The organism is Paenibacillus sp. J22FR5 (genome assembly GCF_059691975.1).
In genome coordinates this window covers 1-47,200 of the sequence record NZ_JCAUAN010000044.1, presented here as the reverse complement: position 1 = coordinate 47,200, position 47,200 = coordinate 1, and the positions used below count along the sequence as shown (strand labels likewise).

General features: G+C 47.5%; 42 protein-coding genes, 6 tRNA genes, 2 rRNA genes and 1 pseudogene. 13 read left to right on the top strand and 38 right to left on the bottom strand.

Translation table 11 applies throughout. The features are described from left to right. Positions 1-185: 185 nt before the first annotated feature. Positions 186-647, top strand: coding sequence for a large conductance mechanosensitive channel protein MscL (gene mscL, locus AC58P7_RS31330; protein ID WP_497349977.1), 462 nt, complete (start codon positions 186-188; stop codon positions 645-647). A 27-nt stretch (positions 648-674) separates the two neighbouring features. Here mscL and AC58P7_RS31325 read toward each other — a convergent pair whose 3' ends face one another. From AC58P7_RS31325 to AC58P7_RS31300, 6 genes and pseudogenes are all read right to left on the bottom strand, one after another. Beyond that, on the bottom strand, positions 675-1,433 hold the full coding sequence (locus AC58P7_RS31325) for a (S)-benzoin forming benzil reductase (RefSeq protein WP_497349975.1): 759 nt from the start codon (positions 1,431-1,433) through the stop codon (positions 675-677). Positions 1,434-1,851: 418 nt separating this feature from the next. After that, the gene (locus AC58P7_RS31320) at positions 1,852-2,118 is read right to left on the bottom strand and encodes a hypothetical protein (protein WP_497349973.1); all 267 of its coding nucleotides are present in this window, start codon (positions 2,116-2,118) and stop codon (positions 1,852-1,854) included. A gap of 306 nt (positions 2,119-2,424) precedes the next feature. Continuing rightward, positions 2,425-2,649, bottom strand: a complete 225-nt coding sequence (locus AC58P7_RS31315; RefSeq protein ID WP_497349971.1) for an NUDIX hydrolase — start codon at positions 2,647-2,649, stop codon at positions 2,425-2,427. A gap of 109 nt (positions 2,650-2,758) precedes the next feature. Continuing rightward, complete coding sequence (gene add, locus AC58P7_RS31310) at positions 2,759-3,805, bottom strand: adenosine deaminase (protein ID WP_497349969.1); 1,047 nt, start codon at positions 3,803-3,805, stop codon at positions 2,759-2,761. A 216-nt stretch (positions 3,806-4,021) separates the two neighbouring features. After that, a pseudogene (locus AC58P7_RS31305) lies at positions 4,022-4,279 on the bottom strand (iron chelate uptake ABC transporter family permease subunit); the annotation flags it as partial. 184 nt (positions 4,280-4,463) lie between these two features. Then, positions 4,464-5,105: a DNA alkylation repair protein gene (locus AC58P7_RS31300; RefSeq protein WP_497349985.1), complete on the bottom strand. Its 642-nt coding sequence runs from the start codon at positions 5,103-5,105 to the stop codon at positions 4,464-4,466. Positions 5,106-5,258: 153 nt separating this feature from the next. On the opposite strand from AC58P7_RS31300, the gene AC58P7_RS31295 reads away from it, so the two are divergent. Beyond that, positions 5,259-6,056: an HAD family hydrolase gene (locus AC58P7_RS31295; protein WP_497349967.1), complete on the top strand. Its 798-nt coding sequence runs from the start codon at positions 5,259-5,261 to the stop codon at positions 6,054-6,056. Positions 6,057-6,129: 73 nt separating this feature from the next. Here the strand turns inward: AC58P7_RS31295 and AC58P7_RS31290 are convergent, their stop codons facing one another. Continuing rightward, positions 6,130-6,585 (bottom strand): GNAT family N-acetyltransferase, encoded by a 456-nt coding sequence (locus AC58P7_RS31290; protein ID WP_497349965.1) that lies wholly within the window; start codon positions 6,583-6,585, stop codon positions 6,130-6,132. 262 nt (positions 6,586-6,847) lie between these two features. Between AC58P7_RS31290 and AC58P7_RS31285 the strand changes: the two genes are divergently transcribed. After that, positions 6,848-7,699 (top strand): SDR family oxidoreductase, encoded by an 852-nt coding sequence (locus tag AC58P7_RS31285; protein ID WP_497349983.1) that lies wholly within the window; start codon positions 6,848-6,850, stop codon positions 7,697-7,699. Between the two features lie 398 nt (positions 7,700-8,097). Here the strand turns inward: AC58P7_RS31285 and AC58P7_RS31280 are convergent, their stop codons facing one another. The 5 genes from AC58P7_RS31280 to AC58P7_RS31260 form a co-directional block, all read right to left on the bottom strand. Further along, positions 8,098-8,952 (bottom strand): carbohydrate ABC transporter permease, encoded by an 855-nt coding sequence (locus tag AC58P7_RS31280; RefSeq protein WP_497349981.1) that lies wholly within the window; start codon positions 8,950-8,952, stop codon positions 8,098-8,100. A gap of 48 nt (positions 8,953-9,000) precedes the next feature. Then, a complete protein-coding gene (locus tag AC58P7_RS31275; protein ID WP_497349963.1) occupies positions 9,001-9,876 on the bottom strand; it encodes a carbohydrate ABC transporter permease in 876 nt (291 codons plus the stop codon). A 74-nt stretch (positions 9,877-9,950) separates the two neighbouring features. Then, complete coding sequence (locus tag AC58P7_RS31270; protein WP_497349961.1) at positions 9,951-11,297, bottom strand: extracellular solute-binding protein; 1,347 nt, start codon at positions 11,295-11,297, stop codon at positions 9,951-9,953. 132 nt (positions 11,298-11,429) lie between these two features. Then, positions 11,430-12,983, bottom strand: coding sequence for a response regulator transcription factor (locus AC58P7_RS31265; protein WP_497349959.1), 1,554 nt, complete (start codon positions 12,981-12,983; stop codon positions 11,430-11,432). After that, a complete protein-coding gene (locus tag AC58P7_RS31260; RefSeq protein WP_497349957.1) occupies positions 12,980-14,776 on the bottom strand; it encodes a sensor histidine kinase in 1,797 nt (598 codons plus the stop codon). The genes AC58P7_RS31265 and AC58P7_RS31260 overlap by 4 nt, the downstream gene beginning before the upstream one ends. Positions 14,777-14,980: 204 nt before the next feature. Here AC58P7_RS31260 and AC58P7_RS31255 point away from each other — a divergent pair, with 204 nt between their 5' ends. Genes AC58P7_RS31255 through AC58P7_RS31240 form a run of 4 tightly spaced genes read left to right on the top strand, consistent with a single transcriptional unit; the run spans position 14,981 to position 18,890 of the window. Further along, complete coding sequence (locus AC58P7_RS31255; protein ID WP_497349955.1) at positions 14,981-15,640, top strand: helix-turn-helix transcriptional regulator; 660 nt, start codon at positions 14,981-14,983, stop codon at positions 15,638-15,640. Beyond that, complete coding sequence (locus tag AC58P7_RS31250; protein WP_497349953.1) at positions 15,637-16,746, top strand: alanine racemase; 1,110 nt, start codon at positions 15,637-15,639, stop codon at positions 16,744-16,746. Before AC58P7_RS31255 ends, AC58P7_RS31250 begins: the two co-directional genes overlap by 4 nt. 19 nt (positions 16,747-16,765) lie before the next feature. Further along, positions 16,766-18,370 (top strand): N-acyl-D-amino-acid deacylase family protein, encoded by a 1,605-nt coding sequence (locus tag AC58P7_RS31245; RefSeq protein WP_497349951.1) that lies wholly within the window; start codon positions 16,766-16,768, stop codon positions 18,368-18,370. A 55-nt stretch (positions 18,371-18,425) separates the two neighbouring features. Then, positions 18,426-18,890 carry a RidA family protein gene (locus AC58P7_RS31240; protein WP_497349949.1) on the top strand — a complete coding sequence of 155 codons (465 nt, stop codon included), beginning with the start codon at positions 18,426-18,428 and terminating at the stop codon, positions 18,888-18,890. A gap of 70 nt (positions 18,891-18,960) precedes the next feature. On the opposite strand, the gene AC58P7_RS31235 is transcribed toward AC58P7_RS31240, so the two are convergent. From AC58P7_RS31235 to AC58P7_RS31180, 12 genes are all read right to left on the bottom strand, one after another. Beyond that, positions 18,961-20,100: a toxic anion resistance protein gene (locus AC58P7_RS31235; RefSeq protein WP_497349947.1), complete on the bottom strand. Its 1,140-nt coding sequence runs from the start codon at positions 20,098-20,100 to the stop codon at positions 18,961-18,963. A 31-nt stretch (positions 20,101-20,131) separates the two neighbouring features. Continuing rightward, positions 20,132-21,817 carry a vWA domain-containing protein gene (locus AC58P7_RS31230; protein WP_497349946.1) on the bottom strand — a complete coding sequence of 562 codons (1,686 nt, stop codon included), beginning with the start codon at positions 21,815-21,817 and terminating at the stop codon, positions 20,132-20,134. A 14-nt stretch (positions 21,818-21,831) separates the two neighbouring features. Beyond that, positions 21,832-22,575 (bottom strand): hypothetical protein, encoded by a 744-nt coding sequence (locus tag AC58P7_RS31225; RefSeq protein ID WP_497349944.1) that lies wholly within the window; start codon positions 22,573-22,575, stop codon positions 21,832-21,834. 262 nt (positions 22,576-22,837) lie between these two features. Beyond that, on the bottom strand, positions 22,838-23,164 hold the full coding sequence (locus AC58P7_RS31220; protein ID WP_497349942.1) for a type II toxin-antitoxin system RelE/ParE family toxin: 327 nt from the start codon (positions 23,162-23,164) through the stop codon (positions 22,838-22,840). After that, the gene (locus AC58P7_RS31215) at positions 23,148-23,420 is read right to left on the bottom strand and encodes a type II toxin-antitoxin system Phd/YefM family antitoxin (RefSeq protein WP_497349941.1); all 273 of its coding nucleotides are present in this window, start codon (positions 23,418-23,420) and stop codon (positions 23,148-23,150) included. The genes AC58P7_RS31220 and AC58P7_RS31215 overlap by 17 nt, the downstream gene beginning before the upstream one ends. A 160-nt stretch (positions 23,421-23,580) precedes the next feature. Beyond that, the gene (locus tag AC58P7_RS31210; RefSeq protein ID WP_497349939.1) at positions 23,581-25,314 is read right to left on the bottom strand and encodes a methyl-accepting chemotaxis protein; all 1,734 of its coding nucleotides are present in this window, start codon (positions 25,312-25,314) and stop codon (positions 23,581-23,583) included. Positions 25,315-25,396: 82 nt separating this feature from the next. After that, complete coding sequence (gene mglC / locus AC58P7_RS31205) at positions 25,397-26,428, bottom strand: galactose/methyl galactoside ABC transporter permease MglC (protein ID WP_497349937.1); 1,032 nt, start codon at positions 26,426-26,428, stop codon at positions 25,397-25,399. 18 nt (positions 26,429-26,446) lie between these two features. Further along, a complete protein-coding gene (locus AC58P7_RS31200) occupies positions 26,447-27,964 on the bottom strand; it encodes a sugar ABC transporter ATP-binding protein (protein WP_497349935.1) in 1,518 nt (505 codons plus the stop codon). Positions 27,965-28,206: 242 nt separating this feature from the next. After that, complete coding sequence (locus AC58P7_RS31195; RefSeq protein WP_497349933.1) at positions 28,207-29,283, bottom strand: galactose ABC transporter substrate-binding protein; 1,077 nt, start codon at positions 29,281-29,283, stop codon at positions 28,207-28,209. Between the two features lie 107 nt (positions 29,284-29,390). Then, positions 29,391-30,356, bottom strand: a complete 966-nt coding sequence (locus AC58P7_RS31190) for a substrate-binding domain-containing protein (protein ID WP_497349931.1) — start codon at positions 30,354-30,356, stop codon at positions 29,391-29,393. Positions 30,357-30,360: 4 nt separating this feature from the next. Continuing rightward, the gene (locus AC58P7_RS31185; protein ID WP_497349979.1) at positions 30,361-32,094 is read right to left on the bottom strand and encodes a sensor histidine kinase family protein; all 1,734 of its coding nucleotides are present in this window, start codon (positions 32,092-32,094) and stop codon (positions 30,361-30,363) included. An 81-nt stretch (positions 32,095-32,175) separates the two neighbouring features. Continuing rightward, complete coding sequence (locus AC58P7_RS31180) at positions 32,176-33,834, bottom strand: response regulator (RefSeq protein ID WP_497349929.1); 1,659 nt, start codon at positions 33,832-33,834, stop codon at positions 32,176-32,178. Positions 33,835-34,343: 509 nt separating this feature from the next. Here AC58P7_RS31180 and AC58P7_RS31175 point away from each other — a divergent pair. From AC58P7_RS31175 to AC58P7_RS31160, 4 genes are all read left to right on the top strand, one after another. After that, entirely contained in the window at positions 34,344-35,300 is a 957-nt protein-coding gene (locus AC58P7_RS31175) for an AAA family ATPase (protein ID WP_497349927.1), read from the top strand. Positions 35,301-35,302: 2 nt separating this feature from the next. Then, positions 35,303-36,436, top strand: a complete 1,134-nt coding sequence (locus AC58P7_RS31170; RefSeq protein WP_497349925.1) for a DUF58 domain-containing protein — start codon at positions 35,303-35,305, stop codon at positions 36,434-36,436. Next, complete coding sequence (locus tag AC58P7_RS31165) at positions 36,417-37,802, top strand: DUF4129 domain-containing protein (RefSeq protein WP_497349923.1); 1,386 nt, start codon at positions 36,417-36,419, stop codon at positions 37,800-37,802. Before AC58P7_RS31170 ends, AC58P7_RS31165 begins: the two co-directional genes overlap by 20 nt. A gap of 377 nt (positions 37,803-38,179) precedes the next feature. Next, positions 38,180-38,350: a hypothetical protein gene (locus AC58P7_RS31160; protein ID WP_155993910.1), complete on the top strand. Its 171-nt coding sequence runs from the start codon at positions 38,180-38,182 to the stop codon at positions 38,348-38,350. An 86-nt stretch (positions 38,351-38,436) separates the two neighbouring features. Here AC58P7_RS31160 and AC58P7_RS31155 read toward each other — a convergent pair whose 3' ends face one another. Both AC58P7_RS31155 and AC58P7_RS31150 read right to left on the bottom strand, forming a co-directional pair. Beyond that, the gene (locus tag AC58P7_RS31155) at positions 38,437-38,661 is read right to left on the bottom strand and encodes a hypothetical protein (RefSeq protein WP_497349921.1); all 225 of its coding nucleotides are present in this window, start codon (positions 38,659-38,661) and stop codon (positions 38,437-38,439) included. Then, positions 38,654-38,923, bottom strand: coding sequence for a zinc ribbon domain-containing protein (locus AC58P7_RS31150; protein ID WP_497349919.1), 270 nt, complete (start codon positions 38,921-38,923; stop codon positions 38,654-38,656). The genes AC58P7_RS31155 and AC58P7_RS31150 overlap by 8 nt, the downstream gene beginning before the upstream one ends. Before the next feature lie 220 nt (positions 38,924-39,143). Between AC58P7_RS31150 and hprK the strand changes: the two genes are divergently transcribed. Further along, a complete protein-coding gene (gene hprK, locus AC58P7_RS31145; RefSeq protein ID WP_497349917.1) occupies positions 39,144-40,058 on the top strand; it encodes an HPr(Ser) kinase/phosphatase in 915 nt (304 codons plus the stop codon). Between the two features lie 85 nt (positions 40,059-40,143). Next, a complete protein-coding gene (locus tag AC58P7_RS31140) occupies positions 40,144-41,028 on the top strand; it encodes a hypothetical protein (protein WP_497349915.1) in 885 nt (294 codons plus the stop codon). A gap of 56 nt (positions 41,029-41,084) precedes the next feature. Here AC58P7_RS31140 and AC58P7_RS31135 read toward each other — a convergent pair whose 3' ends face one another. The 12 genes from AC58P7_RS31135 to AC58P7_RS31080 all read right to left on the bottom strand — a co-directional run. Beyond that, positions 41,085-43,097 carry a transglycosylase domain-containing protein gene (locus AC58P7_RS31135; RefSeq protein WP_497349913.1) on the bottom strand — a complete coding sequence of 671 codons (2,013 nt, stop codon included), beginning with the start codon at positions 43,095-43,097 and terminating at the stop codon, positions 41,085-41,087. A gap of 120 nt (positions 43,098-43,217) precedes the next feature. After that, entirely contained in the window at positions 43,218-44,096 is an 879-nt protein-coding gene (locus AC58P7_RS31130) for an aldo/keto reductase (RefSeq protein WP_497349911.1), read from the bottom strand. 60 nt (positions 44,097-44,156) lie between these two features. Continuing rightward, complete coding sequence (locus AC58P7_RS31125) at positions 44,157-44,744, bottom strand: GAF domain-containing protein (RefSeq protein WP_497349909.1); 588 nt, start codon at positions 44,742-44,744, stop codon at positions 44,157-44,159. Between the two features lie 85 nt (positions 44,745-44,829). Then, positions 44,830-46,029: an MFS transporter gene (locus tag AC58P7_RS31120; protein ID WP_497349907.1), complete on the bottom strand. Its 1,200-nt coding sequence runs from the start codon at positions 46,027-46,029 to the stop codon at positions 44,830-44,832. Between the two features lie 256 nt (positions 46,030-46,285). Continuing rightward, positions 46,286-46,359, bottom strand: a tRNA-Pro gene (locus AC58P7_RS31115). Positions 46,360-46,378: 19 nt separating this feature from the next. Next, positions 46,379-46,455 (bottom strand) — tRNA-Arg (locus AC58P7_RS31110). A gap of 9 nt (positions 46,456-46,464) precedes the next feature. Further along, positions 46,465-46,539, bottom strand: a tRNA-Gly gene (locus tag AC58P7_RS31105). A gap of 43 nt (positions 46,540-46,582) precedes the next feature. Further along, positions 46,583-46,662 (bottom strand) — tRNA-Leu (locus AC58P7_RS31100). 20 nt (positions 46,663-46,682) lie between these two features. Further along, positions 46,683-46,758: transfer RNA gene (locus AC58P7_RS31095), tRNA-Lys, on the bottom strand. Between the two features lie 7 nt (positions 46,759-46,765). Beyond that, positions 46,766-46,842, bottom strand: a tRNA-Met gene (locus AC58P7_RS31090). Positions 46,843-46,910: 68 nt separating this feature from the next. Continuing rightward, a 5S ribosomal RNA gene (rrf, locus tag AC58P7_RS31085) occupies positions 46,911-47,027 on the bottom strand. Positions 47,028-47,099: 72 nt separating this feature from the next. Next, a 23S ribosomal RNA gene (locus AC58P7_RS31080) occupies positions 47,100-47,200 on the bottom strand; the annotation flags it as partial.

Below are 47,200 nucleotides of genomic sequence, written 5' to 3'. Positions count from 1 at the left end.
CTGTACGTTTTTAGCTTCTGTCCTTTTGTCGCCATGCCAAACACCCCCTAAAATAGTTTAGATTAACCCGGGGGTTTTTTCTAATGTCTATTTTAGGGGGTGCGGTTCAGTTGGGGGGGGGCATTTGTTTGGGTTCTATCAACTATGGTACAATGCTATCAATCATTGTCTCATGGGGGTACATCATGTTAAAAGAATTCAAGGATTTTGCATTCAAAGGGAACATGCTCGATCTTGCAGTTGGGGTTATTATCGGAGGGGCTTTCGGCAAGGTCATTACGTCTATCGTGAATGATTTGGTGATGCCGCTCGTTGGACTGCTCGTTGGTAAAGTGAATTTTAATAATTTGTTTATTGCATTAGATGGGAAACATTATGATACTTTGGCAGATGCTAAGGATGCACCCATTTTTAAATACGGTCAATTCATATCGACCTTCTTGGATTTCCTGATCGTAGCGTTCGTTATTTTCCTTGTTGTCCGTCAAATCGGTAAGTTTCGTAAGAAAGAAGCGCCGGTGGAAAAAGTTGCTACAACCAAAGCTTGTCCTCACTGTTTGTCTGATATTCCCGCACAAGCTTCACGCTGCAAGTTCTGTACTTCGGAGCTTTCGGCTGGGGGTAAGGTTAGCGGAAGTATTCAATAGATTGGTATAAAAAGAGCCCGTGTCGGATTACGACACGGGCTCTTTCGTTCGCAAGTCGGCGACCTCGCCTTGCTCGAAAGCGTTCGTTTGCAGCAGGTGAAGCAGCTGCTTTGCGGAGTCTTCGGGCGAGCGCAGCTCGCCCTGCTCTTTGAGCTGGACGAACCGGCTCACCTGCGGGAAGTCCTCTTCCGATGCAGCGCGAATCTCCCGCTGCATATCGGTATCCACCACACCCGGTGCCACGCTGCAGATCAGCACCGGGTGTGGTTGTTTCAATTGCTCAGCGCCGACGCAGCGCGTCAGCATGTCAAGCCCGGCTTTGGCGGTGCAATACGCACCCCAGCCGGGGTAGGGCTTGCGCCCCGCGCCTGAGGAGATGCCGACGACCCGCTTCACAATCGGCCACGTCCCCGTGAGCCGAATGAAGCTGTTCGTCAGCACCGCGGGTGCGACAAGATTGAGCTGCAGGCTGCGCTGCAGATCGTCCGGGTCTGCCCGGCCGATCGACGTCATCGGCTCGAGCATGCCCGCGTTGTTGATGAGCGTGATGGAGGTCACGCCATCGGGGTTTGAGAGGATTCGCTCCATGAGCGAATCAAGGCCTTCGGTTTGCGCCAAGTCGTAAGCGTGGAAGGTCAGCTGACCTTCCGCGCGCAGCGCCTTTTGGCGCAAGGTCTTGTTCTCGCTGCGGGACAGATAGTGGACCGCAGCTCCTTGCTCCAGCAGCTGCCGGATGATGGCAGCGCCCAGGCCTTTGGAACCTCCGGTAATGATATAAGTATCCATGGATGTCTTCATTCCTTTTCGAGATTAGTACTACGTCATAGCCTTGCTCTTCAATCGCATCTTTAAACGCATATGTAATCGCGTCAATGCTCACTTGGCTCTCATCGAATTGCGCATTGACCTCTTTATTAGCGAGGTTAACCTTTCCTTCCTCACCTAGTTCTTTCACTGCTTTCCACTAGCTTGCGCACCAGCCAAAGGGAACGAGGATCCGCTATTTTAAACAAATAAGCTGTTTGAGCGCTGGAAGAGAACGACGTTCCTCTATTCCTGTGAATTCTCGTTAAAATTCACGATTTTAACGAGAATAGCGCACTGACGTTCCCTTTCTCCTCAAAAAAGGCTGTTTTGACTAAAATAGCGGAACGACGTTCCCTCAAATCCCTTACCTATGCCAACTATACCGCTACTCGTTATCTCATCTGAACCCAAACAACGGCTTAGAAAAAGTAAAAGCCGAAGCGATCACAATCACACTTGCAAGAAGGTAATAACTTAGTATTTCTTGGTAACTCTTCTTCCTCACCAACAAATAATTTCCGATAAGCCATAACAAGATTTCAACCAGGAAGGCTATCCGTCCAATTGAGGTGTACATGCTAGCAACAAACAAAAATAGTCCCGGCATACCCATCACGATATTAAAAAGAATAAAGAAGACGAACGCTGAACCTTTTTTTGCCATGCCAGGCTGTCCCCTCCACTAGCTTACAGCCATCCATTTAATTATGGTTACTATCAGTACTCTTCTCCCTCATCACCAACGACAATGGCGCCTAATTTAGCAGCCATTTCTTTCATCTTCAGTATTTAAAAATCGTCTATAAATCTGGCTGTTATATAACTTTCTCTCCTACCCTTTTGTCACGATAGGTGAGTTCAGGGTCTGAACTGATGTACGCCTTCCATTCCTCCAGAGTTATTGGAACATCTTTATCAGCTCTTTTGATATTTATGTTATATCCCATTCGACACCTATCCTTAAAATTAGTTAGCCAGTTGATAATCTTTTTACATAAGCTTCTATACTTTCCTTGTATACTTGGCCCATCGGTTCCGGTAAATAGTGCAAATCAAAGTAACCCAAATCTCTTGACTCGGTAGCTTCCATGGCTAACTCACCCGTAGCTTTACTTGCCATATAAGCTGCTGTTATCGCATAAAACTCATCTCCGTTTGAGATTGTCTTATGATACTTAGGGCACGTTAGCCTCACCTCTGACCGCAAGGTATTGAAAATATTCCCTTATTTTAACATAACATTCATCCTCATGAACAAAAAAAGAATCTGCTGCTCACGGCAACAAATTCTCTTTAACCTTCGATTAATTATACACACCCAAGCTGTTAAGCTCGGCTTCCATCTCTTGTTTGAACATCACTTTATCGTTTTCTTCCATAAATGCCGCTTCCACACCATTCATGATTAGCTTCACTAGCTCCGGCGTTGTAAAAGCAAATCGGTCCGCTATCGCTCGATACTCATTCGTAATGTTGGTGCCCGATACGCTTGGGTTATCGGTGTTGATGGTCACGATCAACCCTTGATCCAAATATTCACGGATCGGATATGCATCCCACGAGGCCACAGCCTTCGTTTGGATATTGGAGATCGGACACATCTCAAGTGGAATACGCCGGTCTTTGACCATTTCCAAAATATCCGAGTTCTCTCTGAGCCTCACCCCGTGCCCAATTCGTGTGGCACCAAGATGTGTTACTGCCTCGTAGACGTTAACCGCACCCGCAGCTTCCCCTGCGTGAATGGTGACGGGAATGCCCAATTTATGTGACCTAGCGAACACTTCACGGAAGAATTCAGGCGGATACGTTGCCTCATCGCCCGCCAAATCAACGGCCACGACACCCTTCCCAACAAACTGGGCCGCCGCTTCAATGACTTCCAAATTATCTGCACAAGCATGATTTCGCATACAGATCGCAATAACGCCGAATCTCGTTCCAAAATCGCGTTGCGCTCGTTTCAGCCCCTCAATAACGTAGTGGAATGTCTCTTCCAACGTTAGCCCCTTATTGCGATGCAATTGCGGTGCGAAACGAACTTCCACATAGCGGCAATTGTGCTCCACGGATTGTTCAACCACTTCATAAGCAACCCGTTCTAAGGCTGCGCCTGTTTGTAGAAAGCGAGTCGTGAAATCGAATTTACCCAAGTATTCAATGAGACTGCCGCAGTTGTCCGTAACTCGCATATGCGGAATCAGCCCATCCGGTTCATAGACAGGGAGTGATATGCCTTGCTGGAGAGCGAGCTCCAGTATCGTCTCGGGCTTCACACTTCCATCCAAATGTAAATGAAGATCCACCTTCGGTAATCTCGCTAACAAGTCATTTGTTCGCATGTGAGCCATCTCCCATCTCTCCTTTTTGCCTCTCTTTGAGGCAGCGCGCCTCGAGAAGAATTTTAATAACTTTACTCGAATGTTAGAGTTATGTCAATATACATGACAATTATTTTATTTTATCAGTATATGCGTTAAGTTATCTAACATTTACAATTATAAATATAAAAACAAAAAATCCACAACAGGCTACTAAGCCTGCTGTGGATCTCTAAATGACGCCTCTTACGAAGCTCTCGTTCGAACTAATAAGTACAAAAAATATGGCGCACCAATAACCGCGGCCACAATACCCGTTGGAACCTCTGACGGTTGGAACATCCCTCGCGCGATAGTATCTGCGACGATTAACACCAACCCACCCGTGAGCGCCGATGCCGGAATCAAATACTGATGTTTCGGCCCTATCAGCCTTCTAGCTAGATGCGGACCGATCAACCCGACGAAGCCAATCCCACCGCCAACAGCCACACATGCGCCCGCATGCCATGCACAAGGAAAGGACAGTGAAAGAGACTTTTGTAGTTTTTGGTTTGTTGAAACGCAGCACGGTAAACTCTCCTGAGTATCTATTATGTATAATTGATATTGATTCTCAATTCATAATATTGAAATGATTATCACCTTCAATAACTCAGGGTAATTTAAGCTACGTTCAAGTATCTGATTATTTCCGCTGAATCACCTTCAGCGCCTCTCTTACGCTTAGCGGAGATAATTCATGGCTTGCAACGAAATCTCGTACGGCTTTGGCATCTGTCTTCGAATATTCGCGTAGCGCCCATCCGATCGCTTTGCGGATGAAGAACTCCTTCGAGTCCGCCATCGTCGTAATGCAGTGAAACAGCAGCGGTACATCGGTCTTCTTTTTATACTTTAATTGAAACAAGATCGCCGTTCGCTGCAGCCACATGTTATCAGAAGCTAACCATTTCGCCACATAGGCTGGAACTAACTCTGGGAATCGTTGAAGGTGAAAACCAATCAAATGATCCGCAATCGTGTCCACTGAGTCCCACCAAGATTTAGTCACAATAAAATGCTCCAGTAGGTCGATATGCTCGGCGTTCACCGTTTTTCTCACTTGCAAAAGCATCATAATAGCGGTGTACGCAAACTCGCGCTCAGGTAATGCCCAGAGCTCTTGGGCCACTCGAACCGCCTCCTCCCCTTTCGGAATTCCATGTTCCTTGGTGAATTGCTTGGTCAGTGCAACGCGCGCCGGATTTCGGATACCTAGGAATGGGAAATGATTCTTCATATAAGCTTCCATGCTGGGTGCATATTCCGCGTCCGCATGGGCTCTCAGCCATTTTTCCAGCTTAATTGTATAAGTTGATGCTATTGTAAACGTGCCTCCTCTTAGCTATCTCTACTGCGCTTATTGTAGCAATTCTCTAGTAATTCGGGTATGCTATTAGCAGAATTTTAATAGAGATGACGAATAGGATCGGTGAGAAACATGACGTATAAATTAGTTGCTGCTGACTTAGATGACACGCTGCTGCGTGATGATTTGACGATTTCGCAAGAGACGGTGGACGCCATGCATCAAGCGGTTGCCAAAGGTGTAACCGTTACAATTGCCACAGGAAGAAGCTTCGCTTCCGCTTCCAAAATTGCCAATCGCATCGGGCTCAACGTCCCTATTATTACGTATCAAGGGGCCTTGATCAAAAATTTGCTAGACGGAGAAGTCCTCTATGAGCGCACTGTACCTGTAGAGAGCGCCCGCTACCTGCTCGATTACTGTGAGAAAAACAACTATCATCTACAGCTTTACCATGGGGATGAGCTTTATGCAGGTGAGGATAACGATAAAATTAAAAACTACGTGCGTCTGTCCAAAACGCCTTATATCATTGGGGACTTGCGCCAATGGATTGATATTCCACAGCCGAAGCTGCTGATCGTTGACACACCTGAAGTTTGTGACCAAATTCGTGAAGAACTTCTCCCCATCCTAGGTGACCAAATGCACATCACGAAGTCCAAGCCTCACTATTTGGAGTTCATGCATAAGGAAGGTACGAAGGGTCATGCGATCACGTTCCTTGCTGAGCATATCGGCTGCTCTTTAGATGAAGTTATCGCGATGGGCGATGCTTGGAATGATCGTGAAATGCTTGAAGTCGCGGGTCTAGGCGTTGCGATGGAGAATGCGCTGCCTGAGCTGAAAGCGTTGGCGAACTTCGTGACGAAGAGTAACAACGAGGATGGCGTAAGGCATGTGCTTGAGACGTTTGTTTTGGCAGAGTAAGGCAAAACAAGAGACCCCCAGCAGCGTGCTGAGGGTCTTCCTTCATATTGTAGAGGAGGCTCCTCAAATAAACTTATAATTCCAATGTCATGAACGAACTATTGGGGTCAAGGGTGTAATCCGCAAACGGCTTACAATAGGTAAACCCAAAATTTTCATAAAGCCTTCTTGCAGGTTCGAAAGCTTCCATGGAGCCCGTTTCCAAGCTGATCCGCGTGTAACCGCGTTGCTTCGCTTCTTCAATGATGTGTTCAAGAATTCGCTTGGCAACACCTTTTCTGTGATGTGCCGAAGCAGTTCGCATTGATTTTAACTCTCCATGCTGACCATCAAGCTCTTTAAGAGCCCCGCAGCCAACTAATCCACCTTGCTCCCATCCACTCCAGAAGGTAACGTCGGGTCTTTTCAATCCATCCAGATTTAGGGCATGTGTACTTTCTGGCGGGGATAACGATTGCATATGCTGAAGATGTTCCATAATTAAGGCAACCACTTCTGGCCCACTTAAATCATCCACTTTAATCTCCAATATTCTCACTCCTCTGTCTCTAATTTTTAATCACTAGAATACAACATTACATCGGTCAATTTCAACCACTCTTGTGGTTCTATACAATATCCAGCCCTTTCAATGTGTCGTGTACCAAGCTTCTTTTGATACTGGACATTCTGGAGGTGGATGTGAGAACATAAGATATTCGCACTATGTAAGCGCTATCTAAATCTGTTAATGGCATAAACACTTCATGAGCTAAATATCCATATCCATGAAACAAAAGGAGCGTGAGATCATGTTCGACGGGGCATTACTCCAGGATAAAGTTGTGTTGATTACAGGCGGTGGCACGGGTCTCGGCCGTGCGATGGGCGAGAAATTCCTGTCGCTCGGGGCTAAGCTCGCCATCACCAGTCGGCGTGAGGAAGTGCTTGCGACAGCTGCGGCTGAAATGAGCGTTGGCGGCGGGGATGTGTTCTACCATCCCTGCGATGTGCGTGATCCTCAGCAGGTTGCTGCCATGATCACAGCGGTGGAGCAGCACTTCGGCCGCATCGACGTGCTGATCAATAATGCGGCGGGCAACTTTGCTAGCCCGACGGAGCATTTGTCGCCGCGAGCGGTCGATGCGGTGCTGAATATTGTGCTCCACGGGACGTTCTACACCACGCTGGAGTTGGGTAAAAGGTGGATCGAGCAAGGTGTGGGCGGTACGATGCTAAACATCGTGACCTCCTACGCCTCCACCGGATCCGCCTTTGTTGTGCCTTCCGCCGCCGCGAAAGCCGGCGTGCTTGCCCTCACCCGCTCACTCGCCGTCGAGTGGGCGCGGTATGGGATCCGGCAAGTCGCCATCGCGCCGGGCTTGTTCCCGACCGACGGCGCGTGGAGCCGATTGGCTCCCACGCCCGAGCTGTCGCAGAAGCTCCTGAACCGCGTCCCACTGGGACGGGTCGGGGAAAAAGATGAGCTGGCGAACCTCGCCGCTTATCTGATTTCGGACTTCGCCGCCTATATTAACGGCGAAGTGATCACGATTGACGGCGGCGAGTGGCTGCAAGGCGCCGGGCAGTTCAACGACCTGCTCGAGGTGACCGACGAGCAGTGGGTTTCACTCGCGGAGATGACCCGCAAGGGGAAATCGTAGAGTAAGAAAAAGCTGTCCCACAAGTAAGGTTAACTACTTGGGGGACAGCTTTTTTCGTTGTATTCATCTTTGTATATTCGCCATCGATGCCTTTTCGATACAGTGTGTGCCACGAGGGGGAACGAGGATTCACTATTTCGGCGAATCCAGCCCTATTTGTGGAGATAGAGGAACGACGATTCGCTATTTCCACGAAAGTAGTGGTTTTCGAGTGGATCAACGCGAAATAGTGCACTCTCGTTCCCTTTCACCTGAAAAATAGCCGTTTTCGGACAAATAGAGTACTGAGGTTCCCTTCGGCGTGACTGCTTCTCCTACAAAAAAACAAAACACGCTTATAGTCGCAAAGTTATGTATCTGTAAGCGTGTTTTACATCACTAAAGTGGCTATTGCTTCCTTACCCCTTCACAGCACCAGCCGTCATGCCCTTCATAATCTGCTCTTGGAATAGCAAGAACACGATAATCGTTGGAAGCACGGCAATCGCCAGTGCAGCCATCGTCAATTCATAATCGGTCATGTAGCCCGTTGCAAAGGCAGATAAGCTAAGCGGTACGGTTTTGAGCGCGGGCTTACTAATGAAGACAAGTGCGAAAGCGAAGTCATTCCAAAAGCGTAAAAACCCGAGTATCGCAACGGTTGAAAGCGCAGGTACACTTAGCGGAAGCATCATGCGGAAGAAAATCCCCCAGTAGCCCGTACCGTCAATCAATGCGGCCTCTTCGATTTCTTTCGGAATGCTGACTAAATATGCCGCCACAATGAAAATAGCTAAAGGCAATTCAAAGGCAACGTAAGGAAAAATAAGTGCGCCATACGTATTTAGCAGCCCTACTTTTTTCATGATAATAAAGAGTGGGACCAGTGTGCTATGAATCGGAATGAGCATCCCTAGCAGGAACAATCCTGTAAAAAAGGCCTTCAATTTAAACTCAAATCGCGCGATGACAAAGGCAGCAAGTGCTCCTAGTACCAGCGTTAACACTAGCGAAGCCACCGTAACTACGGTTGAGTTCCACAAGGAGAGTCCCATTCCCGAAACTTTCCATGCGCGGACAAGGTTATCCCACTTCCAGACTGTCGGCAGCAGAAAAGGCCGGGAATAAAACTCTTCATTTGATTTAACGGCACTAATAAATAACCATATTAACGGATACAACGTAACAAGTGCATATAGGGATAGAACGGTATTAATTGCACCGCGCGTCCATATTTTGCGCTTCTTAGCTCCAGCGGGAAAACCCGTCTGCATCGCTACAACCTGCTTCATAGATGTCCCTCCTGACGAATTATTGGTGTTTTAGCGATAGTCTCGCTTCATTAGATATTGACTGCCCACAATCAAAAGCAGGCTAAGAATAATGATCGCCGTGGAAAGGGCACTACCAAATCCGAAACGATACACGTTGAAGGTACTGTTGTACATATAGGAAGCCAGCAATTCCGTGGAATGCGCAGGTCCGCCGCCTGTCATGACATAAATCAGATCGAACGCCTTCAAGGAGCCTGAAATACAAAGCACGATCGCAACCTTCACGGTATCCCAAATCATTGGAAGTGTGACAGCAAATAGCTTACGGACCGGTCCGACACCATCCAATTGGGCAGCATCTTCAATTTCAGGAGAAATGTTTTGCAAAGCGGCAATGAACATAATCATGTAAGGTCCAATATAATTCCAGATGATCGGCACCATCAGTGCGAACATCGATACTTTCGGATCGGAGAGCCAAGCCTTCTTCCAGCTATCCAGGCCAACGCCATCAAGCAGGAAGTTCAAAATACCGATTTGCGGGTGATAAATGTATCCCCAGATAATCCCGACAACGACAGAGGACAACACCATGGGCATGAATACAGAAGCTCGAATGATGCGTTGAAAAGGTGTGCTTTTCATAAGAAGCAGCGCTAGGATCATCGCGATCGGCACTTGCCCGAAGACAGAAGCGGCGACGATAAGCATGTTATTTTTAAAAGCTTTCCAGAAGATTGGATCTGTGAATACTTCGACATAATTATCCATACCAATGAATTTAGCTGCTCCGATACCTTTCCAGTCGAAAAAGCCGTAGTACGCCGACCAAAAGAGCGGTACGATAACAAAAAACATATAGATGATTAAGGCTGGAAGGAGCCCTATGGTGATGAATCCTCTCATTCTTGCGGACACGTTCATGATGCCCCTCCTCATAAGCTTTTTTTGGAAAAAAGGCTCCAGCCGAGCTGAGGCTGGAGTCCTTTGGCCTTACTTTATTTGCCTAGCGCTTTTGCTTGTGCATCTTGCACTTTCTTGGCAATATCCTCTGGCTTACCGCCCATCAGAAGCTCTTGAAGTCCGTTGTTCACCACGTCTGCGCTTGCTGAGCTAAGCTTTCCATCATAGACAGGCGTCATTTTCACAGTGCCCATCATTTTGTAAACCTCTGCGAAGAGGGACGTTACTTTCGATGTATCTAGCGCTACTTTGTAGCTAACTAACTGATTGCCTTCCAAAATCGCTTTCTGTGCTTCTGGACCAGACAAAGCATAAATCAACTCGTAAGCAGCTTGTTTCTGTGCGCCTGTTACCTTTTTACTCATGCCTAAGCCTGTTCCAACAACACCGGATAGTGTGTTCGGATCACCCTTCCCATTCGGTACGGATGGCAATACAGTAACCGCCAAGTTCGCAAGCGTTTCTTTGGAAGTGTTCGAAGCAAGGTTAGGTAACGCCCAACCGCCGTCGATCATCATCGCTGCTTTACCTTGCGCAAACATTTGCTCCATTTGTGTGTTATCGATGCTGTTAAAGCCTTCTTGGAAAGCGCCTGCTTTACCAAGCTGTTGCAGGTACGTCAAGGATTGAACGAATTCTGGATCCGTGAACTTCGCACCATTTTGATCAACAGCTTTCAAGAACCACTCTGTTCCTGTTACGCGGTCAGCTAAGGAACTAAGGATACTGGATTGTGCAACCCATGCCGCTTTGTTACCAAGCGCGATTGGCGTTACGTTATTCTTTTTGAACGTATCCACTAGCTTCATCATATCGTCCCACGTTTTAGGTGGCTGTACATTGTATTTGTTGAAGATTTCTTTGTTGTAATAAAGAATGGATGTTGGCGATAAGGCCATTGGTGCCGCGTAGGTTTTGCCAGAAATCGTGAAATCATCGAAGGATCCTGGCATGAAGTTGCCTTTCCACTCAGCTTTGCTATCAAGAAGCTCATTAATCGGTTGAATCAAGTCGCCACCGACGAACTCCTTCGTCATCACACCTGGCCACATAACGAACAGATCCGGCATTTCATTCGCTGCTGCTACGGTTTTTAGACGTGGACGGTAGCCATCGGGTGGAATCCCCTGAATATCCAGCTCCACATTCGGATGATCCTTCTTGAATTTTTCCATATATTCGCGCATCGTTTTGGCACGTGTATCTTCGCCTGTATAGTTGTGCCAGATTGATAGTTTAACTTTCTCCGCAGGCTTCGCTGTTTCTGTTTTAGCTGGTGCCGTGCTTTCCTTCGCCCCATCTGTAGTTCCATTTGACCCACAGCCTGCTAACAACGAAATTGACATCGCAGCCGCCAGTGTAACGATAAATGACTTTTTCATTCGTTCGGACCTCCTAAAAGTTTCGTAGCAACTAGCTCCTCTACTTGCAAGCTTTCTTCGTTACTCCTTTAGTATAGGGGACATGGATTGGCAGAGGTACGGGAGAGACTTCGGCGCGAAGGGGGACATATTTCAGTCTTTGCCTCCTTGTCGAAACTCTGACGGCGTTCTTCCCGTGTGCTTTTTGAACTGTTGGGTAAAGTATTTAATATCCTCATAGCCCACTCTTCGGGCAATATCGCTCACTTTCATTTGCGTGCTCTGCACAATATCTGTTGCCAGCTTCATACGCTCCCTCGTTACGAACTCGAGATATGTACAGCCCGTCTCCCGCTTAAATACCTCACTGAAATGGTTGGGATTGATATGGACGAACCCCGCCACCTGTTGGAGCGAAATCGGCTGATGCAAATTATCCCGAATATACGCAATCGCTTTATGGATGTACGCATACTTATTCTGATCAAGCCCCTGATGGAAAATGCTCATGATCGCTGACAGCACCTTGAACACTTCTTCTTCAGGTCGGCCTTCTCCCTCAAGCTTAGATAGTACGCTCAGTGCCGACAAATCCTGCTGTGCAGTACTGGCTCTTTCTAACCAACGATGCCCAGCTACCACCATGGACTGTAAGTAGCCCTGAACGGAAAGCGGCGTTGCCGCGGTATCCTCCAGCTGTGCGCGAACCTTCTGGTTGACCCAGTGTCTGAGGTCTGTGGCGTTATCATTCATGAGAATTGCAGCAAGCTCTGACTCTTCTTTCTCTGTGCAAACCGTGCGACTTCCGCTTCGTTCTCGAATATCATCGAGTGTGTACAGGCCGGTTGAGCCGAGCAGCCCCTGATAGGCGAAAACTTCCTTGGCTGCACGATAGGACGCGAGAAGTCCCTCATCATCGTGCGCGACAGTTCCCAGTGCAGCAAAAACAGCGCATTTCAGTGTTTCGGTGACACGCTTGAGCGCTTTATTAAGCCCCGCAGCATCCGTTACCCCTTCTTCGTATCGGACGACGATTACGAAATGATCTTTATTCATCAGCGTCACACAAGGAAGAAGCTCGTACAACATATTCTCAGCGGCTCCTTGCAGAAGATCAGCGAACGTCACCCAGCCTGAGCAGGATACGAGAAGCACCTGTCTTGCAATCCCCGCGCCATCATCCGCTGAGACGTCGACGCCATTTTTGCGAAACCATTGGTGCAGCTGTGCGCGAGCCTCCTCATCATCGTATAAGCCACGATTCAGCGCCCTTTCTAGCAATTGTGAGCGCAGCGCGGCCTGCTTACGATTATCCTGCTTCACAGACTCCCATTTATCCATGATGTTCTGCTTCGCTTTCAGCGCAGCTTTAATAATTTCTTCCGGGCGGCTTGTTTTTAACAAATAATCCGTTACGCCCCCGCGCAAAGCCTGCTGCGCATAGCTGAAATCATCATACCCTGTCAAAATAACGATTTCTGTATCTGGCAGGATAACTTTAATTTCCCGGGCAAGCTCGATGCCGTCCATCCCTGACATACGAATATCAGTCAACACAATATGCGGTTTCTCATGCGGGATGCGCTCTAAAGCCTCTTCCGCTGAAGCTGCTGCAGGCAGCAGCTCCAAGCCAAGCTCTTTCCAATCGATTACGGTACATAGACCCGTTCGAATAATGACCTCGTCATCTACAATCAGAATTCTCATACCGACGACTCTCCCATCTCACGCGGAATTGTGAATGTAATTCGGGTACCTGTTCCAAGCGTACTTTCCAGAACAAGGCCTGAACCCGCTCCATAATGCAGCAGTAATCGGCGATGCACATTAATGAGTCCATAACTGGTCACAACCTTCTTCCTTTCTTCATCCGCTTCACTTCGGATACCGAGCTTCTGATTGGCCAAAGTCAACTGTCCATGAATGTCCCGCAGCTTGGCTTCATCCATCCCGATCCCCGTATCTTCCACGACAAATTTCATATCAAGCTCGCGCAGCTCGCCATGCACATAAATGTGTCCTTTGGTTTTTTTCTTCTGAATGCCGTGAATCAGGCTATTCTCAATCAAGGGTTGCAGCAGCAGCTTTAACATCACACTATGCGTCATGCCAGGGTCGATAAAAAACTCGATCTCGAACTGATCCGGAAATCGAATCGCCTGAATATAGGCATAGTTCTGAGCATGGGAAACCTCCTGCTGAACAGCGCAGAACTCCTCCCCCTTATTTAAGCTAAAACGCAAGAAATCGCTGAGTGCACCAATCATTTCGGCAATTTGCCGATCCTTATTCATCAGAGCAATCCAGTGAATAGACGACAGTGTGTTATATAAAAAGTGCGGATTAATCTGTGCCTGCAGCGCCATAATATCCGCCTCCTTCTTCATCGCTTCATTGAGCTGAACTTGATCCTTCAGACGGCCAATTCGCTCGCTCAGCTTGTTGTAGCTATGGACAAGTAAGCCAACCTCATCCACACTTTTCACCTCAAAAGTAGGAATGGTCTCGTCCGGGTTCAGATCCTTGAGATACTTGGTCAGCTTCATCAGCGGATTCGTCACCCATCGCAAGAAATAAAGCACCAATCCCATTGCCAACAAGAGCGCAATGATAATCGTGACGGCAGTTACGGTCAAGACGAAGTTATTTTGCTTCTGATAAATTTCCGTCGGAATGAAGCCGACTAATTTCCAATCAACACGCGGAAGCCCATTGTAGAGAACCGTATAGGGATGCATCCCTTGCAGCACGCTCGACACGCCGCTTGTCCCCGCAAGCCCCTGCATTTTAGGGAACACATCGGAGATACTCCGCATTAACCATTTCGGATCGCCACCAGCAATAATGCGATTATTCGCATCTACGAGGACAACAAAACCACTCGTTTCCCAGCCTGCGTCCGTCAAATAATGCTCAATTTCCGCTTGATCCAGGGAAAAAGATAACGTACCCAAGGTTTTGAATAAACTGAAATCCCGAATCGGTCGAACTAGGGAAATTACCTTTTTCAAACCGTCGGAGGTTTGAATTTCATATAGCGGCGACCACCATTTGGGCGCTGATTTATATACGGTTTCATACTGTTGCAAAAGTGGAGCTAAACCTGATCTTGTTATTGTGGTTGTAAACAACACAGGATTGCTATTTTTCGGCGTAATTGTAATATTGGCAATATACTTTTTGGAATACGATAAGTTCCATAACGTCGCAATGAGCTGCGAATAGAGATTGATATCGCTGTCTTCCTTACCCAAGTAGGATTGAACATCCCGTTGTCCGATCAGGAAGATCGACATATTCTCAACGTCTTGTATGACAAAATCAAGCTTGTCTGTCATTTGCTTCAACGTGTTCATCCCCGCCTGCTTCGCTTTATCCTCCGTCACGGAGGTTGCAATCCGGTAGGATACAGTCCCCATCGTAAGTAATGGCAATACAACGGCGAATAAAATAAGCAATGAGAGCTTGCGATTGAGTGATTTGGCAAACCACCGCTTCATGGGGTATCCCTCCTTTCTTGTTACGATACGTCTTGAGATAATGCTTAGCATTCCTCTTTCCTTGAGCTTTTTACCATAGTATCATGAGCGCCGTTGGAAAATCATACTTTTTTTTAGTCTAACAAACTTTTTGTTTGACATTCGAAAAGTTTGTGTTACCATTTTGCTCAGAATAACCTACAACCTGTGAGGGGGAAAACCGGCATGGAATCAATTCAGGATGAATTCGGATTTTTGAGCGATCTCGTGACAGGGCTGGCCGCTCAATTCGGCGAGAACTGCGAGGTCGTGCTGCATGATTTGACGGGTTCTTACGAGAGCTCCATCGTCGCAATTGCGAACGGTCATATTACAGGCCGTAAAGTTGGGGATCCCGGCACGAATCTAGGTCTTGAGCTGCTGCGAGGCAATCATGTAAACGGCAACAAATTTAACTATTTAACACAAACGAAGGACGGCCGCATATTGCGATCCAGCTCGATGTATATGAAAAATAAAGCAGGCAAAATCATCGGTTCACTTTGTATCAACATGGACATCACCGATCTGATGGTTGCCGAGAAAACACTGAAGAATCTCATCAATCCCGGTGAACAAACCGAGATCAAGGAATCCTTCGTGACGAGCGTGAGCGACCTGCTCGATGCCCTCATTCAAGAAGCGCAAGAGGTCATCGGCAAGCCCGTTGCCGTCATGACCAAAGAAGATAAGATGCGTATGATTCAACTTCTCGATGCCAAAGGCGCTTTTCTCATTAAAAAAGGCGGCGAGAAAATTTGCACGTATTTAAACATTTCCAAATACACCCTGTACAGCCATCTGGAAGAAGGCAAAAGTAACGCGAAAGAGAGTGAATCGGTATGACTATCTCCCTAGAAACGCCTTGCGTCATCATTGATACGGATATCATGGCTCGAAATATAGCAACCATGGCTGACCGAGTCAGTCAACATAGCGGTGTGAAGTTACGACCGCATGCGAAGACGCACAAGCTCCCATCGGTTGCCCAGCTTCAAATCGACGCAGGTGCCGTAGGCATTACCGTCGCCAAAGTTTCTGAAGCTGAGGTGATGGCAGCTCATGGGATTCGCAGTATTTTTATCGCTTACCCGTTGGTGACCGTGAGCAAAATCGAACGAGCTATTCGCCTTAGCAAAGGGATTGAGCTGATTGTTGGTGTAGACAGCTTGGCAGGTGCCCAGCTGATGGAGCAAACGGCTGCCAAGCATGGGCATACCTTGCAGGTTCGCCTCGAGATCGATACCGGGCTGCGCAGAACCGGTGTGCCTTACGAGGCGGCAGACGCGCTTGCCGCGGAAATTGCCCGCTTGCCGCACCTGCGGCTGACCGGCATCTACACGTTCCGCGGCTCCTTGCTTGCCGGCAAGCCCACGCTCGACGTGGCGGCCGCCGGCTTGGAAGAAGGCCAGCTGATGGTGCAGCTGGCTGATCGCCTTAGAGCTGCTGGCATCGCCATCGCGGATGTCAGCGTTGGCTCCACGCCGACGGCTTTGTATGCCGCGGCCGCCCAAGGCGTGACGGAGGTTCGCCCCGGCACCTACGTCTATCAAGACCGGATGCAGGCGCAACTTGGCGTCTGCGAGCTCGAAGACTGCGCCGGCAGCGTGCTTGTCACCGTCGTGAGCCGTCCTTCAGCGGATCTGGCGATCGTGGACGGCGGCAGCAAAACCTTCGCGACCGATGTGCAGCCAGGCACGAATCCCTTGCAGCTCAACGGCTTCGGCCATATTCATGGCCTAGAAGATGCGCTTCTCGTTCGAATGACAGAAGAGCATGGCATGGTTGAGCTTGGCCCTCTGGCGCAGGCCGCCAACCTGCAAGTGGGCGACCAGCTGCGCATTATTCCGAATCATATTTGTAGTACCGTTAACCTGCATAATCATGTTGTCATGCAGCGTGGAGACACATTTGAACGCTTGCCTGTGCTTGCACGGGGCATGCTGGAATAAATTCGGGAGGTCACCCATCATGTTGGATCTTATTTTGAAAAACGGACGCATCGTCGATGGCACTGGAAATCCTTGGTTTGCTGGCGATGTCGGTATACAAGGTAACGAAATCGTCGCTGTTGGTCAGCTTCATGAGGATGCCGTTCGCGTCATCGATGTGAATAAACAAGTGATTTCCCCTGGCTTCATTGATGGCCATTGCCATTCCGATCTGATGATCTTCGATTACCCGCACAGTGAAATCAAAATGCGTCAAGGCGTAACGGCTGAGGTCGTAGGCAACTGCGGTCTCGCCCCTGCTCCCTTCGTCCCCTCCCAAGCTGAGCTTCTCCAGAGCTATGTCCAGCCGGTGCTCGGTCAGACCAAATGGCAATGGCCTTGGGAATCGGTTGCAGAATATATGGATGCTGTTGCAAACTCGCGTCCATCTGAGCATATAGCCACCTATGTTGCGCATGGCGCACTGCGTATTGCGGTGATGGGCTTTGCCAATCGCCCAGCAACTCCGCAGGAAATTACGCAGATGAAAATCATGCTCGAAGATGGCCTGCGGGCTGGCGCGATTGGCTTCTCCATCGGACTGCTCTATGCGCCCGGCAGCTACACGAGCAAGGAAGAAATTGCGGAGTTATGCTCCGTGCTGCCGAAGTATAACGGCCTCTTCTCCACGCATATTCGCGGGGAAGGCAACAACCTTTTACCTTCCGTGAAGGAAGTCATCTGGATTGCCGAGAGGGCTGGCGTTTCACTTCACATCTCTCATCTCAAAGCAGCAGGCAAGCGCAACTGGGGGCAAATCACCGATGCATTGGAGCTGATTGAGGATGCACGCTCACGCGGCATGGACGTTACTTGCGATGTCTACCCGTATAATGCAGGCTCCACCAGCTTAACGACGATCCTACCTCCGTGGGTACTCGAGGGCGGGATTGAAAGCGCGCTTGAAGTGCTGCGTGATCCATCGTTACGTGCCCGTGTCCGCGAAGAATTGAGCCACGAACAGACGACTTGGGACAACCTGATCTGCTCCACAGGCTGGCAAAGTGTATTCCTCTCCGCTATGCACACGGAGAAAAACCGCCATCTCGAAGGCAAACACCTTGCTGAGATTAGCGAAATTCGCGGGCAGGAGCCAGCGGAATGTATGATGGATCTCCTTTTGGAAGAAGAAGGCCGTATCTCGATCGTCTACTTCCATATGTCTGATGCTGATGTGGGACAAGTTGTCGCATACGATAAATCACTTATCGCATCAGATAGTCTCACTTGTGATACCGGGAAGCCGCACCCACGCTTATATGGGACGTTTCCACGCGTATTTGCGAAGTATGTCCGCGAGCACCGCATTCTAACCTTGGAGCAAGCCGTACGCAAGGTGACATCGTTCCCAGTGCAGCGCTTCAAGCTAGGTAAGCGGGGGTTGATCGTCCCTGGCTACATCGCTGATGTAGCGGTGTTTAATCCTGAAACCATTCAGGATCATGCGACGTTTGAGAATCCGAGGCAGTATCCGGATGGCATCTCGCATGTTGTGGTGAATGGTGCTCTATCTTTAACAGGCGGTCAGCACACGCATGCTCGGGAAGGCAGCTTTATTCGCGCACAGCATTGCTGCCGGCACTAATCTATTGAACGAAACTTAAAAACTTAAACTTAACTTTGACTTGGAGGTCATTCCTATGTCCGTTATTGAACAACGTTTGCAAGAGCTTGGTATCACGCTTCCCCCCTCCCCAGAACCGCGTTTCACTTATATTCCATGTAATCAAACTGGTAATTTGATTTACTTGTCTGGCCAAGATTGCCGTATCAACGGTGAGTTGATGTATGAGGGTAAACTCGGCCGTGAAGTTACGATTGAGCAAGGCCAAGCCGCAGCTCGTCAAACGATCATCAACTGCTTAGCCGTAATGAAAGGTTATTTAGGTGATTTAGATCGCGTAGTCAAAATCGTAAAAATGCTCGGATTCGTCAATAGTGAATCCGGATTCGGCGACCAGCCGTATGTTATCAACGGCGCTTCTAACCTACTCGTTGACATCTTTGGTGAAAATGGCAAGCATGCCCGCTCTGCCATCGGCACTAGTGATCTGCCTTTCCACACGCCAGTGGAAATTGAGTTGATTGTTGAAATTCGCGACTAGGGATTGCAGGGGTACGAATGCTCGAACAAAAAGGAACCTCGGACTTTATACTACGTCCGAGGTTTTTCCTTTATAGACCGATTGCCGCGCCTCTTTCAAGCCGTAGAATCTGTTTCTCTCCTGTTTCCGCTAATTCACGGAATTGTGTAATCGTTTCGCGCATTTTCGGGAGCGCTTCCTGCTTATAAGTACTGATGGCATGCAAGGCTTCAAAGCTGTCAGCGAATGCTTTTTTGAGTGAGTCTACTGAAATACTGGCCTCAATAGCGCCTTTTTGAATCTCCACACCTTGTTGCTTGAGCATCTGCCCTGTATGTTCTATGAACGTGTTCGTGGTGGTGTATAAGGCATTCAGTTGTTTAAGCACCACACGTTGGTTCGCCAATGCACTCGCAGCCGTAACGGCGACGCGTAACGCTGCTACCGTAACTGTGCTTGCACGATCAACCCCGCGAATAAGTTCCTTATTATTCCGGATAACGACCTCAAAGGTGATGAACCCTTGTTGATTAACCGCCATCATCGCTTGCATATCCAACGTCCTCTGACGAAGTGGAAATAGCACCTCTTCGGTAATGAACAGGATCTTCTCAGGGTCATCATTTCGGGCTTTGGCGAGCGCGATTTGAGCTTCAATGGTTTCATCCATATAAGAGATTAATTGGATCTCTTTCCGAAGCTTTTTGGTAAGATCGCGAAGCGCGTGCTGTTCGAGAAGAAGCGTCGTATTATCATCCTTCAAACCTAATTTCCCTTTATTCAGCGTTTCGATAATCTCGGCAATGACCATATCCGCCTTATCGAACTGATGGAAGTAGGAGCGAAGTGGGTTAAAAAACTTCCCCAGAAACCCGCGTTTGGCGAAATCGATCCCACTGGGATCGAGATCCTTCATTTGCAACTGAAGCTCCCCAAGCCCTTTGGCAACGATCCCTCCCTCATCGCCAGCCTTCGAAAGCTTCCCTATCGTTACTTGGAGCAAAGCGTTTTTCTGCGAGGATGCTCGCATCGTCTCGATGCCGAAGTTTTCTACCGCCGCCAAAATATTTTTTCGTTTCTCCAGCGAATCGAGATCGATCTCCATGATCGTTTGCACATTCTGTTCCGCTTGTGCCTTTAGTTTAACAACTTCCTCCGGAACTGGCTTTACTTGTTCCTCTACAACTGCCTTAAGCTCCTCTTCTCCTGCAATTTCCATCGAAAATGACATTGCGGCTCCCCCTTTGAACGGTAAGTTAACCTTACATCTGAACGTTAAGCAGGTTACTGATTTTATAAACGACATCATCCGTATCCGCATTGATGCTCGCTGCTTCGTTGATACTCGAGATGCTCTGAAGCGCTTGAATATCGGCATTGTAACCAATCGTATAGATGGGAATTTGAAACGTCTCTATTAATCCGCTAATGTCTTTCAAGGAATGACCCGCATTGGTTTCTCCATCACTTAATACGAAAATAAGCGGTTTAACATTGGGATCCGCAGCCATATAATCTTCCAGCATTTTCATGGCAACGACAATGGCATCGAAAGTTGCTGTCCCGCCGCCTGCTTGGAGACTACCTACAGTACCGACAAAAAGCGATTGTTGATTCGTATCGTACTTGGCAATAGGGAGATTGACCGTCACCCCGTTGGCATATGATACAAGACCAATTCTATTTTCTTTGCCTAGGTATTTCTGACCTTTGAGCAGGGATTCTTTCAATCGGTTAAGCGGCTTACCGTCCATGCTTCCAGATACATCCGTGACAAAGACAGCAGCAAGTGGTTTACTTCCGTTCTTCTTTTCTTTCCAGACCTTTTGCGCAGAAGAAAGTGTGCTTCCATCTATGGGAGCGAGTTCACTCTTGTAATCTTCTAGCCCATTGAACCCTTTATCTTTGGCTGTTTGTTGATATTTGGCCTGTGTAACGAATTCAGCAAATTGTTTAATCACATCAAGTTTCGCTGACGGCAGATCACCGATGGCATAGAGCGGGCTATCATGTCTATATCCAAAAGGTGTAAAGACATAGTCCTTACTAAGCTCCGCCGCATTCTGGAAGGTCTGGTATTCCAGCACGAATCCATCCAGCATCCCTGACTTCGCAGCATCTCGCATTTGTATGGTTGTAGACGCGATAAAGGGTACGTTCGTTTGGAATTTTTCAAATTCTTGCACAGCCTTCTCACTGATTGGATTTTTACTATCAAATGTACTTAATGCCGTTACAAGAAAATTAAGGCCTGTCGAGCTCGCGAACGGGTCTGTATAGCCCATGGCAAATTCGTTATTTGAAATAGCTTCCGTTACTGTATTTACATTGATGGATCCGTACTTCGTAACGAGGGCATCATACTTTTTCTTAGAAATAACGATGCCAGGAACATTGCCAACAAGACGTTTCGTGACCAACTGTATCTTCGGGCCGCCCGCTTTGATCATCTCTCCCCATAGCTCGTTCGAAGGTGTAAAGGCATCTGGCACATATTTACCCGACTTGATATAGTCCGTCGCCGTTCCAGAAGCAATATTACGAATCTTCACAGATGCAGGCTGCCCGTTTACCTGAATGCGTGCTTTATTAAATTCATTCGCTACATCCGTTAACCAACCATCCACGCCACTGCCTGATTTCTCCGTCGAGGAGAAAATTTCCACGAAATTATCCGTCGTGTTATTCACCGTAATTGGAAATTTCGAAATATCAGGCAGTGATGAGGCAACATCGGCTGGGTTAATGTCAATCTGACCTTTGACCGGAGTTCCGTTCACCACTGCGATCTTTGAGTAAATCTTGTTCAATTGCTTTGCCGCATCTTCGACTGTAACTTGACTTGGGGATTTGCCTAAATTGGCTGTGAAGGAAACGCCGAAATAGACGGAGATAAATACAATAACCACAATAAGGCCCGATATAAGGAAGAACTTCATTTTGTTCATCTTTTGTGCCACCTCTACTGTTTGTAGAATTGTGTTTGCTTTATCAAAGCGTCAATCTCTTGCATACCTGGCATTTGCCCAATATCGCCCATCTCCAAGCTATCAAGGCGAGAAATTTCTAACAGCAACTTATCCAATTTGAGCAAAATTTCTTCATTCGTATGTAAAGAGCTTTTAACAAACGAAATATGTGCTTTATAAACGGTTCTCTTTTCTTGAAGAAGCAGGGGGGACAACTCACTCATGTTCTGATTGGCGACACTTCGAAACTCGTCTTCGTCGAACACATGGAGACGGTTTATCATACTCCGAATATTGTGAAAAAATAACTTCTCCACCTCTTGCGTCGTAAAAGCAAATTTCTGAAAGCTAAGTCCACCCGGTTCAAACCTCTGGATGAGTATACTTCGCAACGTCTCTTGTTTTTTGCGCATTCGCTCCAATTGATGCAAAGCAAGTGAGATTTCTTGCGCTAGGGATTTCACACCTTTGAATTGTTTCAAAGCACCCTCAAAATCTTCAGGGCTATTCATCTGCTTTACGGGGAGTCGAACGTTTTGCTTCATTAATACGCCGTAAATGCCATATAGCAATACAAGTGTACTTGCGAGCAGAATAGACACGGTCATTGCAGTTTGCAACGCACTGTGGCCGAGTCCAATGCCAAGAAATCCTGGTGAAAGCATAAGAATATCAAACACAACGACCCCACCCGTAATCACAAACAATTTCATTATTTTATTTGCGGTTACAATCAAAGGGACTAACTCCTCTCTTATCAATCTCCACTCCCCTAATTCACAAGGAAAACGTCAGTTAGATTATTATCGTACTAAGAATGCTGATATAGGATTATATGCAGGACACACAGTACATATCTGCTTCTTCTTGGTGATTGTGAAAGGAAAGATGTCCTTGAGCCATCATACACTCGTACAGAAATAACAAAGGGCTGTCCCTCAGAAGTAGATAAATCTACTTGGGGACAGCCCTAGTTTTTATGAAATTATTATAAATCTTTTATTCGAACGAACCAAACAACTCACGTAGATAATCACGACGCCCATGCAAAATCCGATGGATAATTACTATATCATCCAAAATTCTATAGAATACCAAATATGGATTCACCACAATAAATCGATATCCACTTTGTATAAGTGAATATTCCTCATCTGATAATACTGAACCTATATTGGGAAAATCCGGTACACTTGAAATGTGACGATCTAACTTTTCCAGCATGTCTTCCGCGGCGGAAACATTTTCTTGGGATATATACGAAAATATTTCATCCATATCATCAACGGCTGTTGGAGAATATTTGATCTTATTCTTTTGCGGCATTGATCTTCCTCCGCATCCTAGCCATTACTTGATCATGGTCTAGTAATTCTGCTCCTTCGGCAATCTGCTTTTCTGCGATCAATAGCTTAGATTGTAATTTATATCGAGCTTCCATCCGTCGGTATGCCTCATGACTCATAACAACTAAATCGGCTTCTCCGTTACGCGTTAGAATCACAGGCTCATCAATTTCATGGCAATATTTTGAAAACCCATTGTAATCCTGTCGAATTGTCGTTGAGGGTTTTATATTCATCCTTTACAACCCCTTTCCAAATGACATTATTCTGACTTTATTATATCATTAAAATATTATACTTTGCCACTGACACCAAATATAAAGTACAAAGTCCGCAATCATTACGATTGCTGACTTTCAGATAGTTCCCTATAAGTAACTCTGCCCAGCACCCACCTCACACCCGAAACCGCCCTATCAACCCCTGCAACTCCGCAGCCATGCTGCTCAGCACCGTCGCGGAGGACACGATCTCCTCCATGCTCGCATACTGACCCTCGATGTTGGCGGAGACGTTCTTCGCGCCCGCAGCAGTCTGCCCCGCGACTTCGTCAATGGCGCGAATCACGCCAACGGCGACGAGCGTCTTCTCGGAGATTTCCGCCGAGCAGCCCGCCACTTCCTCGATCTGACGAGCGACCTCGTCCATCGCAGACCGAATGCGACTGAACGTCGCGCCCGCTTCACCGACGACCTCAAGCCCCGTCGCCACCTCGCGGCTTCCCGCCTCGGTGGAGCACATCACATCTCTTGTTTCCTCTTGAACACTCGTCACAAGAGATGCCACTTCCTTCGCCGCTGCGCCGGTCTGCATGGATAGCTTGCGGACTTCCTCCGCAACCACCGCAAACCCTTTGCCAGCGACGCCTGCCCGTGCCGCTTCAATCGAAGCATTGAGCGCGAGCATATTCGTCTGCCGCGCAATACCGGCGATCATCGCATTCGCGTTAACGATTTTCTCCGAACGGCCGCTCAACCTATGGACGGATGCCGCGAGTTCATTCATCTTCTGGTCGATAGCCTTCATTTGTACCATTGCCGTCTCAATCGCCGCCGTACCTTCCCCAGCCTCCTGCTGCGCAAACAAAGACTGCTTATTTGCCATTTGCGTCACACTGGCAATTTGCGTAACAGCTGCTGACATTTCCTCCATGATGGCAACGCCTTGGTGCACACTGCCTACCTGCGAATTCGTACCTTGCGAGATGATCTGAATCGTACCTGTGATCCGTTCTGATAACTCACAAACCTGATTGGAATTCGCACTAAGCTCTTCCGATGCCGAGGCCACCTGCTCCGCGCTGCTGCCAACTTGGCGAATCAAACCTTGCAGATTCCCTTTCATCTGATTGAAGGCTGATGCTAAATCACGCAATTCATCGCGGCTTTTCACCGCAATATCACCAACCGATAGATCACAATTCGCGATTCGATCCGCCGCTTTCACCATGGAACGCACTGGCGTAACAATGCTTCGCGACACCAAGAGACCAATCACTAAAGCGAATACTAACGCAGCTCCACTCACCCAAATAAGCGTCTTAATCGTGGATATAACGGTCTTATGATTCTGAGCAGAAGCATCTGCCTGCATGACCGCTTCAAGTTCTTCAATTTTCGCAGCTGCTTGTGTCAACGTTTCCGTCGTCGGGATCGCCCACTGCATCGCTTCAGCTTTCGCTAGAGTCGTATCTCCTTTTTCTCCGTAAGCAACGACTTTTTGAACCAACCTAGCAAAAGTCTGGTTGGCTTCCAACATAGCCCCGACTGCGGATTGCTCCTCCTCATTCCCGCCCGTATCTTTCATTTTGGTAATAATCGAGGATAGAGTTGCATTCATATCCGTCAAACGCTTTTCCCTGTCTTTCGTCGGGTCCAGCACATAACCAAATAGTAGACTCGTTTGCATCTGAGTTTTTTCTTTAATTTCCGCTACATCCTGAAGGAGCCTCACATTCGTATCGAGCAGCTCCGTATACGAGTTGTCTACTTTTTTGACGTATGCATACGACAGCCCACTAGTGATCCCAACTAACAGGGATACGAGGACGAAAGCCCCCACCAGTTTAGTTTGTAAAGAAATAAATAAAAGTCGCTTCATCCAATTAGGCCTGTCGTAGTTAGTGTTCATTGTCGTGTCTCCCATTCCGTAGTAAACGCTTACAAATCTTCTGCTAAAAAAGGCTGCCGATAATTTCGACAGCCTCAAACTCTTACTTCGAATTCATATATTTCCGCATATCAAACGCTACCGCAGCAACGATGATGACACCTTTGATAATCAACTGCCAGTACGGGCTGATTCCGATAAACGTCAAACCGTAGTTGATAACGCTGAAAATCAATACCCCTGCAAGAACACCCGGCACCGTTCCGATACCACCCGAAGTCGATACACCACCGACGACGCAAGCTGCGATCGCATCAAGCTCGTACATGTTCCCGTAGTTATTCGTTGCTCCACCTGTTCTTGCTGCTTCCAATACTCCTGCAAGTCCGTATAGCGCACCAGCAATCCCGTAGATATAGATCAGGTAACGGTTTACGTTAATACCAGAAACGACCGCGGCGTGAATGTTTCCGCCAATGGCGTACATGTATTTCCCAAGCTTCGTTTTGTTAAACACGATCCAGACGATAATCGCAACCACAATTGCGAAAATAACGATATATGGAATCGAGTATGAGGCGCTGGAACCAATGGAACCCGTTCCTAGCTTACTAAAATCAGGTCTCAGACCACCGATCGGTTGTGATTGGTTCGGCTTCATATCGAAGTACAAGGAGTTCGCACCATATACGGCAACCATGGTTCCTAATGTCGCGATAAACGGTGGAACCCGCAGCTTTGCTACGACAATCCCGTTAATAAGACCAATGGCAAGACCTGCGATAATCGCGATAATGATCGGAATAAACAACGGCAGATGCGGCAGGTCTGGGAAAAATCTTCTGCCATATTCCTGCGTTTGCAGCATGGAAGCAGAGATTACCGCGGTTAAACCAACAATTCGCCCTGCGGACAAATCCGTTCCGCCGGTGATAAGAATGAAAGCTGCACCCAATGCAATAATAACACGTGTAGATGACTGCAATAAGATATCACGTAGGATGCTTACGGATAAAAAGCGTGGATCATAAATCGCGATCCCAATGACTAGAACAACTAGTACGATGTAGATAGCGTATTTGGTAATGAACCCACTAAGGTCTCTGGATTTCAATGTTTCTGTTTTGGTAGTCATGGTTCTAGGCCCCCTCCATTATGCCATATGCTGTGCAGCAAGGCGCATAATCTCTTCTTCTGTTGCTTTATTTCCTTCTACAATGCCCGTAAGACGTCCCTCACACATAACCATAATTCGGTCTGACATCCCAAGAAGCTCGGGCATTTCAGAAGAGATCATGATAATACTTTTCCCCTGCTTCGCAAGGTCAGCAATGATGGAGTAAATCTCAAATTTCGCTCCTACGTCAATTCCCCGTGTCGGTTCATCGAGAAGGAGTACATCAGGTTCAGTGAGCAGCCATCTGGCAAGCAAAACCTTTTGTTGATTACCACCGGACAAATTCTTAATTAGCGCATGCATATTCGGCGTTTTCACGCGCAGCATTTCGATACTTTGTTTGACTTCTGCTTTACGTTTCGCTTCTTGAATGAAGCCTAGTGGATTCATATAACGGCCCAAATTGGCAATGACCGTGTTCTCCAAGACCGATAACACTGGGAAAATCCCCGTTACACGGCGCTCTTCCGTCAGCAAAGCAATCTTCTGCTTAATCGCATCCATCGGCGACTTGAGCTTCACAGGCTTCCCGTGAATGGAGATGCTTCCTGAAGCAATGCCTCTCATCCCGAACAGAGATTCAATCAATTCTGTCCGTTGTGCACCAACAAGTCCGCCAACGCCGAGAATTTCACCTTTTTTCAGCTCAAAAGACACATTCTTGAACGATTTCGGAACGACCGAAGTCAAGTCCTCAACCTTCATCAATACACCATCAGGTACATTGCTGCGCTCAGGGAAACGCTCTTTCAAATCACGTCCAACCATCTTCGAGATGATCATGTCCGTGGTAAGCTCGGATGATGCCCATGTACCAATTTTGGTACCATCACGCATAATCGTTACTTCATCCGAAATTTCCAAAATCTCTTCCATTTTATGTGAAATATAGATGATCGAAACACCGCGGCTTTTCAGATCGCGAATGATACGAAACAACTGCTCAACTTCATTACCCGTAAGCGATGAAGTCGGCTCATCCATAACAATGACTTTCGAATTGAAAGAAACAGCCTTGGCAATTTCAATGGATTGCACTTTGGATACCGACAGGGTACCTACCAGTGTATCCGGTTTAATGTCCATTTGGAGTTGTTTAAACAAACTTTCTGTATCTGTACGCATTTTTTTATGGTCCACTAATTTCAAAGGTCCGATACCTTTTAGCGGGAATCTGCCTAACCAAATGTTCTCCATCACATTGCGATGAGGAACGGGGTGAAGCTCTTGATGAATCATGGAAATGCCATTCGCTAACGCATCCTTGGAGTTCGTAATCGAAGCTACTTCTCCATTAAGCTTGATTTCTCCACCATCGGGCTTATAAATACCAAACAGGCATTTCATGAGCGTCGATTTACCCGCACCGTTCTCTCCCATCAGCGCATGTACGCTTCCTGGACGAACTTTGAGGGTGACGTTATCCAGCGCCTTGACGCCGGGGAACTCTTTGGAGATTTGTTTCATTTCCAATAAATAGTCATGTACAGTCATGGTAACTCCCCCTACAGCTCACGATAATCCCCACAAAGTGAAGCCTTTATTCGAAGCTTATTTCTCTTTATCTTTGCACGGGTTTTAAAATAAACGGCTACGCCGTCCTACCTAGACGGGAGCGTTTATCCAAAAATATAAGCATAATATAAGAGTGAAACTTATACTTTCTTATATTTCCAAAAAGGAAGGCAAAAGCGCGATTGTTATGCACATATCGCCTCTCTTGCCCGTTCTCACAATTACTTCGCTTCGTTCATATTAGCTTTTGTGATTTTTTTGTAGGAAATCCAAACATATTTACCGTCCGTTACATCATAGCCAGTTGTTTCTTTGCTTGGTACTAGACCATTAGCAAGAGCTGCTGCTACGTTAGTCGTTGCTGCACCTTGGTTTTTCGCATCGTTTAGAACTGTTCCGAGAAGCGTGCCATCGCTAAGTGCTTGTAGAGCTGGAGCTGTTGCATCTACACCAACAACTGGAAGGAATTTGTTGTCTTTGAAGTACCCTTTTGCTTTCAAAGCTTCGATTGCGCCAAGCGCCATATCATCGTTGTTCGCAAGAACAGCTTCGATTTTGCTTTCACTGGAAGCTAGGAATGCTGCCATTTTCTCTTGACCTTTAACGCGGTCCCACATTGCTGTATCTTCTGCTACTTTTTCTACGCCCATACCAGCATCTGTAATCGCTTGGATGGAGAATTTCGTGCGAAGCTCAGCATCTTGGTGTCCTGGCTCGCCTTTAAGCATTACGTATTGGATTTTACCGTCTTTGTTTTTGTCAGCTTCTGGGTGAGCTTTGAAGTAGTCAACCAACAGTTGGCCTTCCATTGTTCCGGATTGCTCAGCTTTAGCGCCTACGTAGTAAACTTTATCCCATTTCTTCATGTCGTCAGCAAGCGGCTCACGGTTCAAGAAGACAACTGGAATGTTAGCTGTTTTGGCTTTGTCGATAATAACGCCAGCAGCTGTACGGTCAACTGCGTTAATCGCAAGTGCATTTACTTTTTTCGTGATGAAAAGGTCAACTTTATCATTTTGTGTTGGTTGGGAGTTTTGGCTGTCTACGATATCAACAGTCGCTTTATCTTTCGCTGCATCGGAGATCGCTGCACGAACACCAGACATGAACGTATCGTCAAATTTATAGATCGCAACACCGATTGTTGGTTTTTTACCAGCGGCTGGAGCTGTTGTTGCTGCTGCCCCTGCGGAAGCTGCTGGAGCGGTTGTTGTTGCTGGTGTTTCTGTTTTATTTCCACAACCTGCAACGGTTGCAACCAATGCGCCTGCTACGGCAAGTGTAAGTAATTTTTTCAAGATAAGACCCTCCCTAAAAGGTGTATTGTTTGTTTACATTCCTTACTATAATGGTTCAAAGAGCATAAACAAATGCAATATCCTCATATCTTCTATCGAAATTCTCATCACTTTATAAATGGAAATAGCAATTTTTGATTATCTGACCAGAACATATTACTAAGATCAATCGCCTTAATCCCAGTATCCACGCGCTTTTGCACCTTTTTACCCGCGACAGCTTCGACAGCACTTTTCACGCCTAAATAGCCGATGCTAAACGGGTTTTGAATAATCGTCGCTTGAATAATCCCCTCTTGCAGCAGCTCTAACTCCTCCGATGTACTATCAAACGTGATGATTTTCACCTTTTCCTGCAAATTCCTACTCTGAACCGCGCTGGCGACGCCAATCGAAGAAATTTCATTCAAGGCCACAATCCCATCCAACTCGGGATGCTTGTCGATGACAGTATGCGTCAGTTGGGCAGCGAGCTCCCGATCCGTCATGCTGTACACCTTATCGATGACCTGAACATCGGGATACTTCGATAATTCGTCCAGTAGGCCTTGCTCCCGAAGTTCTGTATTTCGCTCCCCTTGCTTAAAACTCACAATCGCAATTTGCCCACTCTTTCCGATCAGCTTGATCAATTGTCTACCTGCTAATTGACCCGCTTCATAGTTATTCGCGCCAATAAAGCTCTGCACGTTCTTCGTCTCGACCTCGGAGTCGATCGTAATGACAGGAATATGCTGCTTATACGCCTCATCTACAGAAGAAGACAACTCTTTATAATCATTGGCCGCCAAGACGATCGCATCTGGACTGCTCGAAATAGACTGCTCCATGAGGGCAATTTGCCCTTTTACATCGGCCTCATCGCCCGGTGCACGGAAGTCCAGCGTAACATCGAATTCTTTCGCCGCGACCTCTGCGCCCAGCTTTACCGTCTTCCAGTAGTCGCCTTCTTGACTGCGCAGCACTACCTCCAGATGCTTCTTCTGCTCGGTAGGTGTCGTTTCTACATTTTTGGTGCAGGAGGACAGCGAAAGAGCAGCAACGAGGACAGCGATCATCAGTATTAATCTCATCGTTCTATCCCCCTTCGTCGTCTAATATGGCTGGTATCGTAATCGTGACGATCGTTCCTTCCTCAAGCTCACTGCTAATATTCACACCATAGTCCATGCCAAAATAAAGCTGTATCCGCTCATGCACATTTCGCAGTCCGACACCTGAGCCTTTTTCACTCTTCACCTGACCGGACAAAATGCTCTTGAGCGTATCCTCCGACATGCCGACCCCATTATCTCGAATCTCGAAGAAAATCCTCCCTTTTTCCATCGTGACAGACAGCTCAATCAGCCCTTCGTCCACCATATATTCAATCCCGTGGTAGAGCGCATTTTCTACAAAAGGTTGGAGAATCAGTTTGAGCGTTTTGTAAGGAAGCACCTCTTCTGGAACACGGATTTCGTATTCAAACTTGTCCTTATAGCGCATTTTCTGGATGATCAAATAATTGCGAATATGCTCGATCTCTTCACCGATGGTAATAATATTTTTACCTTTGCTGAGCGAGATCCGGAAAAATTTCGACAGAGACGTTATCGTCGTCACAACTTCTTCGTTCCTACCGTTACCCACCATACGCACGACCGAATTGAGTGTATTGTATAAAAAATGCGGATTAATCTGTGATTGGAGTACCTCCAGCTCGTTCTTCCGCTTAATTTCCTGCTCCTCGATACTCTGGTCCATCAACTCCCTCACCCTGGAGACCATCAGATTGAAGCGCCGCGACAGCTGCTCGACCTCATCCGCCCCACGCACATGAATGTAGGTGTCAAAATGACCCTTCTCCACCATTTCCATCGACTTCTTGAGTCGTTTAATAGGCTGAGAAATACGCGCGGACATAAACGAGGAAATCAACAAAATAAAGAGAAGCACGATCACCAGCAGCCAAATCATGAATGTACTGATTTCCTTGCGCGTCGTTACCATTTCATCGAGGTAAGAGACCCCGATTATTTTCCATCCAATGTTATTGACTGTCCGCACTACGTTTAACCGCGACTCGCCATCGCTCACGTCCATATATTTGCCATACGAAAATTTGAGGGCTTGCTCCACATTCTCATACTTCAGCCCAATATAAATGAGCTGCTGCTGAGGGTGATACACAATGCTGCCCGCAGAATCGTCAATGATATAGACATAGCCCTTCTTCCCCAAAGAAACCGTACGGAATACGTCGTCAAGCGTCTTGAAATTGATATCCACCAAAATAACCGCATCCACCATTTGCCCATTCTGTTCGATCGTGACCCCTTTGCTCATGGAAACAACCCACTTGTAAGGATCCTTGAATAGGTTCTGGATATGCGGTAAGGAGAAGGTAAGATGGTTGGGGTTATCGAGGGCAGACTTAAACCACGACTGCTCGAGCAGCCGTGTATTTTTGCGCATCTCTGTTGTTGGCACCCCCGTAACCAGCCCGCCATCTGCGGTAAAAAGATGAATAGACACAATATCCTCTCGTGTACTGGCGATTGTGTCTAGCTGTTCGAGCAGCTTGTCCGATGGGATGCCGCGGCTTCTCGCTATTTTCGCATCCACGACCTCAAACGTATCGGACATGCCCTTGATATACTGCTCCAGGTTGAATTGAACCTGCTCAATGACCTGTGCCGTATTCAGAAAGGCGCTTTCCTCTGCCGTTTTGGCAAATTTATTATAAAGCACCAAGGAAACAATGAGCATGACCGTTACAGTAATAAGAATGAATGACATCGTAATTGTAAACTGAATACTTTTCACCCGCATCGTGTCGAGTATTACGTTATATAAAGCCTTTAGCAGCGTACTCACTCTGCGTTTCAAAGCAATTCTCCCCCTTTCCAGTTCCTACAGCCCTTTGGCACTGTTATTGCGATACTCCTTCGGGGAAACACCGACATTTTTGCGGAAAGAGAACGAAAAATAATTCGCATCCGCATAGCCCACCTTCTCGGCGATTTCCAGCGCTTTCATGTCCGTAGTGCGAAGGAGTTCTTTCGCTGCTTCCATCCGAATGTGGTTCAAATAGTTGACGAAGGTCATTTTCGTTTCTTTTTTGAAAATAGAACTGAAATATCCCGCGCTGATATGCAGATGTCCGCACACCTTGTTGATGTTGATATCACCCTCATGGAAATGGCTCTTCGTATAATCTTTGGCTAACTCGACCAAATTCTTGTACGTACATTGTCGGTCTGTTGCAATGTGATTCATCATACTCGCACATAACTCGGCCAACCAATGCTTCGCTTCCTCCAAGGACGTGAACTTATTAATCTCCGTAAAAGGAATAAAATTCTCGCCAAACACCTCGTCGACATTCAGACTCGAATCCTTCGCTGCTTTCAGAATACAGGTGAGAATTTCAAGCAAATAAATCTGATAATCCTTGACCGAAACGCCAGCCTCGACCCCCTGAAACAGCACATCAATCGTCTCTCGGATCTCTTGCATCGTACCTACCTTGATACACCGAGTCAACGCGTGTTCCTTAACATCGTCAAAACGAATTTTGTCAACGCTGCGCTTCTCCACATCATCAATATAGATCATCCGATTGCTGCCCAGAATAAGTCGATAGTCGAGGGAAAGTACCGCATCCTCATACGAATAGCTGATTTTCGTGACATCCTTCATCACACTGCCGATCCCAACGGTTAGCGTGAATTTCAAATATTTTTCCACACTCTGCCGAATTTCTTCCAGCACGCGCATCGTTTCCTGCAGCGCCGCTTCCTTATCTCTATTCTCTCTCGCAGCTAACAAGACAACCTGATCATTATGCATGAAAACAAGACCTAGCCCGCGTTTATTGGCGATTTCTTCCGTAATATTTAAGAGAGCAAAATATTTCAGCGCCTGATCTTCGGAATACTTCAATGAAAGTGACTTCGACAGTTCCCCTCGGTTCTCCGAATCCTCTTCTGAAATAAGGACCCCATCTATGCTCAAAACGGCCACGACATAGCTATTTCCGCCTAACTCAATCCCATAGTTCGCTGCCTTCTCAAACACCTCGTCACGCGGGAGCTTCCGGTTCATTAACGTCGCTAGGAAATTTTCCTTGAGCACAGGCATACTCTTGCGGTAATGCTCTTTGAGCAGCTGCACATCCTCGCGATGCGCAACCTCCTCCTGTACTTGGGCCTTCACCTTCAGTAAGGCATTCACCAGCTCCTGCGCGGAAAAAGGCTTCAGCACATATTCATCAATATGCAGCTTAATGGCCCGCTGCGCGTACTCAAATTCATCATGCCCCGTCAGAATGATGAGCTTAATCGTTGGAAAGCGCTCTCTAATTGCTTCAGCTAGCTGCAACCCGTTCATAAAAGGCATCTGTATATCCGTCACAACGACATCCGGCTGCAGCCGCTCGACCATCTCCAGCGCTTCTTTGCCATTCTCCGCCTTATCGACGACTTCAAAGCCAATGGCTTCCCAATTTATTTCACGGACGACACCTTCCCGCACATCCTCTTCATCATCCACTAACAACAGCTTGTACATGCCAGACCTCCTAGGCTCCCCCAATTTAGAAGCATCTTTCGTAACGTTACTAATTATCACCATCATTGTACTCACTGCCCGTCGAATATACAAATAGAATTGGAGGCTGTCCAAGGAAACAATGGTAAAAATCCCCTGTGAGGTGTTAAAATTGGAGGGGATATATGTAACACCTGACATACCACATAAACGGTGAACCCGCATGCCTAATCCAGCCTCTCTGACAACGAAAGGGAACCTCAGTGCGCTATTTCAGTAAATTACCCTATTTTTCTCCTGAAAGGGAACGAGGTTCCGCTATTTTACCATTAACAGAGGGTTTTCCCCTGTTTTTCGTTGGATAGAGGAACGACGTTCCGTTACGGGTCTTCAAAGTAACAAAATGGTCGAAATAGCGGAACGACGTTCCCTTTAACCAAACTTGTATCCTTTATCTAAGCTCATTTGCACCTTTACTGCTCCGCATCGTCAATTCATTCACATCATTCATCATTTAGGAGGTTAATCATTTGAATATCGCACATATTGGACATATCGCTTCCCTCATCAAAGAAAACGTAGGCCGCGTTATTATTGGTAAAAACGACACCGTCGAGCTCATGGTCATCGCACTGATCGCCTCTGGTCACGTACTGCTCGAAGATGTGCCTGGCACTGGCAAAACGCAGCTTGCCAAAGCGCTTGCCCGCTCCCTGGACGGCTCTATGAAGCGCATCCAGTTTACACCCGACTTGCTGCCTTCTGATGTAAGCGGCATCAATTTCTTCAACCAGAAGCTGGGCGAATTCGAATTCCGCCCAGGTCCGCTCTTCGCTCACATCGTGCTCGCCGATGAGATTAACCGCGCGACGCCGCGCACACAGTCCAGCTTGCTGGAGAGCATGGAGGAGCGTCAGGTCAGCATCGACGGGGAAACGCGCAAGCTGGAAGCGCCGTTCCTCGTCATTGCCACACAGAACCCTGTCGAGAATCAGGGGACCTTTCCCCTGCCGGAAGCGCAGCTCGACCGCTTCCTGATGAAGCTGTCCCTCGGCTATCCGACGGCAGCCGAGCAGGTCTTGATCTTGCAGCGCTACCAGCAGCAGGATCCGCTGGATGCGCTGCTGCCGGTCGTGAGCCGCGCGGAGCTGCTCGAAGCGCAGCGGCTCTTCACGCAGGTGCGCGTCGGCGACGAGCTGCTGCATTACATCGTGCAGCTCGCGGAAGCGACGCGCACGCATGCAGATGCGGCGCTCGGCGTCAGCCCGCGCGGGGTGCGCGCCTTGATGAAGGCGGCGCAGGTGTATGCGGCGCTGCGCGGCCGCGACTACGTGCTGCCAGACGACGTCAAAGCGCTGGTCGTGCCGATCTGGGCGCACCGCGTTCTGCTGCGCACGCGCTCGCGCCAACAGGATCAGCAAGTGCTTGCACTGCTGACCAGTGTACTTGCCACTACCCCCGTTCCTACGGAAGTGAAGCTGGGGTAACGATGAGCATAAGCTGGATTGTGATCATCGCTGCCCTTCTATTCTTCCTCCAGTTTCAGTTTTTTGCCCGCTGGGGGTTTCGCGGACTTCGCATTGAACGAACCTTTAATAAGGCGAATTGCCATGTCGGCGATGAACTTCTTATGATCGAAACGATCGTGAACCGCAAGCTCGCGCCCATTCCTTGGCTGCGCTTAGAATCAACGATTCATGCCGGTCTGCACTTTACGCAGATGAAGAATCTAGAAGTGAGCAGCGGCTCTCTTTTTCAAAACCATCGCAGTCTATTCAGCCTCATGCCCTATACCCGGATCGTGCGCCGTCACGGGGTGCATGCAGCTAAACGCGGCTGGTACAAGTTGGAAACGATTGCGGCAACGATGGGTGATTTCGTAGGCATGCAAGCAGCTTCTACTACGCATCGCATTCATGTGGAGCTGCTGGTGTATCCGCGTTTAGTTAATCATCATGACATCCCGATTCTGTCCAGTCGCTGGCAAGGGGACGTCACCGTGAAGCGATGGATTATGCCAGATCCGTTTCTCGTTTCTGGTGCAAGAGAGTATCGTTATGGCGATACGATGAACAGCATTCACTGGAAAGCAACGGCTCGGAGTGGGCGGCTTCAAGTCTACAACCGGGAGTTCACTGCTGATCCCAGACTGCTAATCGTCGTCAACAGCCAGGTCACAGAAACGATGTGGGATGCGGTCACTGACCCGGAGCTCGTGGAAAAAGCGCTCTCCTACGCAGCCACATTAGCCGAACATGCCGTAAGCCGAGGGGTTCCTGTTGGTTTTGGGTATAACGGATGGCTGCAGAATGAGCCAGGGGTTCCCGTTTATTGTGCGCCTGAAGGTGGCTGGGGGCATCTAACGCATCTGTTCCAAACGATGGCGAAGCTTGCGATTTCTTGTGCCCGCTCCTGTGAGGATTTTCTCGATTACGGGATCGAGGTGGAAGGTGAAGCGTTGGACATTATCTTGCTCACAGCCTTCGTTTCCGATGGGATGGCACGCAGCATTGAACGTTTAGAAACATTAGGACATTCCGTGTTCGTCGTGCCATTAGCGCATAACCTTCTCGACCTCAGCGATAAGGAGGTGGCTCTCTCCGATGCCCATGCCCTTGCCTAATCAAATAATGAATTCTCGGCCTAATCGTCTTTATCTTTTCCTACGTATATGCGGCTTTGCACTTTTATTCGCTTTCATCGAGCTTGTTATCTTTGCCCCGCTAGTTACGCTAGCTCAGGTCTATCTGTTCGATAGCTCACTCGTATTCACTTTTATACAACTACTGCTATGCTTCGTAATCGGCGCCTGCTTCGGGCAGTTGAAATGGCTGACGCGGAAAGGCTATGAGTTCCTTGTCTGTGTCGCTGTAGGTTATGGTTTATCCTATTTATTTCAAATGAACACGTTGCATATCGCTGTCAGTACGGTAATTGGAGCCCTACTCGTCTATCGGGGCATACGGTACACCAAAGACGGTTGGCTGTCGCTCTACTCACCTGGGGTTTTCGTAATCTCTGGGGTGATGTACGTTATCGGGGTTCCGATTATGGGACGCATAGACCTAATGCAGCCTTATAAAATAGCCCTAAACGGACTTGGCTTCGGTACCTTGATCCTCTTCTTCTTTATTACGAATCGTGCACAACTCCTGATCGCTACCCTAGCGGGAAATGATCATGCTGCCGCTTCGTCACTGTCCCAAACCGTGAAACGCTCCAGTCGCGTATGGCTCTTCGGCTTTATTGCCGTTATCGCTGCGGTCGCTTACTTTCAACAAGTGAAACAAGGTCTCATTCCCCTTCTACATGGGATCATGGCTTGGCTGCTGGGATTGATGTCATCCGAAGCACCACCTGGTGTACCTGAAGCCAGCCCTTCGGCACCGCCTCCTATGGAGCTCCCGCCAGCTACGCCTCATGAACCGGGATGGTTTGGTATTCTCATGCATTATGTTGTTCAGATTATTGGCTATATCCTTGTCATTGCACTCGTGCTTGGCTGTATCTACCTCCTCCTGATGAAGCTTGCGCCAGCTCTCCTCTCGCTTATTCGTCGCTTTTGGAAGCAGTCCCTGCGTCGTCAGCAAGGGGATACAACCGAAGGCTACACAGATGAGAAAGAAGCCCTTCTCGACTGGAGAGAGCTTCCGAACCTGTGGTGGCGCAAAGCAAGTTCTAAACTGTGGCCAACGTCGGCTCACGAGCCTTCTTGGTCACAACTACCGAATAATGAGGAGCGCATCCGCTTCCTCTACCGATTGTTAATTGGGCAGGCGGGTAAGCGTGGCTACATCTTCAAGAGATCGTTAACCCCCAACGAAACAGGCTGGGAGCTCACGCATCAAACACAGCTCGCAGAAGCTTCGGTTCACGCGCTTACCACTGCTTATAATCGGGTGCGATACGGACGAGAGACGGTTTCAGACGAGCAGCTTGCTCAGGTACTCCAAACCATCGATCTGAGCATACGCAGCCAGCTAAAATAAGACCGATGCGCTTCTTGCACATTGCTCCATCAATAATAAAGGTATCCATGGGGTCTTCCTTTTGGATACCTTTTATTTGCATGATTCCCTCATTCTCCGCATGACTTAATTAATCATGTTAAAAGAATACTTCTGGATACACCAACTCACCTTTAATCTCAAAACCACATCTTCCCGCTTGCTTGAACCGGATTCGGGAATTTTCCTCCATTACTTAAACAAGCCTAACGAGAATTTTTTACCATACTGTTACCATATAGCACAATAAACAAGCTATTTTCTTTGCTATGAAAGCATTTTGAAAATAAATGTCACATATTTTCAAAAATTCGCATATACATAATTGTTTGAATACATTCGATTGAGGTGGTTTTGAGATGTTAGCATTAAAAACCGGTTCTGAAAAAGAAGAAGTGCTTCACACGCTTTACGAAATGGGCTTGGATCAAATCGCCAGATGGATCCTCGTATTACCTGAAGACAGGTGGGAAAGCATGTTCCTCTCAACATGGCCAACACTTGCCAAAAAATGCGGCTTTCACAGATAGCTGCTTTTACATACAGAGAGGTGGATAAGTAAAGAAAATAATTTGAAACGCTCTACACCATTTGGGTGCAGAGCGTTATTTGTTTTTTATTCTCTCTCTATCACACGTGCAACTTTATGAAGACACGTCTTACATTTGCCTTCCAGCACAATTCCTAATTTCTCCAGATTCACCGAATAGTCGATGATCGTCGTTTCCCCCCTGCAATTCCCGCAAAAAACATTCGATAACAGACGCGTGCGAAAGGTTTCCGGAATCGCAAGCCATTCTTTCATCGCTGCAAATGATTGCACATTATTCTTATTACTCACGGGACGACCACCTCTTCAATTTCGGAATATTTCTTGTGAATAGTCCGGTAAGAAACCGTGGGAAACCAAACTCCACCAGCTTCGACTTTACCCTATCCTTCATCTGCTCAACCGTTAAATCCGGTAAAGTAAATTCACCGTCCTGATAGCAATGACTGCAATACATCTTGCTCTTAATACCCGACTTCTCGGTACCGCCGCCTTGCTCATCACGAGCGAGAGGCATCCCGCAACTTTGGCAGTTCTTGTATGTAGCGTCCATTTCCATCCGATCCCCCTAAAGCTTTTCCTTTAATCATACCAACTTAACATACAAAAGCAACATGAAATGCCAAGAAATGCTATGTACACTGTGCTCAAGCGCTTTCATTAAAGGATTGTTACTATGCTGAAGAGAATCTAGTATAGACATCTTTAAATACAACGTAAAGCTAATTACGATGCTAGTTTTACTTACGTATACATGAAGGAGGATCTCCCGTTTGAAGCCTGTCACTGTGAAAGACTTAGTTGAACGCTTTTCGCTCGAAATTCTCGCTGGCCATTCGGAGCTCCACCGCCCTATCACCAAAACGAAGGCACACCGCCCTGGGCTCGAATTTGTCGGCTATTTTGAATATTTCCCACAAGCACATGTCCAGCTATTAGGTCGTAAAGAAATTACCTACTTGCATAAGCTCAGCGAAAATGAAAGAAATTTGCACATTGGTAATATTGTGAAATATCATCCGCCTTGTTTTGTCGTAACACGAAATCAGGAAGGCTTGAAATACTTAAAGAAATACTGCGAAGAAGAGAAAATTCCCCTTCTCCGTACCAGCTCACCTACAAGTAAATTTCAGGACTTAGTTGATTTATATTTGAGTAAATCGCTTGCTCAGGAGATTGCCGTCCACGGCGTCTGCGTCAATGTTTCGGGGATCGGCATCCTGCTGCGCGGGAAATCCGGCGTTGGCAAAAGCGAAACAGCCCACACGCTCATCCGCAGAGGACATCGCCTTGTGGCTGATGATATTGTCGTGCTGAAGAAAATCAGCCCCGAAACCTTGCTAGGTACGCACAATGGCAAAACGAAGGAATTCCTCGCACTGCGCAGCGTTGGACTCATCAATGTCTCACGGCTTTACGGCCGCAAGGCTTTCCAAGATGAAACACGTATCGTACTCGATATCGAGCTTACAAAGTGGCAGGAGCATGCGCTCCATAATGATCTGGAGCTTGAACCTACGTTCACCGACTATATGGATATTTCTATTCCACATATTGAAATCCAGTTACAGCCCGGACGCGACGTTGCCGGCCTCATTGAAGCCGCCGCCAACAATTGGTATTTGCGTCAGCAAGGCTACAGCGCAGTTGAAGAATTCATGCAGCGCCTGCAGTCGGACACCGACTAGTCTGCCTATCTTTAGCTATGTAGATTATCATGTACCCTCCTAAAACCTCCCTTCGCCTCGAAAGCTGTTAGCGGAGGTGTTTCAAATGTTTAAACGAATGAAACTAACAATCATTGCAATTGCTTTACCAGCTCTGATGCTCTGTGGTTGGACCGCTTATGCCACAACGTCATCCAGCACAGCTACGTCAACAACCATCAATGGCAAGCTAACAACCATGACGGCGGATGCGATTACTTTACATACGGAGTCTGGTGATCAGACTATTCCATTAGCTTCATCCGTCTGGGTGTATCTCAACGATCAGAAGGCTCAGCCCAGTGATTTGCGAACTGGGAATGAGATTGAAGTCATTCTGAATAACAAGAAACAGGCGGCTTATGTGAAGGGAACTTCAGAAACCGCGGTCGCTTCGAAAACAGAAACAGAACCCCAGGTAACTCCTATTCCAAGCGAGCTCCCTGTCATGGCAGCACCAAGCATACCTGCTCAACCAACTTCTACGCCTACAAAGACCAAGGATAGTGCTCCAAATGTGACACCGCCAGGTGGTCATACTGACTTGGAGGATATAGATGTAAGCGGGGATGGACAGCACTTTAACCTTCACATCAAACAATCAAAGGGATCTCATGGACCTGAGTTTGATCTGAAGATCCAGTCACCGCATGCAGGCAACATTCATCTTACGGGTTCTCAAGCTCAAGACTGGATCTCTAAATTGCTTGGCTCTATTGATCTCAACGCATCCAATGCTAGACAGGTGCTGGCACAGCAGCTAGCCAAACAGTACGCCCTAGATGGGGATAAGTTGAACATTCATTTAAAAATCAATTCCGATGAAAAAGAAGAAGATCGAAAAGATGTTCAAACAGAAAATCAAAAGGAAAAAAATACAGAAAAAGAAAAAGATAGAGCAAAGAACGAGAAGAAACATGGGAACAACAACAACAACAACAAACATGACTAACTAGAATAAAATGAAGCCCTCGCTCTCCTTAACGGATTACGAGGGCTTCATTCTGTTTACTTTTGTTTCCCTTTACCATGCCCATGTCCTTGTTCTGCTTGCTTTCTCAGCTCCTTGTCTGTCTTCGCTGATGCTTCTGCGGATTGAGACTGAGCAGGCGAGTTTTCATTCTGAAGTCCCTCCATCACACTCACCGGAATGTCGAATGGAATCACCGGTGTCTGAGCTAATGCACGGCTCATCATTTCACGGAATAATACCGCTGGGACCGCACCGCCCGAGGTAGTTAAATAATGTGTCGCATCCGTTCGGTCATAGCCGACCCATACTGCTGCCGTCAACTCCGGCGTATAGCCGACGAACCAAGCATCCTTGGCACTTCCGCTGCCGATCCTCTCAAATTCCTTCGTCGCTGGCAGCTGTGTGGTACCCGATTTGCCCGCTACAGGACGGTTCATGGTTGCATTCTTCCCTGTTCCTTGCGCTACTGCGGTCTGCAGCATCGAAGTCATGGCATCCGCTGTTTCAGCTCGCATCACAGGGACACCCTTCGATTTCGCTTGTACGAGTAGATGGCCATCGTTGGTCTCGATTTTCGAGATCGTATGTGCAGGATACAATACACCTTTAGCTGCAAAAGTACTAAAGGCTTGCGCCATTTGCAGCGGAGATACTCCCTCCGAAAGCCCGCCAAGCGCGATACCCAATTGTCGATCTTGTGCGGGTAAGGATATGCCCAAAGACTTCGCAAACTTCAAGCCATTGTCGATACCTATCTCATGTAGTAGCCAGACCGCAGGTATATTCCAGGACGATGTGATGGCATCTTGCATCGATACTTGCCCCCTAGATTGGTGATCCCAATCTTGAGGCTGGTATCCTTCGATATTCAGCGGACCATCAAATAACATAGAGGACGGCTTATATCCTAGTTCCAAAGCAGGTCCATACACAGCGATAGGCTTAAAGGTTGATCCTGGTTGTCTTTTTAACTGGGTAGCATGGCTGAAGCCCCGAAATACCCCCTCTCCGCGTCCACCAGTTAGTGCCCTAACTCCGCCTGTTTTCTGGTCCACAATAACAGCCCCGCTTTGAATAAGCTGATCTGGCTTGCTTGCGGGGAACAAACTGTTATCGTTATAAACATCTATGACTGCCTTTTGTACCGCAGGATCAAGCTCTGTGGTGATACGCAAGCCGCCTGTCAGCAACTGCTCCTCCGTAAAGCCATAGAGGTTGACGGCCTCCTCGATAACAGCATCGACATAGGCGCGATTTTGACCTTTAGCCTCATTCGTGTTTTCCGTTTTCACTACCCCTAGCGCTGAAGCTGCTGCTTTCTCATAAGCTTGTGGAGATATTTTACCTTCCTCCTGCATCAGCTTTAGGACGGTATTCCTTCTCTCCAGCGCCTGTTCTTCATTCTGGAAAGGTGAATAGTGGCTTGGTGCCTTCGGCAGCGCAGCCAGTACCGCCGCTTCTGACAGGGTGAGGTCTTTCACATTTTTATTAAAATAGGTTTTCGACGCCCCCTGTACCCCCCAGCTGCCTTCTCCGAAATAAATCTTGTTGAGATACATTTCCAAAATGTCATTCTTGCTGTAGGAAGTCTCTATTTTGATGGCATAAGCGGCTTCCCTCAGTTTACGTCCTACCGTTTTATCCGCTGTCAGAAAGAGATTTCGAGCTAGCTGCTGAGTAATCGTACTAGCTCCCTCGGAATAGCTTCCTTTCAGCACGTCACGCGCGACAGCGCGGAAGATGGATTTTACATCAACGCCCTTATGCTCAAAGAACCGTCTATCCTCCACGGCGACAATCGCATCTACGAGCACCTGCGGGATTTCATCAAAAGTGACTGCATTGATCTTTGACGCAGATAGTTGAGAAGCAACTTGACCGTTCTTATCGAGCACAATGGATGCCTCGGGAAGCGGCTGATTCAACAGAGATACATCTAGTCCTTTTATGTAGAAATAACTCATTAGCACCATACTCACACTGAGAATCAGGACGATGCCCGCACACGCTTGCCACAAGCGTCGAGGTATTGCCTTTAATTTAAACATGTTAATTTCCTCCTAACGTACCTCATAGCTATTCGTACTATATAGCCAATAAGTGACGTACTGGGAGCAATTAACACAAAAAAACCTTCATCCCCACAAATAGGGTGAAGGCTTATTACCTTAAGCTATCGACGTCGGCGCCCCAAAAACACTCGTATACCCGCTAATCCCGCTCAGTATCCGCTCGACTTCGTCCTTATTCATCGTGCCGTAGCGTTCCACTGCATTCACGATTTTCGGGAATAAATGCACATCTCCCGCACTCGCGAACCCGCATACACTAGGGAACGATAGCACAAAATGCACACAAGCATCGATAATCTCCTGCTGATCGAACGGCTCATACCACGTCGCATAGGGACGCTCTGCTCCTTCTATCCAAGGCGCTTTCGCAATAGCTTTAATAACCCGAATCGCCGTCTGCTGCTTATTCGCTTCTTCCATCAGGCCATCAACTGCCTCACGATACTCTGGCAACCCGTACATATAGTAATTCAGTGGAAAAAGGATAGTAGCGAATGGAAACCTGCGCAAGGCTTCCAAATGAACCGCCGGCGCCTCATGCCCATGGCCTGTGATCCCGATCTCTTTCACAATACCTTCGCTTTGCGCTTCTAAAGCCGCTTCCAACGCCCCTCCTTTTGCCGTGCAGCGATCTAATTCCGCCATACATCCCACCGCATGCAGTTGGAGCAGGTCAACCGTGTCCACTTTCATCCGTTCCAAGGAGCGATAAATCTCTTCTTTGGCTTCTTTCTTGGTTCTTTGCCCTGTTTTTGTAGCTAAAAAAATATCATTTCGCACCCGGCTAATCGTCGGGCCCATCCGGATCTCCGCATCGCCATAGCTGGCCGCTGTATCAAAATGATCCACGCCATGCGCCAACGCGAAGGCGATCGAGGCATCTGCCTCTTCCTGTGTTACCTGCCCGAGACTAGCTGCGCCAAACATCACAACAGAGGTTTCCTTATTCAAACGTCCCATCTTTCGTGTCAACATCACTGAATGGCCCCTTTATCGTTCAAATTTGTGTTCATTCATACCTAGATGAGTAGAACATCAATCTTCTGAATCCGTCATGATCGATCGTAAAGAGTCCAGCACATCCCTAACGGATGATGAATCTGATAATGTTTCCATTGCATCTAGTAATCGTTGTTGCTTCTCCATCAGAATTTGATGCTGCTCGTACAATCGCATGTTGCTGATCGCAACGCTGGCCATATTCACGAATGCATCCGTCGTGTCTAATTGCCCCTGCGTAATATGCATGTGTTTACCGAAATCATGCACGAAAACAAGTCCAAACACCTCATTGTCTACGATGACGGGATAACCTAGGATAGACTTGATTTTTAATAATTGCCGCTTCATTTGATCCAATCGCAAATCAATACTCGTATCTGAGATATATTCGCTAGCTTGTTTACGCAGAATATCCCTCACAAACTCGTCTTTACTAGGGTCGATGACTAGTTCTCGAATATCTGCAGGTAATTTATTACTCGTATATCCTTGAAAAGTGCCATCAGACTGCTTCAGAAAAAAGCCCACCAAATCTGCCTGTGTAATCTCCTCTGCAATCGCATCCACGAAAGCCTGCAGTAGTTCTGGCATGGTATGTTGAGAATTTATGATTTTTGTCAATTGAAATAACGTTTGGAAACTTCGCAGCCCCAAGTCCATCTTTCACTCATTCTCCTTTATTAACAAAATTATTTCCGTTGAAACCTTATTCTATCGAGATCTGTTTCATTTGTTTCCTAAGGTTAACCTGCAACCAACCAGCTGCTAGGAGCAAAGAGCATCCTGTTAGCAAAAATACCGAATGAATCCCAATCCATCCACCTAAAAACCCACCAATCAAAGGACCGATCATCATCCCCAATTGATTCGACGTTTGGTTTAGACTCATCGCTCGGCCTCGGAAATCCGCGTCCGAATTTTTAACAATGAGTGCATTTAGTGCCGGGTAGACCGCAGCAAAAAATAACCCATAACTGAATCGAAGCACACCGAAAGCAATCAGATTATGTGCAGTTAACTGCAACAGATTTCCTATACCGCCGCCAATTAAGCCAATGAGCAGTGTTTTGTCGTATCCGATGCGTTGCCCGATAATACCCCATCTTGATCCCATGATAACGGTAGCAACGCCGACAGCCGAGAAGATAATACCCGAGCTCAGCGATGCTCCTTTGGCACTTCCGCCGATTTGGACAACATAAATAGTCAGCAACGGTTCCAAAATCATCACGGAGGTTGCAACCAATAAGGTTAATCCAAAAATGGATAATAATCTTCTATTAGCTGTAGCTTGCTTAATGTCCTGCAGGACACTTGGACGTGCTCCCGCTTTCTTCTGATGCACTTCCTTCACACCAACGACAGCGATCACCGCCGAAATGAGTACAATGAAACCGGATGCGAGGAAACACTCTCGTGTTCCTACCCAATGACTGAGCATGCCTCCTAACAGGGGGCCTAGAATGCTTCCAGCAGCCGTCGCCGTTGACATGACACTCAGTGCATAACCCACATGCTTCTCTGGTGTATTCGTACTGACTAGAGCCATCGACGCTGGAATATAACCCGCCATAAGTCCTTGGAGAACACGAACGACAATAAATGTATAGGGATCATTCACGAAATAGTTAAGAAAATAAACAGCACTCAAGCTTAGGCCTGAGCGAAGCAGCATTGGCTTTCGTCCATATTTATCTGCTAGTGAGCCCCAATAAGGTGCAATTAACGCGCTCGCCAGAAAGCTCACCGAAAATGTAATCCCCGACCAAGCCTCCAAACCGCTATGTATACCTAAATCTTCTTGTAAAAAAATTGGGATAAACGGGATTGAGAGTGTATACGCCATCGCGCAAAAGAATGCTCCAATCCATAAAATAAATAGATTCCTTCTCCAGCGTAGTTCCATGATGTAACCTCCTCTTCCCTGTCTACTATACACCAATGGAAACTTGAAGCCCAGAAAATAGTAAATGAAGATGAGAAAAACCTCTGTCAACGTCATCCAAAGACGAGCGACCGCGTGTTGAGGTAGGTTTTATCTTAACGCCAATCAGACAGAAAGCCGCTTTCGATAAGCGAAAACTTATACGATCTTATCTGGAAAATGAAAAAAGCATAGACTCTATCAGCATGAAGCTGATTGTCTATGCTTTCTTACTTGATCGGGACGACACGATTTGAACATGCGACCCCCTGCTCCCAAAGCAGGTGCTCTACCAAGCTGAGCTACGTCCCGATACGATTGTAATAAAAAATGGCGCGCCCTGAGAGATTCGAACTCCCGACCTTTTGATTCGTAGTCAAATACTCTATCCAGCTGAGCTAAGGGCGCTTACTAAAATGGAGCGGAAGACGGGGATCGAACCCGCGACCCTCGCCTTGGCAAGGCGATGCTCTACCGCTGAGCCACTTCCGCATAGGGATCCCCAAGCCGTAAGATACGACTTGGGGATGTTTGATGCGCGTAGAGGGACTTGAACCCCCACGGTCGCCCGCTAGATCCTAAGTCTAGTGCGTCTGCCAATTCCGCCATACGCGCATGCTGTAAAATAAGGCAAATGGTGAGTCATGTAGGATTCGAACCTACGACACCCTGATTAAAAGTCAGGTGCTCTACCAACTGAGCTAATGACTCGCATCATTGGTTGCGGGGGCAGGATTTGAACCTGCGGCCTTCGGGTTATGAGCCCGACGAGCTACCGGGCTGCTCCACCCCGCGTCATAGATTAAAGTACCCGTATCAGAGAGACTTTTGACTACGTCAAAAGATTCCTATATATGGTAACTGCTTGGCAACGTTCTACTCTCCCAGAACCCTGCGGTTCAAGTACCATCGACGCTGGAGGGCTTAACGGTCGTGTTCGAGATGGGAACGCGTGGATCCCCTCCGCCATCATCACCAAACAGTCAAAGCGTTTGTTTGCGCCTTGAAAACTAGATACGAAACTTGCGTAAAGTTAGGTTTACTTAGGAATTTTGGTTAAGCCCTCGACCGATTAGTATTCGTCAGCTGCATACGTTGCCGCACTTCCACCTCGAACCTATCAACCTCGTCGTCTACAAGGGGTCTTACATAC

Bases quoted from the DNA above. Each gene is read 5' to 3' on its own strand.
- AC58P7_RS31165 (WP_497349923.1), top strand. From the start codon at position 36,417: ATGCCCATGCCCTTGCCTAATCAAATAATGAATTCTCGGCCTAATCGT.
- AC58P7_RS31295 (WP_497349967.1), top strand. From the start codon at position 5,259: ATGACGTATAAATTAGTTGCTGCTGACTTAGATGACACGCTGCTGCGT.
- AC58P7_RS31240 (WP_497349949.1), top strand. From the start codon at position 18,426: ATGTCCGTTATTGAACAACGTTTGCAAGAGCTTGGTATCACGCTTCCC.
- AC58P7_RS31215 (WP_497349941.1), bottom strand. From the start codon at position 23,420: ATGAATATAAAACCCTCAACGACAATTCGACAGGATTACAATGGGTTT.
- AC58P7_RS31280 (WP_497349981.1), bottom strand. From the start codon at position 8,952: ATGCAGACGGGTTTTCCCGCTGGAGCTAAGAAGCGCAAAATATGGACG.
- AC58P7_RS31185 (WP_497349979.1), bottom strand. From the start codon at position 32,094: ATGCGGGTGAAAAGTATTCAGTTTACAATTACGATGTCATTCATTCTT.
- AC58P7_RS31270 (WP_497349961.1), bottom strand. From the start codon at position 11,297: ATGAAAAAGTCATTTATCGTTACACTGGCGGCTGCGATGTCAATTTCG.
- AC58P7_RS31200 (WP_497349935.1), bottom strand. From the start codon at position 27,964: ATGACTGTACATGACTATTTATTGGAAATGAAACAAATCTCCAAAGAG.
- AC58P7_RS31180 (WP_497349929.1), bottom strand. From the start codon at position 33,834: ATGTACAAGCTGTTGTTAGTGGATGATGAAGAGGATGTGCGGGAAGGT.
- AC58P7_RS31130 (WP_497349911.1), bottom strand. From the start codon at position 44,096: ATGTTGACACGAAAGATGGGACGTTTGAATAAGGAAACCTCTGTTGTG.
- AC58P7_RS31230 (WP_497349946.1), bottom strand. From the start codon at position 21,817: ATGAACAAAATGAAGTTCTTCCTTATATCGGGCCTTATTGTGGTTATT.
- AC58P7_RS31235 (WP_497349947.1), bottom strand. From the start codon at position 20,100: ATGTCATTTTCGATGGAAATTGCAGGAGAAGAGGAGCTTAAGGCAGTT.
- AC58P7_RS31275 (WP_497349963.1), bottom strand. From the start codon at position 9,876: ATGAACGTGTCCGCAAGAATGAGAGGATTCATCACCATAGGGCTCCTT.
- AC58P7_RS31265 (WP_497349959.1), bottom strand. From the start codon at position 12,983: ATGAGAATTCTGATTGTAGATGACGAGGTCATTATTCGAACGGGTCTA.
- AC58P7_RS31170 (WP_497349925.1), top strand. From the start codon at position 35,303: ATGAGCATAAGCTGGATTGTGATCATCGCTGCCCTTCTATTCTTCCTC.
- AC58P7_RS31135 (WP_497349913.1), bottom strand. From the start codon at position 43,097: ATGTTTAAATTAAAGGCAATACCTCGACGCTTGTGGCAAGCGTGTGCG.
- AC58P7_RS31210 (WP_497349939.1), bottom strand. From the start codon at position 25,314: ATGAACACTAACTACGACAGGCCTAATTGGATGAAGCGACTTTTATTT.
- AC58P7_RS31320 (WP_497349973.1), bottom strand. From the start codon at position 2,118: ATGGCAAAAAAAGGTTCAGCGTTCGTCTTCTTTATTCTTTTTAATATC.
- AC58P7_RS31255 (WP_497349955.1), top strand. From the start codon at position 14,981: ATGGAATCAATTCAGGATGAATTCGGATTTTTGAGCGATCTCGTGACA.
- AC58P7_RS31285 (WP_497349983.1), top strand. From the start codon at position 6,848: ATGTTCGACGGGGCATTACTCCAGGATAAAGTTGTGTTGATTACAGGC.
- AC58P7_RS31140 (WP_497349915.1), top strand. From the start codon at position 40,144: ATGTTTAAACGAATGAAACTAACAATCATTGCAATTGCTTTACCAGCT.
- AC58P7_RS31260 (WP_497349957.1), bottom strand. From the start codon at position 14,776: ATGAAGCGGTGGTTTGCCAAATCACTCAATCGCAAGCTCTCATTGCTT.
- AC58P7_RS31245 (WP_497349951.1), top strand. From the start codon at position 16,766: ATGTTGGATCTTATTTTGAAAAACGGACGCATCGTCGATGGCACTGGA.
- AC58P7_RS31190 (WP_497349931.1), bottom strand. From the start codon at position 30,356: ATGAGATTAATACTGATGATCGCTGTCCTCGTTGCTGCTCTTTCGCTG.
- add (WP_497349969.1), bottom strand. From the start codon at position 3,805: ATGGCTCACATGCGAACAAATGACTTGTTAGCGAGATTACCGAAGGTG.
- mglC (WP_497349937.1), bottom strand. From the start codon at position 26,428: ATGACTACCAAAACAGAAACATTGAAATCCAGAGACCTTAGTGGGTTC.
- mscL (WP_497349977.1), top strand. From the start codon at position 186: ATGTTAAAAGAATTCAAGGATTTTGCATTCAAAGGGAACATGCTCGAT.
- AC58P7_RS31250 (WP_497349953.1), top strand. From the start codon at position 15,637: ATGACTATCTCCCTAGAAACGCCTTGCGTCATCATTGATACGGATATC.
- AC58P7_RS31325 (WP_497349975.1), bottom strand. From the start codon at position 1,433: ATGGATACTTATATCATTACCGGAGGTTCCAAAGGCCTGGGCGCTGCC.
- AC58P7_RS31160 (WP_155993910.1), top strand. From the start codon at position 38,180: ATGTTAGCATTAAAAACCGGTTCTGAAAAAGAAGAAGTGCTTCACACG.
- AC58P7_RS31220 (WP_497349942.1), bottom strand. From the start codon at position 23,164: ATGCCGCAAAAGAATAAGATCAAATATTCTCCAACAGCCGTTGATGAT.
- AC58P7_RS31120 (WP_497349907.1), bottom strand. From the start codon at position 46,029: ATGGAACTACGCTGGAGAAGGAATCTATTTATTTTATGGATTGGAGCA.
- AC58P7_RS31150 (WP_497349919.1), bottom strand. From the start codon at position 38,923: ATGGACGCTACATACAAGAACTGCCAAAGTTGCGGGATGCCTCTCGCT.